The 57,400-nt window shown below is 61.3% G+C and carries 47 protein-coding genes; 26 read left to right on the top strand and 21 right to left on the bottom strand.

The window, feature by feature from the left end; genetic code table 11:
- Window positions 1–301: 301 nt before the first annotated feature.
- The 4 genes from AC07Y2_RS08080 (at window position 302) to AC07Y2_RS08065 (ending at window position 8,283) form a co-directional block, all read left to right on the top strand.
- Entirely contained in the window at window positions 302–1,300 is a 999-nt protein-coding gene (locus AC07Y2_RS08080; protein ID WP_103385781.1) for an AraC family transcriptional regulator, read from the top strand.
- A 132-nt stretch (window positions 1,301–1,432) separates the two neighbouring features.
- Window positions 1,433–2,458 (top strand): histone deacetylase family protein, encoded by a 1,026-nt coding sequence (locus AC07Y2_RS08075; RefSeq protein WP_039765085.1) that lies wholly within the window; start codon window positions 1,433–1,435, stop codon window positions 2,456–2,458.
- Window positions 2,455–3,555: a polyamine ABC transporter substrate-binding protein gene (locus AC07Y2_RS08070; protein ID WP_103385782.1), complete on the top strand. Its 1,101-nt coding sequence runs from the start codon at window positions 2,455–2,457 to the stop codon at window positions 3,553–3,555. The genes AC07Y2_RS08075 and AC07Y2_RS08070 overlap by 4 nt, the downstream gene beginning before the upstream one ends.
- A 117-nt stretch (window positions 3,556–3,672) precedes the next feature.
- On the top strand, window positions 3,673–8,283 hold the full coding sequence (locus AC07Y2_RS08065; protein ID WP_103385846.1) for a dermonecrotic toxin domain-containing protein: 4,611 nt from the start codon (window positions 3,673–3,675) through the stop codon (window positions 8,281–8,283).
- Here the strand turns inward: AC07Y2_RS08065 and pdxR are convergent.
- Complete coding sequence (gene pdxR / locus AC07Y2_RS08060) at window positions 8,265–9,833, bottom strand: MocR-like pyridoxine biosynthesis transcription factor PdxR (RefSeq protein ID WP_103385783.1); 1,569 nt, start codon at window positions 9,831–9,833, stop codon at window positions 8,265–8,267. The genes AC07Y2_RS08065 and pdxR overlap by 19 nt on opposite strands.
- 92 nt (window positions 9,834–9,925) lie before the next feature.
- Here pdxR and AC07Y2_RS08055 point away from each other — a divergent pair, with 92 nt between their 5' ends.
- The 3 genes from AC07Y2_RS08055 to AC07Y2_RS08045 are packed head-to-tail and all read left to right on the top strand — an operon-like array spanning window position 9,926 to window position 11,690.
- Window positions 9,926–10,549, top strand: coding sequence for an FMN-binding negative transcriptional regulator (locus AC07Y2_RS08055; RefSeq protein WP_039765080.1), 624 nt, complete (start codon window positions 9,926–9,928; stop codon window positions 10,547–10,549).
- Between the two features lie 10 nt (window positions 10,550–10,559).
- Window positions 10,560–11,006: a GNAT family N-acetyltransferase gene (locus AC07Y2_RS08050; RefSeq protein WP_039765078.1), complete on the top strand. Its 447-nt coding sequence runs from the start codon at window positions 10,560–10,562 to the stop codon at window positions 11,004–11,006.
- Window positions 11,007–11,018: 12 nt separating this feature from the next.
- Window positions 11,019–11,690, top strand: coding sequence for a GNAT family N-acetyltransferase (locus tag AC07Y2_RS08045; protein ID WP_103385784.1), 672 nt, complete (start codon window positions 11,019–11,021; stop codon window positions 11,688–11,690).
- 30 nt (window positions 11,691–11,720) lie between these two features.
- Here AC07Y2_RS08045 and AC07Y2_RS08040 read toward each other — a convergent pair whose 3' ends face one another.
- The gene (locus tag AC07Y2_RS08040; RefSeq protein WP_064379753.1) at window positions 11,721–11,999 is read right to left on the bottom strand and encodes a helix-turn-helix domain-containing protein; all 279 of its coding nucleotides are present in this window, start codon (window positions 11,997–11,999) and stop codon (window positions 11,721–11,723) included.
- The gene (locus tag AC07Y2_RS08035) at window positions 11,996–13,348 is read right to left on the bottom strand and encodes a HipA domain-containing protein (protein WP_103385785.1); all 1,353 of its coding nucleotides are present in this window, start codon (window positions 13,346–13,348) and stop codon (window positions 11,996–11,998) included. Before AC07Y2_RS08035 ends, AC07Y2_RS08040 begins: the two co-directional genes overlap by 4 nt.
- A 240-nt stretch (window positions 13,349–13,588) precedes the next feature.
- On the opposite strand from AC07Y2_RS08035, the gene AC07Y2_RS08030 reads away from it, so the two are divergent.
- Both AC07Y2_RS08030 and AC07Y2_RS08025 read left to right on the top strand, forming a co-directional pair.
- Entirely contained in the window at window positions 13,589–16,546 is a 2,958-nt protein-coding gene (locus AC07Y2_RS08030) for an autotransporter outer membrane beta-barrel domain-containing protein (RefSeq protein ID WP_103385786.1), read from the top strand.
- A gap of 278 nt (window positions 16,547–16,824) precedes the next feature.
- Entirely contained in the window at window positions 16,825–18,213 is a 1,389-nt protein-coding gene (locus AC07Y2_RS08025; protein WP_309475024.1) for an autotransporter domain-containing protein, read from the top strand.
- 104 nt (window positions 18,214–18,317) lie between these two features.
- Here the strand turns inward: AC07Y2_RS08025 and oadA are convergent, their stop codons facing one another.
- Together oadA and AC07Y2_RS08015 are read right to left on the bottom strand one after the other, a co-directional pair.
- Window positions 18,318–20,126 (bottom strand): sodium-extruding oxaloacetate decarboxylase subunit alpha, encoded by a 1,809-nt coding sequence (gene oadA, locus AC07Y2_RS08020; RefSeq protein ID WP_039765069.1) that lies wholly within the window; start codon window positions 20,124–20,126, stop codon window positions 18,318–18,320.
- Between the two features lie 11 nt (window positions 20,127–20,137).
- Window positions 20,138–21,553 (bottom strand): acetyl-CoA carboxylase biotin carboxylase subunit, encoded by a 1,416-nt coding sequence (locus tag AC07Y2_RS08015; protein WP_007954255.1) that lies wholly within the window; start codon window positions 21,551–21,553, stop codon window positions 20,138–20,140.
- 190 nt (window positions 21,554–21,743) lie between these two features.
- Here AC07Y2_RS08015 and AC07Y2_RS08010 point away from each other — a divergent pair, with 190 nt between their 5' ends.
- Window positions 21,744–22,706 (top strand): LysR family transcriptional regulator, encoded by a 963-nt coding sequence (locus AC07Y2_RS08010; RefSeq protein WP_103385788.1) that lies wholly within the window; start codon window positions 21,744–21,746, stop codon window positions 22,704–22,706.
- Here AC07Y2_RS08010 and AC07Y2_RS08005 read toward each other — a convergent pair.
- The 3 genes from AC07Y2_RS08005 to AC07Y2_RS07995 form a co-directional block, all read right to left on the bottom strand.
- Window positions 22,648–22,854: a PA3496 family putative envelope integrity protein gene (locus AC07Y2_RS08005; protein WP_103385789.1), complete on the bottom strand. Its 207-nt coding sequence runs from the start codon at window positions 22,852–22,854 to the stop codon at window positions 22,648–22,650. The genes AC07Y2_RS08010 and AC07Y2_RS08005 overlap by 59 nt on opposite strands.
- Before the next feature lie 94 nt (window positions 22,855–22,948).
- Window positions 22,949–23,815, bottom strand: a complete 867-nt coding sequence (gene hexR / locus AC07Y2_RS08000; RefSeq protein ID WP_007954250.1) for a transcriptional regulator HexR — start codon at window positions 23,813–23,815, stop codon at window positions 22,949–22,951.
- A gap of 150 nt (window positions 23,816–23,965) precedes the next feature.
- Window positions 23,966–26,839, bottom strand: a complete 2,874-nt coding sequence (locus tag AC07Y2_RS07995; protein WP_103385790.1) for a GGDEF domain-containing phosphodiesterase — start codon at window positions 26,837–26,839, stop codon at window positions 23,966–23,968.
- A 259-nt stretch (window positions 26,840–27,098) separates the two neighbouring features.
- On the opposite strand from AC07Y2_RS07995, the gene uvrD reads away from it, so the two are divergent.
- The 4 genes from uvrD (at window position 27,099) to AC07Y2_RS07975 (ending at window position 31,444) form a co-directional block, all read left to right on the top strand.
- The gene (gene uvrD / locus AC07Y2_RS07990; protein WP_007954248.1) at window positions 27,099–29,282 is read left to right on the top strand and encodes a DNA helicase II; all 2,184 of its coding nucleotides are present in this window, start codon (window positions 27,099–27,101) and stop codon (window positions 29,280–29,282) included.
- A gap of 121 nt (window positions 29,283–29,403) precedes the next feature.
- Window positions 29,404–29,844, top strand: coding sequence for an EamA family transporter (locus AC07Y2_RS07985; protein ID WP_085667325.1), 441 nt, complete (start codon window positions 29,404–29,406; stop codon window positions 29,842–29,844).
- A gap of 175 nt (window positions 29,845–30,019) precedes the next feature.
- Entirely contained in the window at window positions 30,020–30,898 is an 879-nt protein-coding gene (locus AC07Y2_RS07980; protein WP_039765060.1) for a Tim44 domain-containing protein, read from the top strand.
- Between the two features lie 138 nt (window positions 30,899–31,036).
- On the top strand, window positions 31,037–31,444 hold the full coding sequence (locus AC07Y2_RS07975) for an SMI1/KNR4 family protein (protein WP_007954245.1): 408 nt from the start codon (window positions 31,037–31,039) through the stop codon (window positions 31,442–31,444).
- 21 nt (window positions 31,445–31,465) lie between these two features.
- On the opposite strand, the gene AC07Y2_RS07970 is transcribed toward AC07Y2_RS07975, so the two are convergent.
- Entirely contained in the window at window positions 31,466–33,229 is a 1,764-nt protein-coding gene (locus AC07Y2_RS07970) for a cation:proton antiporter (RefSeq protein ID WP_039765059.1), read from the bottom strand.
- Window positions 33,230–33,511: 282 nt separating this feature from the next.
- Here AC07Y2_RS07970 and AC07Y2_RS07965 point away from each other — a divergent pair, with 282 nt between their 5' ends.
- Window positions 33,512–33,994 carry an acyl-CoA thioesterase gene (locus AC07Y2_RS07965; protein ID WP_003229693.1) on the top strand — a complete coding sequence of 161 codons (483 nt, stop codon included), beginning with the start codon at window positions 33,512–33,514 and terminating at the stop codon, window positions 33,992–33,994.
- Between the two features lie 103 nt (window positions 33,995–34,097).
- Here AC07Y2_RS07965 and pdxY read toward each other — a convergent pair whose 3' ends face one another.
- Complete coding sequence (pdxY, locus tag AC07Y2_RS07960; RefSeq protein WP_039765058.1) at window positions 34,098–34,970, bottom strand: pyridoxal kinase PdxY; 873 nt, start codon at window positions 34,968–34,970, stop codon at window positions 34,098–34,100.
- Between the two features lie 117 nt (window positions 34,971–35,087).
- Here pdxY and AC07Y2_RS07955 point away from each other — a divergent pair, with 117 nt between their 5' ends.
- Complete coding sequence (locus tag AC07Y2_RS07955; protein WP_039765057.1) at window positions 35,088–35,501, top strand: DUF3301 domain-containing protein; 414 nt, start codon at window positions 35,088–35,090, stop codon at window positions 35,499–35,501.
- Window position 35,502: 1 nt separating this feature from the next.
- On the opposite strand, the gene AC07Y2_RS07950 is transcribed toward AC07Y2_RS07955, so the two are convergent.
- On the bottom strand, window positions 35,503–36,474 hold the full coding sequence (locus AC07Y2_RS07950; RefSeq protein ID WP_103385791.1) for a CobW family GTP-binding protein: 972 nt from the start codon (window positions 36,472–36,474) through the stop codon (window positions 35,503–35,505).
- Between the two features lie 25 nt (window positions 36,475–36,499).
- Between AC07Y2_RS07950 and AC07Y2_RS07945 the strand changes: the two genes are divergently transcribed.
- The gene (locus AC07Y2_RS07945) at window positions 36,500–36,856 is read left to right on the top strand and encodes an NADH:ubiquinone oxidoreductase (RefSeq protein ID WP_103385792.1); all 357 of its coding nucleotides are present in this window, start codon (window positions 36,500–36,502) and stop codon (window positions 36,854–36,856) included.
- A 4-nt stretch (window positions 36,857–36,860) separates the two neighbouring features.
- Here the strand turns inward: AC07Y2_RS07945 and AC07Y2_RS07940 are convergent, their stop codons facing one another.
- Both AC07Y2_RS07940 and zigA read right to left on the bottom strand, forming a co-directional pair.
- Window positions 36,861–37,511, bottom strand: coding sequence for a DUF1826 domain-containing protein (locus tag AC07Y2_RS07940; protein ID WP_103385793.1), 651 nt, complete (start codon window positions 37,509–37,511; stop codon window positions 36,861–36,863).
- Window positions 37,511–38,716: a zinc metallochaperone GTPase ZigA gene (gene zigA, locus AC07Y2_RS07935; RefSeq protein ID WP_103385794.1), complete on the bottom strand. Its 1,206-nt coding sequence runs from the start codon at window positions 38,714–38,716 to the stop codon at window positions 37,511–37,513. The genes AC07Y2_RS07940 and zigA overlap by 1 nt, the downstream gene beginning before the upstream one ends.
- A gap of 222 nt (window positions 38,717–38,938) precedes the next feature.
- Between zigA and AC07Y2_RS07930 the strand changes: the two genes are divergently transcribed.
- Window positions 38,939–39,313 carry a hypothetical protein gene (locus AC07Y2_RS07930; RefSeq protein ID WP_039765049.1) on the top strand — a complete coding sequence of 125 codons (375 nt, stop codon included), beginning with the start codon at window positions 38,939–38,941 and terminating at the stop codon, window positions 39,311–39,313.
- Here AC07Y2_RS07930 and AC07Y2_RS07925 read toward each other — a convergent pair.
- Entirely contained in the window at window positions 39,310–40,509 is a 1,200-nt protein-coding gene (locus AC07Y2_RS07925; RefSeq protein WP_039765047.1) for an N-acetylmuramoyl-L-alanine amidase, read from the bottom strand. The genes AC07Y2_RS07930 and AC07Y2_RS07925 overlap by 4 nt on opposite strands.
- A gap of 84 nt (window positions 40,510–40,593) precedes the next feature.
- On the opposite strand from AC07Y2_RS07925, the gene folE2 reads away from it, so the two are divergent.
- The 6 genes from folE2 to AC07Y2_RS07895 are packed head-to-tail and all read left to right on the top strand — an operon-like array spanning window position 40,594 to window position 45,806.
- Window positions 40,594–41,490, top strand: a complete 897-nt coding sequence (folE2, locus tag AC07Y2_RS07920; RefSeq protein ID WP_039765046.1) for a GTP cyclohydrolase FolE2 — start codon at window positions 40,594–40,596, stop codon at window positions 41,488–41,490.
- Window positions 41,487–42,155: a metal ABC transporter ATP-binding protein gene (locus AC07Y2_RS07915; RefSeq protein WP_085667322.1), complete on the top strand. Its 669-nt coding sequence runs from the start codon at window positions 41,487–41,489 to the stop codon at window positions 42,153–42,155. Before folE2 ends, AC07Y2_RS07915 begins: the two co-directional genes overlap by 4 nt.
- Window positions 42,155–43,021: a metal ABC transporter permease gene (locus tag AC07Y2_RS07910; protein WP_039765042.1), complete on the top strand. Its 867-nt coding sequence runs from the start codon at window positions 42,155–42,157 to the stop codon at window positions 43,019–43,021. Before AC07Y2_RS07915 ends, AC07Y2_RS07910 begins: the two co-directional genes overlap by 1 nt.
- A gap of 11 nt (window positions 43,022–43,032) precedes the next feature.
- Window positions 43,033–43,908, top strand: coding sequence for a metal ABC transporter substrate-binding protein (locus AC07Y2_RS07905; RefSeq protein WP_085667320.1), 876 nt, complete (start codon window positions 43,033–43,035; stop codon window positions 43,906–43,908).
- A complete protein-coding gene (locus AC07Y2_RS07900; protein WP_074689871.1) occupies window positions 43,905–44,465 on the top strand; it encodes a gamma carbonic anhydrase family protein in 561 nt (186 codons plus the stop codon). Before AC07Y2_RS07905 ends, AC07Y2_RS07900 begins: the two co-directional genes overlap by 4 nt.
- 3 nt (window positions 44,466–44,468) lie before the next feature.
- The gene (locus AC07Y2_RS07895; RefSeq protein WP_103385795.1) at window positions 44,469–45,806 is read left to right on the top strand and encodes a dihydroorotase; all 1,338 of its coding nucleotides are present in this window, start codon (window positions 44,469–44,471) and stop codon (window positions 45,804–45,806) included.
- Between the two features lie 46 nt (window positions 45,807–45,852).
- Here the strand turns inward: AC07Y2_RS07895 and AC07Y2_RS07890 are convergent, their stop codons facing one another.
- The gene (locus AC07Y2_RS07890) at window positions 45,853–46,371 is read right to left on the bottom strand and encodes a DUF3617 domain-containing protein (protein WP_007954220.1); all 519 of its coding nucleotides are present in this window, start codon (window positions 46,369–46,371) and stop codon (window positions 45,853–45,855) included.
- A gap of 146 nt (window positions 46,372–46,517) precedes the next feature.
- On the opposite strand from AC07Y2_RS07890, the gene cls reads away from it, so the two are divergent.
- Complete coding sequence (gene cls, locus AC07Y2_RS07885; RefSeq protein WP_103385796.1) at window positions 46,518–47,957, top strand: cardiolipin synthase; 1,440 nt, start codon at window positions 46,518–46,520, stop codon at window positions 47,955–47,957.
- 2 nt (window positions 47,958–47,959) lie between these two features.
- Here cls and cfaB read toward each other — a convergent pair whose 3' ends face one another.
- The 5 genes from cfaB to hflK (AC07Y2_RS07860) all read right to left on the bottom strand — a co-directional run bounded on the left by cfaB (window position 47,960) and on the right by hflK (AC07Y2_RS07860) (window position 55,273).
- Window positions 47,960–49,147: a C17 cyclopropane fatty acid synthase CfaB gene (cfaB, locus tag AC07Y2_RS07880; RefSeq protein ID WP_103385797.1), complete on the bottom strand. Its 1,188-nt coding sequence runs from the start codon at window positions 49,145–49,147 to the stop codon at window positions 47,960–47,962.
- A gap of 177 nt (window positions 49,148–49,324) precedes the next feature.
- Entirely contained in the window at window positions 49,325–51,232 is a 1,908-nt protein-coding gene (locus tag AC07Y2_RS07875; RefSeq protein ID WP_074689865.1) for a heavy metal translocating P-type ATPase, read from the bottom strand.
- Window positions 51,229–52,287 (bottom strand): protease modulator HflK, encoded by a 1,059-nt coding sequence (gene hflK / locus AC07Y2_RS07870; protein WP_039765030.1) that lies wholly within the window; start codon window positions 52,285–52,287, stop codon window positions 51,229–51,231. Before hflK (AC07Y2_RS07870) ends, AC07Y2_RS07875 begins: the two co-directional genes overlap by 4 nt.
- Window positions 52,284–53,330: a protease modulator HflC gene (gene hflC, locus AC07Y2_RS07865; RefSeq protein WP_045121726.1), complete on the bottom strand. Its 1,047-nt coding sequence runs from the start codon at window positions 53,328–53,330 to the stop codon at window positions 52,284–52,286. The genes hflK (AC07Y2_RS07870) and hflC overlap by 4 nt, the downstream gene beginning before the upstream one ends.
- Entirely contained in the window at window positions 53,327–55,273 is a 1,947-nt protein-coding gene (gene hflK, locus AC07Y2_RS07860; protein ID WP_103385798.1) for a protease modulator HflK, read from the bottom strand. Before hflK (AC07Y2_RS07860) ends, hflC begins: the two co-directional genes overlap by 4 nt.
- Before the next feature lie 210 nt (window positions 55,274–55,483).
- On the opposite strand from hflK (AC07Y2_RS07860), the gene lpdA reads away from it, so the two are divergent.
- Window positions 55,484–56,884, top strand: coding sequence for a dihydrolipoyl dehydrogenase (lpdA, locus tag AC07Y2_RS07855; protein ID WP_085747982.1), 1,401 nt, complete (start codon window positions 55,484–55,486; stop codon window positions 56,882–56,884).
- Between the two features lie 37 nt (window positions 56,885–56,921).
- Here lpdA and AC07Y2_RS07850 read toward each other — a convergent pair whose 3' ends face one another.
- Entirely contained in the window at window positions 56,922–57,395 is a 474-nt protein-coding gene (locus AC07Y2_RS07850; protein ID WP_007954205.1) for an Lrp/AsnC family transcriptional regulator, read from the bottom strand.
- Between the last annotated feature and the right edge of the window lie 5 nt (window positions 57,396–57,400).

Below are 57,400 nucleotides of genomic sequence, written 5' to 3'. Positions count from 1 at the left end.
AAAAATTCATGTCAAATAGAATTCGAGAATTTAAATTAACCGACAAGCGGTCGTATTTATAGATCCGACCTGTAATTTCTGACAGTGGTTAGCTCACAATCAAGCATGTAAATTGAAGCCCCCAGCTCTGACTTTATATTTTTAATCCAACAACTCAGAATATTTCCGCTGTGAACATTTACGAAATATTAAAACTCCACGTAAAAAACTTAAACCAACTATCATCCGGCGCTCTCGCCAAACCCAAATTGCCCGGCACGCAACTTGCACTAATACAGTTCTTTTCAGCCCGGATTGCCCCATGCTCCACTCCCACCTCACCACCCTCAACGCTGTCTCCCTGGTGCTCAACACCTTCAGGGATCAGGGCCTGTCCAGCGAAGCGCTGCTGGCCGGCAGCGGCATCAGCGCGGCGGATCTGAGCCGGGCCGACACTCGCATCACCACCAACCAGGAGATGCAGGTCTGCGCCAATGCAGTCGCGCTCAAGCATGACATCGGTCTGGAACTGGGCCGGCGCATGCACGTTTCCTGCTACGGCATCCTCGGTTACGCGCTGCTGACCTGTGCCACCTTCGGTGACGCTTTGCGCCTGGCGATCCGGTATCCGGCGCTGCTGGGAACACTTTTCGAGCTGAGCCTGGAAGACGACGGCGAGCGCGTCTGGTTCGTCGCCGCCGATTATCGCGAGAGCCCGGCGATGGCGGTGTTCAATGCCGAGTTCTGCCTGGTGTCGCTGAAAGTCATCTGCGATGACCTGCTCGGCCATCCGTTGCCATTGCTGGCTGCCCGCTTCGAACACTCCGCGCCAGACTATCGCGACAGCTACGCCGAACTCTTCAAGGCGCCGCTGCACTTTGGCGCCAAGGACAATGCCTTCGCCTTCGACCGGCGCTGGCTCGATCAGCCGCTGCCGCTGGCTGACATCATCACCCACCAGGCCATGGCCGAGCGCTGCCGCAAGCAGAACACCGAGTTCACCGGCCGTCAGGCGTGGCTGGGGCGAATCCGCCAGTTGCTCAGCGCTCAGCTCAACGCCGCACCGGGGCTGGAAGGTTTGGCGCAGCAGATGAACTGCTCGCCGCGTACCTTGCGCCGGCATCTGAAGGACATGGGTTGCAGCTACCAGGAGCTGCTCGACGAACTGCGTTTCGAGCGGGCCAAGCAGATGCTTTGCGAGGATCAGTTGCCGATCTACCGCATCGCCGAAACCCTGGGCTTCAGCGAGACCGCGAGCTTCCGCCATGCCTTCGTGCGCTGGAGCGGCGTGGCGCCGAGTCAGTTCCGACCACACGGTTAAACCGTCGAGGGGCGATATCAGGTCAGTATTTTTGGCCACATCGATCCCCTTTTGGCCTCTCTGGCCGTTCTCCGATTCGCTCCGCGCCGCAACACTGGAGCCAACCGAATCAGCCCCTGCGGAGAACAACAAATGCTGACGATCTACTCTGACGATCACCACCTGCACCACGGCCGCTGCGAATTGATCGACGGGCAACTCAAGCCTTGCTTCGAGATGCCGTCGCGCGCCGACCACGTGCTGCAACGGGTGAAAAACCAAAACCTCGGCCCGGTCGAGGCGCCGAAGGATTTCGGCCTCGGGCCGATCGAGCGCATTCACAGCCGCGACTACCTCGACTTCTTCAAAGGTGCCTGGGCGCGCTGGACCGAATTCAACACCGACGGCGACTTGCTGCCTTACACCTGGCCGGCGCGGACCCTGCGTCAGGTCAAACCGACCAGCCTGCACGGCCAGCTCGGCTATTACAGCTTCGACGGCGGCGCACCGATCACCGCCGGCACCTGGCAAGCGGCGTACAGCGCGGCGCAGGTGGCGCTGACCGCACAAGCGGAAATCCAGCGTGGCGCGCGGGGGGCCTTCGCCCTGTGCCGTCCACCGGGACACCACGCCGCCGGCGATTTGATGGGCGGTTATTGCTACCTCAACAACGCCGCCATCGCTGCGCAGGCGTTCCTCGATCAGGGCCACAAGAAGGTTGCGATCCTCGACGTCGACTATCACCACGGCAACGGCACCCAATCGATTTTCTACGAGCGCAGCGACGTGCTGTTCACCTCGATCCACGGCCACCCGGAAGCGGAATTCCCGTTCTTCCTCGGCTACGAGGATGAACGCGGCGAAGGCGCCGGTGAAGGCTTCAACTTCAACTATCCACTGCCGGCCGGTTCTGGCTGGGATGTCTGGAGTGCGGCACTGGATCAGGCCTGCCAGCAGATCGACAACTACGGCGCCGACATCATCGTCGTGTCGCTGGGCGTCGACACCTTCAAGGACGACCCGATCTCCCAGTTCAAGCTCGACAGTCCGGATTACCTGGCGATGGGCAAACGCATCGCGGCCCTCGGCAAACCGACCCTGTTCGTCATGGAAGGTGGCTACGCGGTGGAAGAAATCGGCATCAACGCGGTGAACGTGCTCGAAGGTTTCGAACAATGAGCAGAATCAAGCACCTCATCGCGCCAGCGTTGTGCGCGGCGCTGCTGAGCGGCGCCGCACACGCGGATGAACGCACCCTGCGCGTCTACAACTGGTTCGACTACATCACCCCCAAGGCACTGGAAGATTTCAAGGCGCAGAACAGCCAGACCAAACTGGTCTACGACATCTTCGACACCAACGAAGCGCTGGAGGCCAAGCTGCTGACCGGCAACTCCGGCTATGACGTGGTGGTCCCGTCCAACGTGTTCCTCGCCAAGCAAATCGAGGCCGGGGTGTTCCAACCGCTGGATCGCAGCCAGTTGCCGAACTGGAACCACCTCGACCCGAAACTGATGAAGCTGATCGAGGCCAACGACCCGGGCAACCAGTTCGCCGTGCCGTACATGTACGGCACCATCCTGATCGGCTTCAACCCGGCCAAGGTCAAGGCAGCGCTGGGTGACAGCGCGCCAGTGGACAGCTGGGACCTGATTTTCAAGGAAGAGAACATCAGCAAGCTCAAGCAGTGCGGCGTGGCCCTGCTCGATTCGCCTTCGGAGATCCTGCCGCTGGCCCTGCAACACCTTGGCCTGGATCCCAATAGCAAGAACCCGGCGGACTACGCCAAGGCTGAAGCGCTGCTGATGAAGATCCGTCCATATGTGACCTACTTCCATTCGTCCAAGTACATGGCCGATATCGCCAACGGTGACATCTGCGTCGCGGTCGGTTATTCAGGCAGCTTCTCGCAAGCCGCCAACCGCGCCAGGGAAGCGAAAAACGGCGTGGTGGTCGACATGCGCCTGCCGAAGGAAGGGGCGCCGATCTGGTTCGACATGCTCGCGATCCCGAAAGGCGCGAAGAATCCCCAGGACGCCTACACCTTCATCAACTACCTGCTGCAACCGCAGGTGATTGCGCCGGTCAGCGATTTTGTCGGCTATCCGAACCCGAACAAGGACGCTACCGCGCAGGTCGATCCGGCAATTCGCAACAATCCGAATCTGTACCCGACCGATGCGGCGATGAATACGCTCTACACCCTGCAACCGCTGCCCCGCGATGCGGAACGGGCTCGCACCCGCGCATGGACCAGGATCAAGTCCGGTACTTGAAGCGCAATGACCCGACAAGACCCGCCTTCGCGGGTCTTTTTTTGCCTGCAAGATTTATGTACCCCACTGCATCGCGACCGAGGTTCTAGTGTCCGGATTTTTCCCATGGACATGACCATGACAGAATCTACCGCCATCACTGTACCCAGTGTTTCCCCTCCCTTGTTGAAACAGAGCCTGCTGGCTGAACTGATCGGCCAGGGTTACTCGCTGCATCAGGTCGCCTCGGCGTTATTGCGCGAAGCGCTGAGCAAAAACCATCCCGAGCAACACATCGATCCGGATCGAACCCTGCTTGCGACGCCCCTGCGCGAATCCGATCCCTTGCAGAGCCCCTCCAGAGCCTTCGCCTACGAGTCCCTGACTCACGCCTTTATCCAGCACTGCCTGCACAAGACCAAGGCTGATTATCTTGACGGGGAGCACTTCCTGACCCGATCACCCGAAGCCGTCCCGCCGATTCTCCTGCCGGTGAGCATGGACGACATCACTTCGCTGATGAACGATCACGCCCCGTTTCTGTTCCTCGAATACCAGCAGCGCCAGCTTGATTACTGGAACGAATCGCCCGGCAGCCGGCCACGCTGGCAAGAGCTGTCCGATCTTGTGTGTTCGGCTGCGAATGTGCAGACGGCCAGCGGCTGGGGCGCCGACGATTGCGCACTGGCACGATTTGTCGCGCAGCACCCGGACCGGGCCGGACGATCGGGCGTGAACAGCGATTACGTCGGGCTCAAGGCCTGCCTGATGGATATCGACCTGGTCGAAGGCGACGACAGCACACACCTGATCATCGCCGGCGCGCTGGTGCTGACCGCGACCGTCAAACAGCGGCAACGCGTCTTGATGTACACCGTTGCCGATGGCTATGAGTCATTCGATTCACTGACCGAGCTGGGTGAAACGCTCCCGCAGCGGATCGCCCCGGAGCTGGCCGGTCGCTCACTGAAATGGCGCCTGATCGAACCTGAAGGGAATATTTTCGATGCCGTGGCACAAGCGCTGATCAGCAATCAGCTCGAAGCCATCGAGGCGCTGGATCCCGCCAGCCCGTCAATCAGTGCCCGCGCCGGTTCCGCGCGACAAAGCCGTGCACGTTTCAGTTCGCTCGAGCGAGCCCGTCTCGACAAACTGGAAGAGGTCATTCCCGACTGGTTGCAAGCCGGCTCTGCTGATGATCTGCAAGACTACAGTCGCTACATTGCCGAGCTCGGAACCTTGCGCAACGAATCCGAGAATGGCGTGTTCAAGGAAGACGACATCCCGCTGATCGAACCCTATGCCGAACGCCGGATGCGCGAAGCGATCATCGCCGACAAAAGCGCCACCGGAGCTGCCGACCTGCCTTTTGAACACTTGCGCATCACCGTCACCCACAGCTTCGAAACCGGCGGCTTCACGCTGCCCAACCCGTTTGACCGGACTCACGAAACCCTGGGCGAATTCGCCCTGCAAAACGCTCCGCCCTATCAAGCCACAATCGCCTTCGACAATGGCCGGGCCGTGCCTGCCTGGCTGACTGTGGATTTTCTGAGCGGCATCGCGCAAAAGGTCGACATCGGCGGTCACTACCCGCAAGTGATCAAACGCGCGTTGATTGATGACCCGATCCGTTCGGCTGCGCAAAAGACCCGCTACCTGCGCCAATTGCCGACGCTTCTGCCGCTGCTGGCGCTGGAGTGCAAACTCAAACAGCAGGGCGGCGTCGATGAACGCGGTTATGCGTATGTCTGCCAATTGATGGATGCCATCACCCGCAAACTGCCGACACCCGAACATCCGGTCACCATCCGTCCTCTGGCGTTTGTCCCTCGCCGCCGTTTGAGCCGGCGTTCGGACGTAGTCACCAACATGTTCATCATTTGCCCGCGCGTACACACCCAGGGACCTTGCCTGCTATACCGTCCGCTGCTGGACACGCCATTGATGCAGTTCGCGTCTTTGCAGAACCTTATGTATGCGCTTTATCAGGATGGCGAATTGCGCAGCTCGGTACTGGCCTGGCTGGACAACGCGGCGCGGAGCTTCGAGTACTCGCAGTACGCCTTCCCGGTCGGTCTGCCCTCGCCATGGATCATCACCCAACTGGGCACCGAACCCTTCATGCACCTCGACCTGACCGGTCCGATCGAACTGGAGAACGCACCACTCCACGGGGACATTCTCGCGTCGCTGTACGCGGCAAACAGTCAGGCGCTGGTTGAACTTGCGAACCGCCAGTCACAGTCCAACAGTGAGCGGCGCTGGGCGCTTCTGACGGACAGTGGCTGGGCAGCCTTCAATGTCGCCGCGAATTTCATGAGCGGCGCAGCGGGCACCGCCGTCTGGGTCTGGCAGACCATCACGCAGATCCAGCAGGCGATCGATGCCCATGAACGTGACGACACTGTGGTGGCGTGGAAATCCACCGGCGATGTGCTGCTGACGCTCGGCATCATCCTGACCCAGCACGTCGTGGCGCGACGCAATCATTCGTGGCTGCCGCGCCTGAAACAGCAGGACGAAGCCGTCCGATTGCCTGCGCAGAAAACAGAACCCGCCCCGGAAGAGGCCACGCCATCCGTCACACTCGATCCAACACCCCTTATCGGAGAAGTGCCTGCCGCACATCTCACTCAAATCGAACAGGGGGCACTGCTGCGACCGGACAACAGCACACGCTTCATCAAGATGCTCGACCGGTTCCAGATCCCCAAACCTGACTTGATCGGCAAACAACCCTCGCCGCACACTCATCTGTACACCCTGAAGGGCAAGACCTGCGTCCAGGTCGGCACGCGCTGGTTCCAGGTCAGCGCCGAAAAAGACGAGCCGGTGCACCTTGTCGATCCGGTCGATCCGCTGCATATCGGCATGGCCGTGAAATATGACGAGACAACCGGACAATGGCACTGGGATCCGAAGTTGCGCTTGCGCGGGGGCATGCCGAAAAGCCGGATCGAGGCCTTCCGTCGCTCCAAAAAGCAGACGATGGACGCCGCCTGGACCAAGCTGGAGCAATTCGAAGCGCGTGAAACCCAGGAAAAAACACGACTTCTGCAAGCGCTGGTATCCCTTCCAAAAGATACCAGCGAGGCCGGATTTGAACGCGCTGCTTCCACTTATCTGGACAGGGCCACGAACCTGGGCAACGACTACACCCAGGCCCTGGCCCAACTCGAACTCTGGCGCCAGTCAGGAGGCGGCGGTTCACTGCATCAGGCCAAACTGATGACGCTGACCCTGGGTCAGCATCGCTGCTTTGGCTCCTGGCTGCGGGTGAAGATGCGGATCTACGCCAAAACCACACAGATATTCGTCGACAGTGTGAACCACCGGACACCGCTACCGCGCAAGCAACAGATCGAGATCGCCACCGTCGCCACCGCGTTGAGCGATCAAATGATTGTCAACCTGGAGACGCTGGATCACTCACTGCAAGTCTTGAGCGGCCATTCGAGCAAGGCCCGGAAGGTGGCAGAGAAGCTGGAGCTTCTACTGCCGGACTTCACCCCGCTGGACCTGAAAGCCAATGAAATCGGCATGTCCTACGAACGCTGTGTCGTGGAGCAACCGGGGGCCGCCATGAATGAAGCCCGCGTCGCGATCGGGATCATTACGGCCACCGCTGCCGACGCTGCTCATGAGTTGAGCCTGCTGAGCAAAACAGAGGTGGCGGCGGATGGGCAGCCGGCACGTATCGAACGTTTGTCGCGATGGAACGACCTGTTCGCCAGTCTCGGAGAACGCGTCGAACAGCTGCCCGCCGAGCACCCCGGTCAGTTCGTCCAGGCAAGGCTCGACAGGATCCGCGAACTGATCGGCGAATTCTGTGCGGTCGCCCGCGAGCGCCTGACCACGGAGTTGCCCGAACCGCAAGAGCGACCGACGCCCGTCAAGTCCCGGCCGCAGCCGTCCACATCGCAGTCCAAAGTGAAAATCACCAAGAGTCGTCCACGCCCTGAGGTGGACGAACAGGCTTCGACCGCCCCGGAAGGCGACGCCGACAGCGAGACCGCATTCGTCAAATTTTCCACCCAACGGCCCGAACCGAAAGCGCCTGCGGATGACGAAGACCTTATTTCATCAGCCATGCAGCTTGCAGCAGACATCGACCGTTTCAACCGCAAGACCCGCGAGGACGCCAGGCGGCCAGGGCGTATTCCCGCAGACATCCGCGACATGTTCGAGCAGCAGGTCGAACGCCTCAAAAAAGCGGCCAGCGATGTCGACGAAGCGATCATCCGCAGAAAAAACGCGAAAAAGGATCCGTGGCCCGTCACTTCGTTGAGCGGCGATCTGCGCGAAGCTGCCACCCGCACCCACGCTGAAGGTATTGCGGCCTATGCGGCCATGCTTAAACAACGCAAACCTCGGGAAGCCTACTTCCTTTGGCTGCACGACCATGGGCAGCTCAAGGTCAGCAAGGATCCACGCGGTCGTATTCGCACCCGCCATCGCGGAGACTACTTCCAGGAGTATCGAATTCTCGACAAGTCCCGGGCGGACAAGCCGTTGTGGGTGGCGCATTTCCACTACGACCAGCTCAAGGATGCCGATGAGCAGTACACCATCGCCCATCTGAAACCGGCCGATGCCTATCTGCAGACGCTCGATGAAAAATCCCGTCAGACACTGAGCACCTTCGATGCCGTCGATAATGCACTACGGCGTATTGTCGATCCGCAGGTACGCGATCTATTCCTCAAACCACAGCCGGAGCCGGAGCCTCAACCGAAAGACGAATAACGGCGCCACACTTCATGCAAACGGACCAGAGCCGACTCGATCGCCGGCTCCGGCACCGCCGCAAAACCCAGCACCAGGCCGGCACGCTGATCGAGCGGCGTCGTCGAATCCGGCAGCCAGTATTTGCTCAGGCCATGGATCTCCACCTCCACGCTGGCGGCCTGTTCGATCAGTTGTTGTTCGCGGGCCACGCTGTCGACCGCCACGGTGAGATGCAGCCCGGCCGACACCGCCGGCAGTGCGCCGACACCCGCCAGGCCTTGCGGCCAACCGTTGATCAACGTGTTGCGCCGGCTCAGCGCTGCCCGGCGCATCCGTCGGATGTGCCGCTGGAAATGCCCGGCTGCCATGAACTCGGCCATCACCGCTTGAGTGCTCACTTCGGAATGCCGGACATCCACCGCCCGCCGCTGCGCAAAGGCTTCCACCAGTCCCGGCGGCAACACCAGATACCCCAGGCGCAGCGCCGGGAACGCAACTTTGCCGAAAGTGCCGACGTACAACACGCGACCCTGGCGGTCGAGCGCAGCCAGCGGGGCCAAGGGCGCGCCGGTGTAGCGATACTCGCCGTCGTAGTCGTCCTCGACGATCCAGCCGCCGGTGCGCTCGGCCCAGGCCAGCAGTTCCAGACGTCGCGCCAGACTCATCACCACCCCCGTCGGGTACTGATGAGACGGCGTGACATAAGCCACCCGGCAATCTTCGACGGCCGCCAGTGCCGCGCAGTCGATACCCTCTTCGTCCACGGCAATACCTTGCAATCGACCACCGGCCAGCGCAAAGGCATGACCGGCTGCGCGGTAGCCGGGATTCTCGATACCCACCCCGGCGCCCGGCTCCACCAGCAACTGTGCACAAAGGCTGATTCCCTGTTGCGCGCCACTGGTGATCACAATTTGCTCAGCCGAGCACTGCATACCCCGCGAACTGCGCAAATAAGCGGCAATCAGACCGCGCAGGCGCGCATCGCCTGCCGGATCGCCGTAACACAGTTGCTGCAAATCGGGTTTGCGCCAGAACGCCGCGTTCAGCTTGGCCCAGACGTCGAAAGGGAACAGATCGAAGGCCGGAACACCGACCCGGAATGCTCGCGGCGGACCGCTCGGTGGCGTCGGTAAATGGTTCTGCTCAAGCCGCTGCAACGCACGGCTGTGGATAACTTTGCTGGATAAATTCCCAGTGGAATTGGCCGAAATTGTGGATAAGGCTGTGGGTAAGCCTGTTGAAAACCCTGTGGATACTTTTGTGGATAGTTTTTTCGCGGGCGCCAGCGATTGCGGTAATTGCGCCACGTAAGTGCCGTCCCCGACCCGCCCTTCGATAAAGCCTTCGGCATACAACTGATCGTAGGCACGCACCACGCTGTTGCGGGAAATCGCCAGTGCTGCCGCCAGATCGCGGCTCGCCGGCAACCGCGTGCCGCTGGCCAGGCGCCCGTCGAGTACCCGCAGGCGCAAGGCCTGGTAGAGCTGGCGGCTCAAGCCTTTGCGGCGGTCGAGTTCGATACCGGCAGGGTTGAACGGCAGCGACAGCGTGGTCGAATCGGGCATGACAATGGACCTATGAAATTGGTCATCAATGGCTCTTACAACAGACCAATAGCCTGCCTACGATGCAGGCATTCGCCAAGGAAATTTTCTCCATGTACACACCCCGCGCCTTTGCCATCGATGACCTGTCCCAACTCCACGAACTGATCCTCGCCACCCGCCTCGCCATTCTGGTGACCCACGGCGAACAAGGCTTGCAGGCCAGTCATGTGCCGGTGCTGCTGCATCGTGAACAAGGTCCGAACGGTACGCTGTACGGGCATCTGGCCAAGGCCAATCCGCAGTGGAAAGACCTGCGCGACGGCGCCGAGGCCCTGCTGATTTTCCCCGGTGCCGATGCCTACGTCAGCCCGGGCTTTTACCCGAGCAAGGCCGAGCACGGCAAAGTCGTGCCGACCTGGAACTACGTCGCCGTGCACGCCTACGGTCACGCCGAAACCTTCAGCGACGGTGGTCGCCTGCTGGACATCGTCAGCACCCTCACCAATCGCCATGAGGCCGGCCGCGCCCAGCCCTGGTCGGTTGACGATGCCCCGGCCGATTACATCGACGGCATGCTCAAGGCCATCGTCGGGTTCGCCATTCCGATCGACCGCCTCGAAGGCAAGCGCAAGCTCAGCCAGAACCGCAGCGCCGAAGACATCGCCGGCGTGCGCGAAGGCCTGGCTGCCAGCCCCGACATCAACGATCAAACCCTCGCTCACTTGATGCGTTAAGGAAATCACCATGAGTCAGATCGACATCCGTCCGGTCAGCGCCGCCGATCACGCCGCCTGGCTGCCGCTGTGGCAGGCCTACCTGCGCTTCTACAACACGGAATTGCCGGACGCCGTCAGCCAAAGCACCTGGCAGCGCTTTCTCGACCCGAACGAACCGACCCACGCCGCCCTCGCCTGGGCCGACGGCAAAGCGGTGGGCATGGTGCATTTCATCTACCATCGTTCGAACTGGAGCATCGAAAACTCCTGCTACCTGCAAGACCTGCTGGTGGAGCCGCAAACCCGTGGCACCGGCGTCGGTCGCCTGCTGATCGAACATGTCTACGCCACGGCCAAGGCCGATCGTTGCTGCAAGGTGCACTGGCTGACCCACGAAACCAACGCCACGGCGATCCAGCTCTACGAGCGCATCGCCGAGCGCCCGGGTTTCATCCAGTTTCGCAAAGCCATTTAAGGAGCCACATGCATGACGACTTCCCTCGCCGACTGGAAAGGTGTGCCGCCGCCCTCCACCACCCTGATCGAAGGCCGCTTCATCCGCCTCGAAAAGCTCGACCCGGCGCGCCACGGCGACGACCTGTTCAACGCCCTGCAAGGCCCCGGCGCCGACCCGAAACTCTGGGATTACTTGCCCTACGGGCCGTTTCCGGAACGCAGCGTCTTCAATGACTGGCTGAACAACCACGCGGCCCACAGCGACCCGTATTTCTTCAGCGTCATCGACCGCGTCAGCGGCCAGGTGCAAGGCATCCTCAGCCTGATGTCGATCGTTCCGGCTCAGGGCCGCATCGAAATCGGCCACGTCACCTTCGGCGCCCCAATGCAGCGCTCGCCGAAAAGCACCGAGGCGGTCTACCTGCTGGCCAAAGAATCCTTCGCTCTCGGCTACCGCCGCCTGGAATGGAAATGCAACAACGGCAACGCCCGCTCCAAATACGCGGCCGAGCGCCTGGGCTTCAGCTTCGAAGGCGTGTTCCGCCAGCACATGGTGGTCAAGGGCCAGAACCGCGATACCGCGTGGTACTCGATTCTGGACTCGGAATGGCCGGCGATTGCGGCGGGGTTCGAACGCTGGTTGAGCGATGAGAATCAGACGGCGGATGGGCAGGTGAGAGGGTTGGTTGAGTGCCGCGCTTGAAACTTGCTCGACACTAAGCGGGTTGCGGGTTCAGCTGTTGTTTCGCCGAACCCGTACCACGCCCATTTTCAGCCCGAACGGGCGGAACACGGCATTCAGGGATTTCAGTGTCTGATTACCCTCGCCGTGTTCGATGTGCACCAGCGTGCGTACCGAAATCTTGCACATCTTTGCGAACTGGGTCTGATGCAGCCCGGTCACCTCCACGCGTAAACGGCGAACGGCTTCACCGATTTCTACGGTTCCTTCAGCCAGCGCTTCTTGAATGCTTTCGATGAGCACGGTGCGCTCGGCGACGGTCATGCTCATTTCAGATCCCACTCTTTCAATCGTTGCTCCAGGTTTTTCAGGTGGACGCCCGGATGATTCATTGTCCGGTCAGGCAAACCGCTGGCGCTCAAAATGTCCGGCAACTCGGCCAGGCACTGCGCATCTTCACGCAGGCGTTCGAAAGATTCCGGCGCGTCGGACAACCCTGCCAAGGGGTCATCCGGATCGGAAATATCCGCCAATGCGCGACAAACCCCTCGCCAATCGACATCTCCCGCCCTCTCCAGCTCTTTTGGCCATTTGGTCGTGCGGGTCACACCTTCGGCATCCATGACCATGGGGGCCAGGTCATAAATGGGGGCCAGACGATACGAGCCCTCGTCACGAATGATTGCGGTATTGCGACCGTGGTTATCCGAGTTGCCAAGAATCTTGTTGATCAGGTCCCGACGTAAATAGTCCGCCACCAGTGCCGGAATCTGATCCGCTTGCCCCGCATTGCGCCAGAGCTCGGCGAGCATGCGAATGACTTCCATATGGTTCATCGCGCTTCCCGGCGTCGTCACTTCGGCCAACGAGTAAATCGACTCCACGGCAAAACGCTCTACCCCACGGCTCGTCACCTGGCGATCAAAACGCTGCATCCACAAGCTGGGTTTGTTCGCCTCCTCTAACGCCAGACCTTCTGCCGCGACGGTTTCGATACCCAGTGCCTGAAGCGCCTGGTAGTAGTGGAATTCGCTGCGCAGGATGTCTTGATCGGTTTGACTTCCCTTATTCCGGGCGAACTTCACAAACCAGTGCTGATGGACGTTTTCATCATCCAGCACGGCATCGGGGTACAAAAGACCGGCATGATCCTCGGCCAGGAGAATCTTGGGAGCCTCACCTCCGGCCCCAGTCGCCCCACCAATCGCAGCTCCCATTTCATAGGCATATTCAAGGAAGCGGTGGTCACGGCTGACGACCTCCTGACGCTGAAACCCGATGGGCTTGCGCTCGTCGACAGCCTCGGCCGACTCTTTTATCCGCATGTTGCCGATCGGAGCCGGAGTGCAGCGACCGAGCAGGTAAAGATCGGCACTGATGCCTGCAGGTTTCTCCTGCCCAAGACGTGCGAGAAGAAACCTTTTAGCGGCGCCTGCCGGCGCGATGTCATGCACGAATGCAGGGGTGATGGATCGCCGGCCTTCCCAATCAAGTGGGAACAGCGCACTCACGGCCTTGGAAAAAGGCGAGCCGATAGCCTCAATGTTTTCGACCAGATACGCCGACTCGTAGCCAAAACTGCAGCGGCTTTCGAAGCCTTTTTCGGGCGAGTCGAAACTCAACACCATCGCGTCATGCCATTTGCCGGCGTCGAATATCTGCAATGTCAGGTTGTGCATGCGGCTCTCATCTGCAATTAAATGCATTAATGCGGTCGTTTGGTGAACTATAAGTGCAATATAGTGCATTTCAGAAGATAGAGAGATTCATTAATCTGCAATAAAGTGCAGATTAAGAAATAAAACCTCGAAATAAACGCAAAATAATGCGGATGCCGCTGAGTTCGCCACGGACATCATTCTGTAAAAACCCTCCGCTATACAGGACGCCCCGCTTATAACAAAAAGGACGTTCTGCCCATGCCCTTCCCGCCCCAGCGCCTGTCGTTTGCCATTGCCCTGCTGATCGCCACCAGCGCCGCCCACGGCAAGACCGTGCAGATCGACACCGCCACGACGGCATCGCAGACATTGGGTGGCGGCGACACACTGACGATTTCGGCGCCGGGCAGCATCACCAACAGCGGCAAGGCTGTGAGCCTGAAGGACGGCACCAGCGGCGTCGGTGTGATCATCGATAACGCAGGCAAGATCATTTCTACCGGCGGACGGGCCATCGACAGCAGCGGCGACCTGACCCAGGCGCGCAACTACGCGATCTACAACCGCAGCGGCGGGCAGATTCTCGGTTCCAACGATGCGATTCGCATCGACAGCAACTTTGTCAGCGGCAGCCTGTTGATCGACAACAGTGGCACCATTCGCTCGACCACCGGCCAAGGCCTGGATCTGGATGCGTTGCGCAGCGACGGGGTAAAAACCACGATCATCAACCGCGCGGGCGGGCTGATTCGTGGCGACGCCAGCGACGGCATGAAAACCGGCGCCAATGCGACCATCAGCAACTACGGCGAGATCTCCACCGGTGACTCGCACAACGCCGACCAGAAGTTCGACGGCATCGATATCGACACCGCGACCGGCGTCAGCGTGACCAACTACGGCGTGATTTCCGGCGGGCGGCATGGCATCACCACTGACCTGGGAGCGACGCTGGTCAACTACGGGCAGATCACCGGGCGCAACGGCTCCGGTTTCGGTTCCGATGGCGACGGCACGGTGATCAACCACGGCACCATCACTGGCGCGTATTCCGGGCTGCAACCCAATGGTGACGGCGACGGCGTGGACATCGACAACATCGCTCACATCGAAAACTACGGCACCATTCAGGGCGTCGGTGCCGGCGGTGTGGACAAGGGTGGTTTCGCCAATGGCAGTGAAGGCATCGCCCTGGGCGGCGGTTACATTCTCAACGCCAAGGATGCACTGATCAGCGGCGCCAACAGCGCCATTCTGGTGGATGACGGCAGCGGCGGTTCGGGGCTGGCGGCCACCACGCTGGAGAACTACGGCACTATCCAGGGCCTCGACGGCTTCGGCGTGAAATTCGTCGGAGAGTTCGCCGACAGCGTGATCAACGGCGGCACGATCAGCGGCAGCAACGGCCTGGCGCTGGACCTGGGTGGTGGCAATGACAGCCTGACCCTGCGCAGCGGCAGCCGCTTTGTCGGCGTGGTCGATGGCGGCAGCGGTTACGACCGCGTAGTGATGGATGACGCAGCCGGCGGCAGCTTCGGTGCCAGCCGCAACTTTGAATGGCTGGAAGTCAAGCAAGGCGCCTGGACGCTCACCGGCAGCGGCGACTTCAGCGACGGCGGTGCCGTGCGCAACGGCGCCACGCTGATCAACCAGGGCGGTATCGCCGGCAACCTGACCGTGGACGCCGGTGGTGTGTATGCGGGTGGTGGTTCGGTGGGCAACCTCAACGTGAATGGCACGTTGCGCACCGACACCCGCCTCGGCACCGCGACCATCGTGCACGACTTGAACATGGGCAGCGCATCCACCCTCGCCTACGGCGTCAACGCCGATGGCAGCAGCGCGCCAGTCCAGATCGGCGGCACGGCCAACCTCAACGGCGCAACGCTGGCGGTCAATCCCGGCAGCGGCACTTATCCGTGGCAGAGCCATTACACGGTGCTGCAGGCAGCGCGGGTCAACGGCACGTTCGGCGCGGTCACCAGCGACTACGCGTTCCTCACACCGACCCTCGCTTACACGCCAACGCAGGTCGACCTGACTTACACCCGCAATGACGTGGCGTTCAATGAATTCGCCGCCACCGGCAACGGCAGCAACGCCGCCAACAGCCTGGCCTCGATCGGCAAGAACAACGCGCTGTACAACGCCTTGCTCAACACCACGCAAAACAGTGCTGGCGCGGCCATCGAGCAACTGGCCGGCGCCAGCAATGCCAACCTGACCAGCGCCACCCTCGGCGCCAGCAGCCAGGTCGGCAGCAGCATGCTCTCGGCGATGCAGCAAATGGGTGGCAGTCCTGGCTTGATGGTCGGCCTCGATCAGCGTGAGACACCGATCCTCGCCGCCAACGGCGTACCGTCCGAAGCGCGAAACCTGAATGATCCGAACGCCCGGGGCCGGCTCTGGCTGCAGGCCATCGGCGGCTACGGCAAGCTGGATGGCGAACACGGCAGCAGCGGTCTGGAACAGCGCACCAAGGGCAGCGTGCTGGGTGCCGACTGGGCACTCAATCCGCAATGGCGTCTGGGCGTGCTCGGCGGCTATTCGAAGACCGACCTGGACGCCACCGGTGTCGACGGCAATGTCGAGAGCTGGCACGCCGGTGTTTATGCGCTGCATCAAAACGGCCCGCTGGCCCTGCGCCTCGGCGCGGCTTACAGCGGCCATCAGGGCGAAAGCAAACGCACCATCGCGTTCAATGGTTTCAGCGATCGCCCCAAAGGTGATTACGACGCCGACAGCCAACAAGCCTTCGCCGAACTCGGCTATGCCATGGGCAGCGGCCGACTGAGCGCCGAACCGTTCGCCAGCCTCGGCTACCAGCGCTATCACCGCGAGCGCTATCAGGAAAAGGGTGGCGCGGCGGCCTTGCAGGTCGACAGCCAGACCCAGGACAACTTCAGCAGCACCTTCGGTGTACGCCTGGCGCACCTCAGCTCGCTGGACAATGGCATGAGCCTCACCCCGCGCATGGCCGCCGGCTGGAAGCACACCTATGGCGATGTCAGCAGCTCGACCCGTCAGGCCTTCGTCGTGGGTGGCACGGCGTTCAACGTCGATGGCAGTTCACTGGATCGTGACAGTCTGGTGCTGGAAGCAGGGCTGGATCTGGGCATTTCCGCGCGGCATACGCTGGGGCTGGGATACAGCGGCGAGATTGGCAGCAACAGCCGTAATCACGGGTTGATCGGGCAGTGGCAGATGAGTTTTTGAGATTTCGCCAATCCGGATTTCAGCGGGAGCTGTAGGTAAAGGCGTCTGGTCGATCGGGTAATCATGGCGGGTTCATTACCTGCCAGCGCTCGGGCTACAAAAGCAGACGTCATCGCCTGCACACGGTTCGGAATTGCCCGGCATCGGCGCACCGGCATCGACTTTTACAGTTTGGCCTCATTTCACCTGAGGCGAACGGAATGCCCATCCAATGCAAATACAAGCTCCAACATCTTGTCCTGGCGGTCGCGCTGGTAGTCGGTTGCGTGGAGTTTTCTATGGCAGAGCAGTCGGAGCCCGACGCGCCCGTCATGGACGAAGTGAAACCCAAGCCTGCGCGCAAGAAGAAAGAAAAACCTGCTCCGCCCAGTCTCGCTCCAGAGCCACTGCTTGCAGAAAGTATCGCTCCGACGCCAGAAACATTTCCGGTCAGCACTGAGATTCCAGCAGCCCCCCTTCCTGCACCCGATGACATTCCCTCCGAGAAAGTCGCCACGACGCAAAGCGGCAGCGCACTCAAAGAAAGCCTGGAAAAACCAGCGCCCTTACCGGAATCGGTTCTGGCCGAAACGTCCGCAGCTCAACAAACCCAAGTGGTAGACCAGCCGCCGTCAACGGATTCCCCTCTACCTCCGGGGAACGCAGCCATCGAAGCCCTGCTCGCTGCCGACGAAACTACGGCCGCCCTCGCCTACGATCAACTGGCCGGCGGCAACAACGCCAACCTCGCCAAGGCCACCTTGAGCAGCGTCACACCGGTCAGCGCCAGTCTGCTGTCGGCCATGCACCAGCTCGATAACCTGCATGAAAACCAGCCAAACGCACCGCGCCACGCGGCCGGAAACGCCGAGAGCGGCAGGGTCTGGCTGCAGGCCCTCGGCCACAGCGGGAAACTGGATCGCGATGTGGAGCCCATGCAGCATTCCACCAAAGGACTGCTGATCGGTGCGGACTGGCGGCTCGACGAAGACTGGCGACTGGGCTTGATGGGCGGCACCTCCGGCACGCGCATGGACAGCAAGGAGCTGGACGGCGATCTCGACAGTTGGCACCTCGGTGCCTACGCCTTGCGCCAGACCGGCCCGCTGTCACTTCGGTTAGGCGTAGCCTGGAGCAACCATGAAGGCAGTACCCGCCGCAAAGTCGCGTTCGGCCGCTTCCATGACCGACTGAAAGGCAACTACCAGGCCACTACCCAGCAAGCGTTCATCGAGTCGGGATACAACCTGGGTCGGGCCAACATCAGCATCGAGCCGTTTGCCGGCCTCGGTTATCAACGCTACCACCGCGACGGCTACACCGAAAAAGGCGGGGATGCGGCGCTCCGGGTGGGTGATCAATCCCAGGGCAACTTCAACACCACCGTCGGCCTGCGCATGGCGAAAGTCAGCACGCTGGATAACGGCATGCGCCTCACGCCACGACTCAGCGCGGGATGGAAACATGTTTACGGCGAGACCGACACTAGCACCCGACAACGTCTGGCTACCGGCGGCCGTGACTACACCGTTCATGGCGCAGAGCTGGATCGCAATAGCCTGACGCTCGACACCGGGCTGGATCTGGCCGTCTCGTCCAGCCACACACTCGGTGTTGGCTTGTCGGGTGAGATCGGTACCGACAGCCGAAACCATGGTGTATCGGGCCAGTGGCGAATGGCGTTCTGAGTCCGGACTGGCTGCTGCCGCACGTTGCGGCAGCAACTTGAAAGCAAAAAAAAGGGGAGCACATGCCCCCCCGAGGTTTAAAGCGTTGTATCGAGGCTGTTATCTCAGCCTTCGATCTCGATCAGGATTTCGCCCGGGTTCACCCGGTCGCCCTTGGCAACGTGAATGGCGGTGACCTTGCCGGCAATCGCAGCCTGGACTTCGGTTTCCATCTTCATCGCTTCGGTGATCAGTACGGCCTGGCCCGCCTTCACGGTGTCGCCTTCCTTGACCAGCACATCGACGATGTTGCCCGGCATGGTGGTGCTGACGTGACCCGGTGCCGAAGCCTGCTTGCGCTTGCTGCTGCCGCCGCCGACGAATTCGTTGAGTGGTTCGAACACCACTTCTTCCGGCATGCCGTCGATGGACAGGTAGAAGTGACGCTTGCCTTCAGCCTTGACGCCGACACCGGTGATGTCCACGCGGTAGGTTTCGCCGTGAACGTCAATGACGAACTCGGTCGGTACGCCTTCGCCGCCGGCCGAAGCCACCTTGCCCGCTTCCGGGATCGGCAGCAGCACTTCCGGGGTAAGGGTGCCGGCGGCACGCTCTTCGAGGAACTTGCGGCCGATGTCCGGGAACATGGCGAACGTCAGCACGTCTTCTTCGGACTTGGCCAGTGCGCCGATATCGGCACGCAGCTTGGCCATTTCCGGCTTGAGGAGGTCGGCCGGGCGTACGTCGATCACCTCTTCGCTGCCGATGGCCTGACGACGCAGCTTCTCGTTCACGGTGCCAGGCGCTTTGCCGTAACCGCCTTGCAGATAGAGCTTCACCTCGTTGGTGATGGTCTTGTAGCGCTCGCCGGCCAGCACGTTGAAGAACGCCTGGGTGCCGACGATCTGCGAAGTCGGGGTCACCAGCGGCGGGAAGCCGAGGTCTTCACGTACTCGCGGAATCTCCGCCAGCACTTCGCCCATGCGGTTCAGAGCGCCCTGTTCTTTCAGCTGGTTAGCCAGGTTGGAAATCATCCCGCCCGGCACCTGGTTGACTTGAACACGGGTGTCGACGGCAGTGAATTCGCTTTCGAACTGGTGATACTTCTTGCGCACGGCGTAGAAGTACAGACCGATCTCTTGCAGCAGCTCCAGGTTCAGACCGGTATCGAACTCGGTGCCCTTGAGCGCAGCAACCATCGATTCGGTGCCAGGGTGGCTGGTGCCCGAAGCGAAGCTGGAGATCGCGGTGTCGATGTGGTCGGCACCGTTTTCAATGGCCTTGAGCTGGCACATCGCTGCCAGGCCAGCGGTATCGTGGGAGTGGATGAACACCGGCAGCGACTGTTCGGCTTTCAGTGCACGTACCAGTTCACCGGTGGCGTATGGGGTCAGCAGACCGGCCATGTCCTTGATCGCCACCGAGTCGCAACCCATGGCTTCCATTTGCTTGGCCTGGGCAACGAACGCATCGATGGTGTGCACCGGGCTGGTGGTGTAGGCGATAGTGCCCTGGGCATGTTTGCCGGCAGCTTTCACCGCTTCAATGGCCACGCGCAGGTTACGCACGTCGTTCATTGCGTCGAAGATACGGAACACGTCGATGCCGTTGACTGCGGCCTTGGCGACGAACGCCTTGACCACGTCATCGCTGTAATGGCGGTAGCCCAGCAGGTTCTGCCCGCGCAGGAGCATTTGCAGACGGGTGTTGGGCAGCGCGGCGCGCAGTTGGCGCAGACGCTCCCACGGGTCTTCTTTCAGGAAACGCACGCAGGCGTCGAACGTCGCGCCGCCCCAGCACTCCAGCGACCAGTAGCCGACTTTGTCGAGCTTGTCGCAGATCGGCAGCATGTCTTCGGTGCGCATACGGGTGGCGAGCAGCGATTGGTGGGCGTCGCGCAGGATGGTGTCAGTAACGAAGATCTTCTTGCTCATTCTTGTATTCCTCACAGGCCTGCGTGGGCGGCGATGGCGGCGGCGATGGCCAGGGCCAGCTCTTCGGGTTTGCGCTTGATCGAGTAGTTGGTCAGCTCAGGGTGGCTTTCGACGAAGCTGGTATTGAACTGGCCGCTACGGAATTCCGGGTTGCGCAGGATTTCCTGGTAGTACGCGGCGGTGGTCTTCACGCCTTGCAGACGCATGTCGTCGAGGGCGCGCAGACCACGGTCCATGGCCTCTTCCCAGGTCAGCGCCCAGACCACCAGTTTCAGGCACATCGAGTCGTAGAACGGCGGAATGGTGTAGCCGGTGTAGATCGCCGTGTCGGTGCGCACGCCAGGGCCGCCGGGGGCGTAGTAGCGCGTGATCTTGCCGAAGCTCGGCAGGAAGTTGTTCTTCGGGTCTTCGGCGTTGATCCGGAATTGCAGGGCAAAACCGCGATGCTGGATATCTTCCTGCTTCACCGACAGCGGCAGGCCGGAGGCGATGCGGATCTGTTCGCGGACGATGTCGATCCCGGTGATTTCTTCGGTGATGGTGTGCTCCACCTGCACCCGGGTGTTCATCTCCATGAAGTACACCTCGCCCTCGGCGAGCAGGAACTCCACGGTGCCGGCGTTCTCGTAGCCCACGGCCTTGGCTGCGCGCACCGACAGGTCGCCGATGTAGGCGCGCTGTTCCGGGGTCAGTTGCGGGCTCGGGGCGATTTCGATCAGCTTCTGGTTGCGACGCTGGATCGAGCAGTCACGCTCGAACAGATGCACGACGTTGCCGAAGCTGTCGCCGAGGATCTGCGCTTCGATGTGTTTCGGATTGACGATGCATTTTTCCAGGAACACTTCCGCCGAACCGAAAGCCTTGGTGGCTTCGGAAATGACCCGAGGGAAATTCTGTTCGAGTTCTTCGCGGCTGTTGCAGCGACGGATACCGCGACCGCCACCACCGGAAGTGGCCTTGAGCATCACCGGGTAACCGATGCGGTCGCCCTCGCTCAATGCTTCCTCGATGCCGGAGACGTTGCCTTCGGTGCCCGGCGTGACCGGCACACCGGCCTTGATCATGCTGCGGCGCGCTTCGGTCTTGTCGCCCATGCGGCGGATGACTTCCGCCGACGGGCCGATGAATTTGATCCCGCGTTCGGCGCAGATGTCTGCCAGCTCAGCGTTTTCCGAGAGGAAACCGTAGCCGGGGTGCAGCGCATCGCAGCCGGTTTCCACGGCCAGGTTCACCAGCTTGCGCGGGTTCAGGTAACCGGCCAGCGGCTCGGCACCAATGCTGTGGGCCTCGTCCGCACGCTTCACATGCAAGGCATGCCGGTCGGCGTCGGAATAGATCGCGACCGAGCGGATGCCCATCTCGGCGCAGGCACGCACGATTCGTACGGCAATCTCACCACGGTTGGCGATCAGGATCTTTGTTATCACTTGGAGGTTCCCTTGAGCCGGTGGCACCACGACCTGCTAGACCCAGGTCGGCACGTGACCAAATGTTTCAATCTGGTCTCGGCTCCACACTAGCGCTGACAAGGGATTAACAAAAATGAATAAAAATTGGGTCAGGCATAAGTAAAGACTTATAGTCATCGCATCAGCCAATGGCCAGAGTCGTTATAAAATGCGTAAGTCCTTGATGCGTATGACATTGCGTCAATTGCAGATCTTCAACGAAGTGTGTGATTTACGTTCCTACAGCCGAGCGGCCGAGGAAATGTCGCTCACACAACCGGCCGTCAGCCTACAGATTCGTCAGCTCGAAGAACTGATCGGGCAGCCATTATTCGATTACGTGGGCAAAAAACTCTACATGACCGAGGCGGCCGAAGCACTTCAGCGTGCCAGCCGGGACATTTTCGGCCGACTGGAAAACCTCGACATGCAGCTGTCGGACATGCAGGGCTCGCTGCAGGGCCAGTTAAAGCTAGCGGTGGAATCCAGCGCCAAATACTTCGTGCCGCACCTGTTCGCGGCGTTCAAGCGCCAGCATCCGGAAGTGAACCTGCAGCTGACGGTGGTCAACCGCGGCCAAGTGATCCGCCGCCTCTCCGATAACCGCGACGACTTGGTGATCATGTCGATGGTCCCGCAGGACATGGGGCTGGAGTTCCTGCCGTTCCTCAACAACCCGATCGTTGCCGTGGCGCGTCCCGATCATCCGCTGGCGCACATGGGCCCGCTGCGCTTGCAGGATCTGGAGCCTTACACCTTGCTGATCCGCGAACCCGGCTCGGGCACGCGGCTGGCCTGTGAAGAGTATTTCAAAGAGAAGCGCGTGCATTTCACCCAGACCCAGGAAGTGGCGTCGGCCGAAGCCCAGCGTGAATGCGTGGTGGCGGGTCTGGGCCTGGCGCTGTTGACGCGCCACGCCCTGAACCTGGAGCTGGCGACCGGCGGCCTGGTCGAGCTGCCGGTCGAAGAGTTGCCGCTGTTTCGCAGCTGGTGCCTGGTGCAAGCCAAGGCCAAACGGCTGTCACCGGTGGCGCACGCCTTCCTGGCGTTTATCCGCAGCGAACGGGTGCAGATCAGCGCGCTGGTTGAGCGCTTCGACGGGCAGCTGCCGGCGCTGCCTGCCAGTGATTGATGTCCTCGGGAAAATCGCCGATTTCGGCCTGAAGCTGGCGAAGTTCGAAGCGATCTTCGATGGCGCGGCGAAATTCCATGCGGCGCTGGTCTTCCTGCTGACGACGGGTTTTCGCGGCGCTGTTGCGTTCTTCGTAAGGCTGAGCCATTTCGAGTCTCCCAAGGCGATTACGGGAGTTTCACGATAGGCGCAAGGGATGACGGTTTGGCTTCGACGGGGTTACAGACAGATGAAGATTGCCTTCAGTCATCCAGCGCTTTCACCGATTTTGGCGACAGCCGCAAGCTGCGCAGGCTGCGCTTGACGCTCTTGAGGTGGTTGACCAGGCTCGGCCCGCGCGCCATGGCCACGCCCATCGCCAGCACGTCGATCACCACCAGGTGAGCGATACGCGAAGTCAGCGGCGTGTAGATTTCGGTGTCCTCGTGCACGTCGATTGCCAGGTTGACGGTCGACAACTCGGCCAGCGGCGTCTGGCTCGGGCACAAGGTAATGAGCGACGCACCGCTCTCGCGAACGAGGTTGGCGGTGATCAGCAAATCTTTGGAACGGCCGGACTGGGAAATGCAGATCGCCACGTCGGTCGGCTTCAGCGTCACCGCCGACATCGCCTGCATGTGCGGGTCGGAATACGCCGCCGCCGTCAGCAGCAGACGGAAGAACTTGTGCTGCGCATCCGCCGCCACCGCGCCCGACGCACCAAAACCATAGAATTCGACGCGCTGGGCCTGGGACATCAACGTCACCGCCCGCTGCAGCTCAAGGGGATCGAGCTTCTCGCGAACCTCCATCAGCGTGTGCAACGTGGTGTCGAAAATCTTCAGGCTGTAGTCGGCAACGGAATCGTCTTCATGGATCGCGAACTGACCGAAGCTGGCGCCGGCCGCGAGGCTTTGCGCGAGCTTGAGTTTCAGATCCTGGAAACCGGAGCAACCAATGGCCCGGCAGAAGCGCACGATGGTCGGCTCGCTGATGCCGACGCTGTGGGCCAGGTCGGCCATGGAGCTGTGCATCACTGCCGCAGGGTCAAGCAGCACGTGGTCGGCGACCTTGAGCTCCGACTTGCGTAACAGGTGACGTGACTGGGCGATGTGTTGCAGCAGATTCAAGGGGCTGGACTCTTGTTATGGAAAGATGTGCTTTGGCCAGATGCCAGGGATGTAGCAAGCTTGTAGTTATACTACATGAATTGGCTTTTTGCCTGCTCAATGCGTAACCGGATCCCCCCGGATCAGGCGACATGCGTTGCATGTAGCCCTTTACAGCGGTTTTTCCTGTTCACGCAGCAACGCAGCAAGGCCGACCGCCTCCACCGGACGACTGATCAGATAGCCCTGCACCTCATCGCAACCTTCAGCTTTCAGAAACGCCAGTTGCTCGGATCGCTCGACACCTTCGGCGACCACTTTCAGTGACAGCCCATGAGCCATCGCAATGATCGCCCGGGTGATCGCCGCGTCTTCGCTGCCCTCGCCCAACCCGCGAATAAAGGCCTGATCGATCTTCACGTAATCCACCGGAATCCGCTTCAGATAGCTCAGCGATGAATAGCCGGTGCCAAAATCGTCGATCGCCAGTTTCACCCCCAGATCCCGCAACTGCTGGAACGTGGCGATGATGTGTTCGACGCTGTCGAGCAGCTGGCTTTCGGTCAGTTCCAGTTCAAGGTAATGCGGCGCCAGGCCGGTTTCCTCCAGCACTTGGCGCACCAGACTGACCAGTTTGCCCTGGCGCAGTTGATGAACCGACAGGTTCACCGAAACCCGGATCGGCGCCAGCCCCTGACGCTGCCATTCGCACGCCTGCCAGCAGGCCTGACGCAGGACGAACTCGCCGATCGGCCCGATCAGCCCCGTCTCTTCGGCCAGACCGATGAAGTCCCCCGGCGGCACCCGCCCCATGGTCGGATGATCCCAGCGCACCAGCGCTTCCGCCGCGTTGAGACGGCCGGTCCCCAGACACAGCTTCGGTTGATAGAAGACCTTGAGCTGCTTTTCCTCGATGGCTTTGCGCAGCTGGTTTTCCAGTTGCAGGCGCTCCAGCGTGCTGGCCTGCAGACTGTCGGTGTAGAACTGGAAGTTATTGCCGCCCAGGTGCTTGGCATGTTGCATGGCCATGTTCGACTGACTGACCAGTGCGGAAATCTCCCGGGCGTTGTCCGGCAGCATGCTGATGCCCATTGAGGCACTGACTACCAGCTCATGCCCTTCCACGGTCAACGGCAGGCGCAGCTTGCTCGACAGTCGCGTGGCGACCCGCGCCAGGCTCGACAGGTTGCCGTAGGCGTCGAACAGCACCGCGAACTCATCGCCGGACAGCCGGGCGATGGTGTCGGCTTCCGGAAGAGCATTGACCAGACGCCGGGACATCTTTTGCAGCAATTGGTCCGCGATCTCGTGGCCAAGGCTGTCATTGAGCAGCTTGAAGCGATCCAGATTGATGTGCAGCAGCGCCAGACTCCGGCGCCCGCCCTGTCGCACGCGCTGATGGGCTTCGTGCAGGCGTTCGCGGAACAGCGAGCGATTGGCCAGGCCAGTGAGCTCGTCGTAGTGGGTCAGGTAGCGCATGCGCTCTTCGGATTCGCGGCGCGCCGACAGATCGGCGAAGAAGCCGACGATATGGCTGACATTTCCCCGACTGTCGCGCACGGCATTCAGTTGCAGCCATTGCGGATACAACTCGCCGTTCTTGCGGGTTTCCACCAGTTCGCCTTGCCAACTGCCGTGCTGCTCCAGCGCGTGGCGAATCGCGACGTAATGGCGGCGGGCGTCGCGACTGCACGGCAGTTCGACAACGTTGCGTCCGAGCATGTCGTTGATGTCATACCCGGTGACCCGGCTGAAGGCCTGGTTGATGGCGATCAGCGAGTAATTCGGATCGAGAATCACGATGCCTTCGCTGGCAGCCTCGAACACCGTCGCCGCCAATTGCTGTTGGGCTTCCAGACTTTTGCTGACGCTGATGTCGCGGCGGGTGCCGACCATGCGGATGACCCGCCCGTTCTCGTCGCGCTCCACCGCCCGTCCACGGTCTTCGATCCAGACCCAGTGACCGTCGCCATGGCGCACGCGGTATTCGATCTGATAATCCTCCGTGCGCCCCTTCAAGTGCTCGGTCAGCGCGCGTTTGAGCGGCGGCACATCATCCGGGTGCAGCCTTGGTCGCAGATGCCTGAGCAGCCCGGTGACGTACTGCGGGTCGAGGCCGAACAGTTCCTGAATCTGCGTGTGGTGAACCTCGTCGGTCTGCAGGTTCCAGTCCCACAGCCCCAGCTCACTGGCCTTCAACGCCAGGGCCAGGCGCGCCTCGCTTTTGCTCAGCGCCTGGTTGGCGACATCCAGCTCTCGGCTGCGCTGGGCGACCCGATCCTCCAGCTCGACCTGCGCCTCGCGCAGCTTGCCCTCGGCGCAACGCCGCTGCTCGATTTCCTTCGCCAGCTTCTGATTGAGCTGTTCGCTGCGGGTTTGCGTTTGTTGCAGGTGCTCGATCAGGTGCTGGTTCTGGAAGCGCCGCAGCAAACCGCGATCGATCAGCCGATTGACCTGCCACGCCACCACGCTCAGGGAGCCGAGCAGGATCAGCCCGAGCCAGCCCCAACCCCGCGCCAGTTCGTCACCGCCCCAGAACAGGTAGCCGATGGCCGGCAGCAGGCACGGCAAGGTAAAGGAAAGAAACGCCGGAATGCTCACGGCGTAAGCCACGCTGGCCGACAGGGTCGCGGCTCCGATCAGGCCGAACACCCAGGCCTGCTGCATGAAGTTGTCGGCCGGGACCAGCGCGATGCCGACGCCGGCCAGGGTCAGGCCGGTCATGGTCGAGCCGAGCAGGAACATGCGCCCCCAGATCGGCTGGGCCTGGCGATCGGGAATCGCCGAGTCGAACGCGGCGACCTGAATCACCCGCAACGCCACCAGCGACAACAGCCACACCAGCCAGACGCTGACCACGAAGTAACGCTGCGGGCTCCAGAGCAGAGCGGCGCAGACCAGACCGTTGATCAACATGAACAGGGTGGGCAGCAGCGAACCCTGATAAAGAAGGCGCGTGCGCTCGACCGCCATCTGGGTGGCGTAAAGCTTGCGGATCACCCGAGGCTCCACGGAGGGGCCCGACAGGTCGAAGCTGAGGGTCATAGGCAACGTTCTTGTTCTTATAAGTGTGAGCATGCGCCCGGAAACGTGGACGGAGCATACACAAGCCGAACCACTTGCCAAACTGCCCCAGATCATAATTTCACCGAAACTTTTCCCCCGCCCAGCCCCCACCAAAGCCCTGAGCTCAGGCGGGCCAACGCCTGTAGCCGGTGACCGACCGGTCGTCATCGGCAGCACTTTCATCGGCTAATGCAAAGCTCGGTTTGCCCGGGCCTGCGGCGCACCCTAGAATGCCCCGATGCGCGATGATCTCTCCCTTCTGCTGAACTCCCTCAACGATGCCCAACGCCAGGCCGTAGCGGCCCCCGTTGGTCGTCAATTGGTCCTGGCCGGTGCCGGCTCCGGCAAAACCCGAGTGCTGGTGCACCGTATCGCCTGGTTGATCCAGGTCGAGAACGCCTCGCCCCACTCGATTCTGTCGGTGACCTTCACCAACAAGGCCGCTGCCGAGATGCGTCACCGCATCGAGCAATTGCTGGGCATCAACCCGGCCGGCATGTGGGTCGGCACCTTCCACGGCCTGGCGCACCGCCTGCTGCGGGCGCACTGGCAGGAAGCCGGGCTGAGCCAGACTTTCCAGATTCTCGACAGCGACGACCAGCAACGCTTGGTCAAGCGGGTGATCCGCGAGCTGGGGCTGGACGAGCAACGCTGGCCGGCCCGTCAGGCCCAGTGGTTCATCAACGGGCAGAAAGACGAAGGTCTGCGTCCGCAACACATTCAAGCCAGCGGCGATCTGTTCCTGGCCACCATGCGCGGCATTTACGAAGCCTACGAGGCGGCATGCCAGCGGGCCGGCGTCATCGATTTCTCAGAACTGCTGCTGCGCGCCCTCGACCTGTGGCGCGACCACCCGGGCCTCTTGGCGCACTACCAGAAGCGTTTCCGACATATTCTGGTGGACGAATTCCAGGACACCAACGCCGTGCAGTACGCCTGGTTGCGTCTGCTGGGCAAGGGCGGCGACAGCCTGATGGTGGTCGGCGACGACGATCAGTCGATCTACGGCTGGCGCGGCGCGAAAATCGAGAACATCCACCAGTACTCTTCCGACTTCCCGGATTCGGTGACCATCCGTCTGGAGCAGAACTACCGCTCCACGGCCGGCATCCTGAAAGCCGCCAACGCCCTGATCGCCAACAACACCGGACGTCTGGGCAAAGAGCTTTGGACCGATGGCGGCGACGGCGAAGCCATCAACCTCTACGCCGCCTTCAACGAACACGATGAAGCGCGCTACGTTGTCGAAACCATCGAAAGCGCGCTGAAAACCGGCCTGGCTCGCAGCGATATCGCGATTCTCTACCGCTCCAACGCCCAATCGCGCGTTCTTGAAGAAGCCTTGCTGCGTGAACGCATTCCGTACCGCATCTATGGCGGCCAGCGCTTCTTCGAGCGGGCGGAAATCAAGAACGCCATGGCCTACCTGCGTTTGCTGGAAGGTCGCGGCAACGATGCGGCGCTCGAGCGGGTAATCAACGTCCCGGCGCGTGGCATCGGCGAAAAAACCGTCGAAGCGATCCGCGACCATGCACGCCACAGCGATGTGTCGATGTGGGAAGCCATGCGCCAGCTGGTGGCCAATAAAGGTCTGACCGGTCGCGCCGCCGGTGCACTCGGTGCGTTTATCGAGCTGATCGAGAACCTCGCCGCCAAGTGCGCCGAGATGCCGTTGCACCTGATGACCCAGACCGTCATCGAGCAATCCGGACTGATCGCCTACCACGAAGCGGAAAAAGGCGAGAAAGGCCAGGCCCGGGTAGAAAACCTTGAGGAACTGGTCAGCGCCGCGCGTAACTTCGAGAACACCGAAGAAGACGAAGAGCTGACGCCACTGGCGGCATTCCTCGGCCACGCGTCGCTGGAGGCCGGCGACACCCAGGCCGACGAGCACGAAGACAGCATTCAGTTGATGACCCTGCACAGCGCCAAGGGCCTGGAATTCCCTTACGTGTTCCTGGTGGGCATGGAAGAAGGCCTGTTCCCGCACAAAATGAGCCTGGAAGAGCCTGGACGCCTTGAGGAAGAACGGCGTCTGGCCTATGTCGGCATTACCCGGGCGATGCAGAATCTGGTGATGACCTATGCTGAAACCCGACGCCTGTACGGCAGCGAAACCTACAACAAGGTGTCGCGTTTCGTACGGGAAGTACCGAAAGGCCTGATTCAGGAAGTACGCCTGTCAAACAGCGTCAGCCGACCGTTCGGCGGCAACCAGTCGATGGGCGGCAGCAACCTGTTCAGCGGCAGCGAGATTCCGGAAACCGGCCTGAGCCTTGGCCAGGCTGTCCGTCACTCGATCTTCGGCGACGGCGTGATCCTCAACTTCGAAGGCGCCGGCGCCCAGGCCCGGGTGCAGGTGAACTTCGCCGAAGGCAGCAAGTGGCTGATGCTCGGGTACGCGAAGCTGGAAGCCATTTAAGAGCAGCCCGTCGTTGCTCATCGTTCCCACGCTCTGCGTCACTGTGGACGCGGAGCGTCCATGGCGGCGTTACCACGCAGAGCGTGGGAACGATCGGACACGAACACTGGAGGCAACATCCATGGGCTCGGGCTTCTTTTCCTCCTGGACATTCTGGGCCCTGCTCTCGGCCACTTTCGCCGCGCTGACGGCCATCTTCGCCAAGATCGGCATCGAAAACGTCAACTCCGACTTCGCCACCCTGCTGCGCACAATCGTCGTATTGGTCAGTCTGGCCTTGATTTTGTACGCCACGGGCCAATATCAGTCCTTGGGATCGATCTCCGCCAAGAGCTACCTGTTCCTGCTGTTGTCGGGCCTTGGCACCGGCGCTTCGTGGCTGTGCTACTTCCGGGCGTTGAAAGTCGGCCCGGCGTCGCTGGTCGCCCCGGTGGACAAGCTCAGCGTGGTCTTCGTGGCGGTGCTTGGTGTGGTCCTGCTGGGCGAGAAACTCGACCTGCGCCAGTTGGGCGGCATCGGCCTGATCACCGCTGGTGTGGTGATGCTGGCCTTGCGGCGCTGATCTATTTCCTGCTGAACCTATCTCCTTTTCCTACAGACAAAAGTACATAGCCTTATTGCCCCGACCGAGCTGAACGTAACCTGTCAGGCAAAAGCCCGAAACACTCTCTCGCTAGCCAGTAACACTTCAGCTGTGCAACATGGCGCGCGTGTCTCCACAAACGGGAATTCCCTTTATGAAACGTTTTCTTAGCATCGCCATGGCGTTGTGCATCGGCCTGACGATGAGCCTCGACGCCAACGCCAAGCGCTTTGGTGGTGGCAAAAGCGCCGGCGCTGCGCCGACGCACCAGACCAGCCAGATGGCTCCTTCTTCCCCAGGCATGGGCGGCGCTGCGGCGACCGCTGGTGCTGCCGGTGCCGCGGGCGCTGCGGCCAAGGCCGGCGGTGCTTCGAAATGGCTCGGCCCTCTGGCCGGCATCGCGGCCGGTGGCCTGCTCGCTTCCATGTTCATGGGCGGCGGCTTCGAAGGCATGCAGTTCTTCGACATCCTGATCATGGCCGTGATCGCGTTCGTGATCTTCCGCTTCATCGCCGCCCGTCGTCGCAAGCAGCAGGAGCAGTTCGCTCCGGCCGGCGCGCCGATGCAGCGTGAAGTGTTCGAACAGAAACCAGCAGCCATGGGTTCGATCTTCGGTGGTTCGGCCGCGCCTGCTGCCGCCCGTCCGGTGATCAACGCTCCGGCCTGGTTCAACGAACAGCGCTTCCTTGAAGCTGCCCGCAGCCACTTCCAGGCGCTGCAGCAGCACTGGGACGCCAACGAAATGGACAAGATCGCCGAGTTCGTGACCCCGCAAATGTTCGAGTTCCTCAAGCGCGAGCGCGCGGAACTGGGCGATGCCTTCCAGTCCACCTTCATCGACAACCTCCAGGTACAACTGGATGGCGTGGATGACCGTGCGGACAAGACCATCGCTACCCTGACCTTCAACGGCGTGTCGAAGACTTCGCGTTTCGACCAGCAGGGCGAAGTGTTCAGCGAAAGCTGGAACATGGAGCGTCCACAGGGCGACAACCAGCCTTGGCTGGTCGCCGGTATCCGCCAGAACGGCTGATCACCTCCGACGTTTTACGCGCAGTAATGAAAACCCCGGCCTCGGCCGGGGTTTTCTATTTCGCGGTTGCATCTATAGCGAGCTACTGTATAAACCGGCCCATATAAACCGCGCCATTCAAGCAAGAGGATCCCGGACGTGGAAGAAATCATCGAACAACTGCGCGAAGCCAACGAACCCGTACCGGTTCCTTTGGAATTGCCTGACGAAGACCAGTTGGTGGAAATCGAAGAAGAACTCTTCATCAACATCCCGTTCGTCTTCAAAGAGTTTCTGCTGACCGTCAGTGACGTGGTTTACGGCAGCCTGGAGCCGGTGACCGTCACCGACCCGCAATCCCACACCTACCTGCCGGACGTCGCCGCCAACGCCTGGGATGCCGGCGTGCCGCGCGACCTGATCCCGATCTGCCAGGATGGTGACGACTACTACTGCGTCGAAGAAGACGGCACCGTGGTGCTGTGGTCGGGTGAGGAAGAACTGATCACCGAAGAGTCTTGGGAATCGGTCTGGCACTGGGCTCGGGACGTCTGGCTGGAAAGCTGACACGCCCCATCCCATGGGTGGTCAGTGCCCCGACGGCTCCTTGTGGTTGTCGAGGGTTTCCAGCAAGGCCACCTGCATCCGCGTGTGCACCCGGATGAACCAGCGCCAGAGCAGCGCCGCCACGGCGGCTGCGACCACGGCGATCAGCACCAGCAACTTGTTGGTCGGCAAGATACTGGCCGACAAGGCTGCCAGCAGCAGGAAAATCACCAGCAGCGAGATGATCGGGATCACTTCGGCTATCACCCGGCGCACTCGCTGCGTGTGACGCCCGGCCATTTCCGGCTTCACACCCATCTCCGCCAGCAGCATCGACAGCGCCTTGAGCTTGCGATAGGCCGCGATCAGGAACGGCAGCGACACCAGCAACGCCCCACCCCAGATCAACGCCTTCTGCCAGCTCGGATCGCTGATCCAGTCCTGCATCCAGATCGAGAGGCGCCCGGCAAAGAAAGCGCCGGCAAAGAAGATCGCGATCACCAGCGCCAGATTGACCCCGACCTGCAGCAGAATCCGCCGGATCATCGAGGCCAGCATCGCGCCCTCACCCTGCGGCTGAATGCTGCGCAGCCACTCGCCGTACATCCCGAACACTCGACCGACTCGCTGCGGCATGGCGGCAGACAGCTTGATCGACAGCGGATCGGCAGCCCGGATCAGGTACGGCGTCAGCAACGTGGTAATCACCGAAACCGCCACGGCCACCGGATACAGGAAGTTGCTGGTGACCTGCAGGGTCATCCCCAGCGCCGCGATGATGAAGGAGAATTCGCCAATCTGCGAAAGCCCCATCCCGACCCGCAGTGAGGTGCGTCCGTCATTGCCGGCGATAAACGCACCGAGGCCGCAGGACAGCATCTTGCCCAGCACCACGGCAACAGTGATTACCGCGATCGGCCACGCGTATTGCAGAAGGATCATCGGGTCGAGCATCAGGCCGATGGCGACGAAGAAGATCGCGCTGAACAGGTCGCGAACCGGCTCGATCAGGCGCTCGATTTTCAGCAGCTGCCGCGACTCGGCCATGATCGCGCCGATCAGGAACGCCCCCAGCACCATGCTGTACTCAAGCTTGACCACCAACAGGCAGAAACCGAAACACAGGCCCAGCACCGTGATCAGCAGCATCTCGTTGCTTTCGAACTTGGCGACGTAAGCCAGCAGACGCGGCACCAGCAGAATGCCGACCACCAGGGCGACAATCATGAAAAGCGAGAGCTTGCCGACCGTGGAAAACACTTCGCCGGAGCTCACCGTGCCGCTGACCGCGATGCTCGACAGCAAGGCGATGATGCCGATGCCGAGAATGTCCTCGACGATCAGCACACCGAAAATCAACTGCGCAAAGCGCTCGTTTTTCATCTTCAGGTCGTTGAGCGCCTTGACGATGATGGTGGTCGAGGAAATCGCCAGGATCGCACCGAGGAACAGCGAATCCATGGTGTTCCAGTCGAACCAGCGGCCGATTTCGTAGCCGATCCAGATCATCAGGACAATTTCAAGAAACGCTGCGATGAAGGCCGTGGCGCCAACCTTGAACAGCTTGCGCAGGCTGAACTCCAGACCCAGGCAGAACATCAGGAAAATCACCCCCAGCTCGGCGAGTGTCTTGATGGTTTCTTCGTCGTGGATCAGGCCAAACGGCGGCGTGTGCGGGCCGATGATGAAACCGGCGACGATGTAGCCGAGCACTACCGGCTGCTTGAAGCGGTGGAACAGCACGGTCACCACACCTGCGACCAGCATGATCACCGCCAGATCCTGAATAAAGCTGATGGCATGCATGGTGTGGGCTCCTTGAATGACGAGGCTCACGCAGGCATGGGAAATGTCTGGGCGAGCTGAGTAAAAATCCGCTTTGGGTGTAGGAATCGCCCTTGGGGAGGCGCTTTTGCAGGGTAACACCGCGACTTCCGGCTGAAAGGCGGTGCAATATATGGAAACAGATCGCTTCGGGCGTGACGGCGACCAGCTGCCTGGCGTCCCGATAACGGTGCTTTTGAAAAGCGACCAGGCACCCGCAGAGGTGTTTCTTCCAGCAACCCTGCCTTGACCCGTGAGAACGTTATGGAACCCGGAAACGCCCAGCTGTCGATGACGGTACTGATGACCCCCGACATGGCCAACTTCTCTGGCAATGTCCACGGCGGCACCCTGCTCAAATACCTCGACGAAGTGGCCTACGCCTGCGCCAGCCGTTATGCCGGCCGCTACGTGGTGACCCTGTCGGTGGATCAGGTGATTTTCCGCGAGCCGATCCACGTCGGCGAACTGGTGACCTTCCTGGCGTCGGTGAACTACACCGGCAACACCTCGATGGAAGTCGGCATCAAAGTGGTGACCGAGAACATCCGCGAGCGCTCGGTGCGCCACACCAACAGCTGCTTCTTCACCATGGTCGCGGTTGACGATCAGCGCAAACCCGCCGCCGTACCGCCGCTGCAACCGCAGAACAGCGAAGACAAACGCCGCTACATGCAGGCGCAACAACGCCGGCAGATCCGTCAGGAGCTGGAAAAGCGCTATCAGGAAATCAAGGGCGACGCCTGAGATTTTTAGCGATCTGACGACCGCTATCGCGAGCAGGCTCGCTCCCACGGATAAAACGTCACCTGTGGGAGCGAGCCTGCTCGCGATTGAAGCCGACGCGGCATCAGAGGCTGATCGGCGTAGCCTCGAATTTCACCCGCGGATGCGCAATCCGGTCCTGCGCCCGCACAAGTTGCAGCTCGTAACTGGCGCAGGCCTGGGTTTCCAGCAGCACTTCATGTACCGCTGCTGCGGTGAATTCAAACGCCGCCACCAGGCTGTCACCGAGCAGCACACGCGCCAGGAACAGACCGGACGTCAGATCGCCCACCCCCACCGGCTGACGCGGAAACGCCAGCAGCGGACGCCGCAAATGCCAGCTGCCCTCGGCCGTCACCAGCAACATTTCAAAGCCATCCGCCGGTTTGCCCGGATAATCCAGATGCTTGACCAGCACCGCTTTCGGTCCACGCGCCAGAAGCGCACGCGCCATCGCCAGACAATCGAACAGCGACTGCGGCTTGCGCCCGGAGAAGCTGTCCAGCTCCAACTGGTTCGGGCACATGAAATCCGCAACGGCAGCGGCCTCCTCCAGCAGGAAGTCACTGACTTCAGCAGGAACGCTGCAACCCTTTTCCGGATGCCCCATCACCGGGTCGCACAGATAAAGGGCTTTCGGGTTGGCCGCCTTGATCCGCTCGATGCCACTGAGAATCGCCCGCCCCTGCGCCGCACTGCCGAGATAACCTGACAGCACCGCATCACAATTGCCCAGCTCACCGATCGCGGCGATGCCCTCGACCAGCTCGGGGATCCGGTGCGGTGCCAGCACTTCACCGGCCCACTGGCCGTACTGGGTGTGGTTGGAGAACTGCACCGTATTGAGCGGCCAGACATTTACCCCGACCCGCTGCATCGGAAAAACCGCAGCACTGTTGCCGGCGTGGCCGAACACCACATGGGACTGGATGGCGAGCAGATGAGGCGTACGTTTCATTCGGGTTTTTCCGTAAAACGATTGAAATTCAAGCCGCGCAGTATGCGACGAAACGCAGCCTGTACGACAGACCGGCGACGCAGTTAAGCTGACGCCATCATTTGGAGTTTCGTGTTGATGCTCACCCTGGAAAACATTTTCGTGCTGATGCTGTTCGCCGCCGCCGGTGCGTGGCTCTGGCACAACCACGGCTTGCGCGAGCGAGCGCTGGAGCGGGTTAAACAGCATTGCGTGAATGTCGGCGTCGAGTTGCTCGACGGTAACGTGGCGCTGAAGAAGATCGGCCTGATCAAGGACGCCAGCGGTCGGCGACGTCTGGCCCGGGTCTACAATTTCGAATTTACCGTGACCGGCGAAACCCGACATAACGGCACGATCACCCAGTTCGGTGCGCACAGCGCGCAGATCGAACTGGCGCCCTACCCGGCGCCATTTGATGACACACCGCCGGTGGTGGAGGTGACAAAACCGCGTGGTGAAGTGATTGAGCTGAGCCAGTGGCGTCAGGAACACACCAAGTGGAAGCCTTGAATCAACCTGCCTGAAGCCGAAACCGGGCCAGCCCGGCCTGTAATTCACTGACCGCCTGCGGTTCGTCGAAAATCAGCTCGATCCGGGAATCCTTGCGCCATTCACTGGGCAGCCAGCTGAGCTCGGCATTATCCAGCGCATTGGCTGACTGCCAGCCGTCCGGGCTGTGAATTACCAGTTTGGCCCGGCGCCAGTTCAGGCTTTTCAGCCATCGGGTTATCCCCGACACGTCGAACACCTGGCTCGGATGCCAGCGCCAACCGATGCTCCAGCCACCCTCCTGGGCCTGACTCAGGCAGATCGGCAGCGCCGGATCGCTCCAGATGGCCGGCATCTGTGCCAGCGCTTGGGGCACGATCAACTTATCCACACCTGCCTGCGCCTGTACCGCCAGTCCCGGCAATTCGCTGAGCGGCAGCATCGCCTGCTGCGTCCAGATCAATCGTACAGACGGCAACTGTCGGGTGATTCGCTCACGCGTGGGCTCGTCGAGGTTTTCTGCCTTGTTCAACAGCAGCAGGCCTGCGCTGGCCAAGGCTTCCTGCTGCGCGTCCGGCAGCGTTTTGCCCGCGGCAAGGGCCTGGGTGTCCAGCACCAGCACGCAAGGTTGTACGGCGAGTACGCCTTGCCACGGCGCCTCGTTCAGCTGCTTCAGCAACTGTGCCGGATGTCCGAGCCCGGATGGCTCGATGAACAAGCGATCCGGCCGCGCCTTGCGCAATAAACGCCCCAGACCAATCTGGAACGGCGCACCGTTCACGCAACACAAACAGCCCCCGGCCACTTCGCCCAGTGCGATACCATCGGCGTCGCGGGTCAACAGCGCCGCGTCGAGCCCGATCTGGCCGAACTCGTTGATCAGCACCGCCCAGCGCTCACCCGCCGGTCGCTGGGCCATGAGCTGGCGGATCAGGCTGGTCTTGCCCGCGCCCAAGGGGCCGGCGATGACGTGGGTGGGAATGTTCTGCAACATGTTCAAGGTTTTCTGGAGGTCGAAGATGCGGTGGATGGGATGGTCGTTGCTGCTGACGCTGGTGTCGAGCGAGGCTTTGGCCCAGGCCTGCGTGGTGCACAGCCAGGCGGAGCGGCTCGACGTGAAAGTCTGCCAGCAGAACCGCAACATCCCGGAAAAACTGTTCAACGACGGCTTCTGCCAGCCGACCCTGGCCGGGCAGAAAGTCGAGGTTCAATACGTCGACCAGTGCCCCGCTGGCGCGTTCGGCGTGTGCAGCAACGCGCAAGTCGCCAATATGCCTTATCGCCAGGATATCCACTATTACGGCGTGGCCACCGATACGGCGTATTTGCAGCCCTATTGCGAGGCTCAGAGCCAGGGGAAATGGCTCAAGCCCTGAGGCGCTATCCGAGCCAGTCGAGGGTCAGCATCAGCCGCCGCTCTCCCGGCGTCGGTTGTGGCGAGCGATGGATCAGGCCGAAACCTTCGTTGCCGTGCCATTTTTCGCCCTTGAGCAATGCCACTTCGCCCCGATTCAATTGCTGAATCCGTGACGTCTCCTGGGGCTCGGCTTGCGGTTGTCCCAGTTGCCGACGGTCCATCTGCCCTTCCCTTAACCATTCACTGCCGACACCGGCGTACGTGGTGATCAACCGCACCGGCACATGATCGACGTGAAAACGCGGACACATGGCCTTGTCCAATACCCGCAAGCGCAAGCCGATTCGCCGCGCGCCCAGCAGGCACGCGAAGGCACTGACCAGCCATTTCAGATCAGTGATGAACCCTTCATAGCCCTCCAGGTCGCGAAAACCGCCGGCCAGTCCCGTGAGATCCGGTTCTGCGTCTTCGTCCGGCAATTCCAGGCACAGTGCCTCGGCGTAGGGTTCGTTCAGAGACAACAACAAGTCCGCAAACTCGGCAATGTGCAGCGGAAGCTGCCGTTGCCAGACCGCGAGGTTGATCTCGTCGTCATGAATGTCCGCCAGCGCCTGCGGGGTCTGGCCGAACGATTGATGACGTGTACTGCCTGGCAGCGGTTTCAGGGCGAGCATCAGGCCACCTCTTCGTGCCAGGAGCCAAACGGATCGCGTAGTTGTAGCCAGCCTTGAGTACCGAGCGCCATTTCCGCATCGGTCAGCAGGCAATCATCCAGTTCCGACGCTAGCTGTACGAAATCGATGTTCTGCCCGATAAACACCAGTTCCTGACGACAATCGCCTACGCTGGCGATCCAGTTTTCCATGATCGCGGCGGTACTTTCCTGATCCTGCGGCCACTGTTCTTTAGGCACGAAGCGCCACCAGCGCCCGGCGAAACCGTGGCGCATCAGGCCACCTGCCTGGGACCAGCTACCGGCATCCGTGGGTTTGCTGGCCAACCAGAAGAAGCCTTTGGAGCGCAGCAGTTTGCCGTTTACCCAAGGGCGATCGATGAAGTCGAAGAAACGCTGCGGATGAAAGGGCCGGCGAGCCCGATAGGCCGTGGAGGCGATGCCGTACTCCTCGGTTTCCGGCACATGTTCGCCACGCAGTTCCTGCAACCAGCCGGGGGCCTGGGCGGCTTTTTCGAAGTCGAAACGACCGGTATTGAGAATTTTCTCCAGCGGTACCTCACCCATGACCATCGGAATGATCTCGGCCTGAGCGTTGAGGCGTCTGAGAATGGCCATCAGCTCTTCCCGCTCGCGACTGCTGATCAGGTCGATCTTGCTGATCAGCAGGACGTCGGCGAATTCGATCTGCTCGATCAGCAGATCGGTGATCGAACGCTCATCTTCTTCACCGAGGAATTCGCCACGGGACGCTAAGTTTTCCGCGGCCTGGTAGTCCGGCAGGAAATTCATACCGTCGACTACAGTGACCATGGTGTCGAGGCGAGCGATGTCGGCGAGGCTTTGGCCCTGCTCATCTCGGAAGGTGAACGTCTCGGCCACTGGCAATGGCTCGGAGATTCCCGTGGATTCGATCAGCAGGTAATCGAAGCGGCCATCACGAGCCAACTGGCTGACCTCTTCAAGCAGGTCTTCACGTAACGTACAGCAGATACAGCCGTTACTCATTTCCACAAGCTTCTCTTCGGCACGATTCAGGCTGACATCACGCTGGACTTCGCTGCCATCGATGTTGATCTCGCTCATATCGTTGACGATAACGGCCACGCGCAGATCGTCTCTGTTACGTAGTACGTAATTCAAAAGTGTACTTTTTCCGGCGCCGAGAAAGCCGGACAAAACGGTCACGGGAAGTCGGGAAGACATTGGATAAACCTCATCAGACGATCGCTAAACAGCGCTGTAGGCTCTCGGGGCCAGCGTTCTTGAGCTTCGATGAGATCACCAGGGAAGCAGACGCTTGAAATGGAAGCCACGGAAAGCCTTACCCGATTAATGTTATATTATAACAACAAATCAATCCACTCTCTTCTTGCCCAAAGTGACAAAGGGCCGGAAGCTGCAATCAATTCATCGCCGAGTCACATCATGAAAACCGCGCTGAAATATTCGTTTATCTGCCTGGCATTGCTGACGCTGAAGGCCGAAGCACAAGTGCCGGGACTCGCCAATTGCACGCGCAGCGCGAACCTTTTGGCGTGCATCGATGCCAACGGCAACGCCTACAGCGTCAACACCGTCGGCAGCACGATTTACCTGCGCGGATTCGAGAAAGCGGGAAACCGCTACTGGGCACAAACCAACAGCCGCTATGGGCAACTGACCTTCTTCACCGGCATCGCTTCCGATGGAGAAGCCTGGGTTGGCTACAACCGGCGAGTGGGCTGGACGACGATCAATCGGTTTTCCAGCTCAGGCGGCAGCAGCGCAAAGTTCACCTGCAGCCGGATCACCGGCTGTTAAACCCGCGATCCTTTCTGCTCTTGCTGCCAGGCCATGTAGCTGTCGACAGGTGGATTCTTCTGGAAATAGCGCTGCAAGCCCTCAAACAAACCGTCTGCTACGGCCTGCTGGTGACGCGCGGTCACCAGACGCTGACTGTCCCGCGCGTTAGAAATGAACCCGGTTTCCACCAGGATTGACGGCACATCCGGCGATTTCAGAACGGCAAATCCAGCCTGTTCCACGCGCTTTTGGTGCAGCGTAGTGATGCCAGCCAGACTGCCCAGCACTGTGCTTCCGAGTTGCAGACTGGCAGCGATGGTTGCGTTCATCGACATGTCGAGGATCACGCCAGCGAGCATCGGGTCCTTGTCTTTGAGATTGAGCAGGCTGGTTGCACCGAGCAGATCCACACCGTTCTCACGCTGCGCCATGAACCGCGCGGTGGCGGACGTAGCGCCACCTTCGGACAAGCAGTACACCGACGCCCCGGAAGCCGTCAGACGCGGTGCAGCATCGGCGTGCACCGAGATGAACATATCGGCCTTGTGCTGACGCGCAATCTCCACACGCTTGCGCAACGGGACGAAGAAATCGTCGTTACGAACCAGCTTCACATCAAATCCTTTCTCTCGTTTAAGCCGACGTGCGAGTAGTTGTGCAATAGACAAAACCACATCCTTTTCCCGCTCGCCTTTGGCGCCGATTGCACCCGGATCTTTTCCGCCATGACCAGGGTCGACCACCACCATGATGTCGCGCTTGGGGTGGGATTTTTCCTGGGGTGTTTCACGTGGAACGCTTGGAGGCGGCCCCGATGATGCGCTCATCAAGTCCAAAACCAGGCGATGTCCTTGCCCATCTTGAGGCGCCAACAAAAATGAGTTGAGCTGAACCGGGCTGCTTAGATCCAGCACGATCCGGGTGTTCCCTTGGCCAAAATGGCCGGAGCGGATCGAATGAATAGGGGTGCCGGATAACGCCAACTGGCTGAAATCCCCACTCAGGCTGGCGCCGCTCAAATCGATGATCAACCGCTCCGGCGCACTCAAGGTGAAGGTCTTGTAGCTCACAGGACCACTCAGATCGAACACCAGCCGAAGCTTGTCATCCGAACGCCAAATCCGCGCATTGCGTATCTGCGTGGCGGACACCGAAAAAGGCAAAACAAAGGCCGCGCTGGCCAGCATCAGGTTGAGCAAGTGGCGTCTGTGCATATGAAAGCCTGTTCATGAAAAAGGCATCGTGGTTTGAATTGTTATAATGTAACATTAAATTCAATCACCATGATGGAACTGCTCATGAACGCGCTGACTTTGCCGGATGTCGCGGCTCAAGCCGCCCGCCAGGCCCTGCCACTCGAATGGGTGGGAATGTGCGGCATTGCATTACCTGTGTTTATCGAAGGCCAACGCTTGGCTGCAAAAGCGGATGCAGGCGTCAGTCTTGATGATGGAGACGCACGCGGCATTCACATGTCGCGGCTCTATCTGGGGCTGGAAGCGCTGGAGCAGGAGAACCTTTCTCCCGCCCTTTTGCGAAAAGTTCTGCAGCGTTTTCTCGACAGCCACGAAGATCTTTCCGAAGCCGCCTATCTCAATATCCACACAGATTTATTGCTGAGAAGGTCGGCATTGGTCAGTCCTTTGGCAGGATGGAAAACCTACCCCGTCACTGTTTCAGCCCACCTGAAAAGCAAAATGTTCCACGTGGAACTGAAAATGGAGGTGGCTTACTCGTCGACTTGCCCGTGTTCTGCAGCATTGGCGAGGCAACTGATCCAGCAACAATTCATCGAAGACTTTGCCAACAAGCCACTGCAGCACGCCGATGTGTTGGCGTGGCTGGGCTCGACCCAAGGCATCGTGGCCACACCTCACAGCCAACGCAGTACCGCCCAGTTGCATCTGCATCTGGACGAATTCGTCGACGAATTGCCGCTGACGTCCATCATCAACGACGCCGAAGCAGCCCTAGGCACCGCCGTGCAAACCGCTGTGAAACGCGCCGACGAACAAGCCTTCGCCCTCGCCAACGGCCAGAACCTGATGTTCTGCGAAGACGCGGCCCGCCGCCTGAACCTGGCACTGCGTCGCTCACCCGGTGTCAGCGAATTCCATGTCCGAGTCATCCACGCCGAAAGCCTCCATGCTCACGACGCTGTCGCCGAGAGTCACTGGCGCCGGGAGCAGCCATGATTCGTTGCCAGAACCTGAGCTGGGGAACACCCGGCCAACCGCTCACTGCACCTCTGAACCTTCGGCTGGAAAGCGGCAGCCTGACGGCAATCATCGGCGTCAACGGCAGTGGCAAAAGCAGCCTGCTCAAAGTCATCGCCGGATTACAGCGACCGCTGGCTGGCGAAGTCGAACTAGGTGTTCCACGCCAAAGCGGTTTGTCCTTCCTGCCTCAGCAACAGCATCTGGATCGACAGTTCCCGATCAGTCTTCAAGAGTTGGTGGCAGCCGGTTTCTGGGGACGCCGACTGTCGTCGCATCTCAGAGCCCAGCGTCTCGAATCCGCACTGGAAGACTGGCATCTGAGCGGACTGGAACATCGTCCCCTGATGGCCCTCTCCGGCGGAGAACTGCAACGCGCCCTGCTCGCCCGATTGAGTCTGGCCGACACTCCGTTGCTGCTGCTCGACGAACCCCATGCCGCGCTCGACGAACTGGGGCAGAAACTGTTGTGGCAACACCTGCACGCCTGGCATGAGCAGGGACGAACCCTGGTGGTGGTTTGCCATGACCTTGCCGCCGTGCGCCAACACATTCCACAGACCTTGCTGATCAAACAGAGCGGCTGCGCATTCGGCAGCAGCACCGACCTCATTCAGCAAACACCTCACACGCAGGTGGCCTGATGCTCACGCTGAGCCATTTATGGCAACCGTTCCACGAGTTCGTCTTTATGCGCCGGGCCCTCCTCGGCGGTCTGGTCCTGGCGTGCAGCACCGCGCCATTGGGCGTGTTTTTGATCCTGCGCCGGATGAGCCTGATTGGCGACGCCGTCGCCCACGGCATCCTCCCCGGCGCCGCGCTGGGGTTCTGGTTCGCCGGGTTGAGTCTGCCGGCCCTGACCCTCGGCGGACTCGGTGCCGGCCTGAGCATGGCCGGACTCGCCGCGTGGATCACCCGGCGCACCGGCCTGCGCGAAGACGCCAGCCTCGCCGCGATCTATCCCATCTCGTTGGCCAGCGGCGTGCTGATTCTCGGCATCGCTGGCAAGCGACTCGATTTGCTGCACCTGCTGTTCGGCTCCGCTTTGGCGGTCGATGGGCCGACCCTCAACGGCATGCTGTGGGTGTCGGCACTCAGCCTGATGGCCATGGCACTGATCTACAAACCCTTGCTACTCGACACGCTCGATCCGTTTTTCCTGCGCACGGTCAGCCGACTCGGCCCCGTCGCCCATGGCGTGTTCCTGACGCTGGTGGTGCTCAATCTGGTGATCGGTTTCCAGGCCATCGGCGCCTTGATGGTGGTCGGCCTGATGATGCTGCCCGCCGCCGCATCACGCTTCTGGAGCCGACGCCTGCCGATCCTGATTGCCATCGCCGCGCTCATCGGTTGCGCATCGGTATGGCTCGGCCTGTTGCTGTCGTTCTACTACTCGCTGCCCAGCGGACCGGCCATCGTGTTGGTCGCCGGCGGCGGTTACCTGTTGTCCGTGGTGTTCGGACCGGTGCACGGTCTGTTGCGCCGCCCGCCTTTGCTCACATCCCAATGAGGTGTTTCCCGATGCGCGCTCTACTCGTGCTGTTCAGCCTGATGCTGTCGATGTCGTTATCGGCGGCGGAAAAACTGCCGGTGGTCACCAGTTTCAGCATCCTTGCCGACATGGTGCATCAGGTCGGCGGCGAGCATATCCAGATCACCAACATGGTCGGCCCTGACGCCGATGCCCACACTTACGAACCCACTCCGGACGACGCCAAAGCCCTGCTCAAGGCGAAACTGATCGTCAAGAACGGTCTGGGTTTCGAGCCGTGGCTGGATCGGCTGGTCGCCAGCACCGACACCAGAGCCCCGGTGATCAGCGCCAGTCGCGGCGTGATTCCGCGGTCGCTGGATGAGGACGGCGAAACCGTTCCCGATCCTCACGCCTGGCACAACCTGGCGAACGCCGAGCTCTACATCGCCAACATCACCAAGGCGCTGATCGCCGCTGACCCGGCAAACAAAGCCGACTACGAGCGCAACAGCCAGGCCTACCTGAAACAGATCTACGCCCTCCTCGCCCAAGCGAAAGCGAAGCTCGGTTCCTTGCCGCCGGGCAACCGCAAGATCGTCACCAGCCACGACGCCTTCGGTTATCTCGGTCAGGCGTACGGCATAGACTTCATGGCGCCACAAGGTCTGTCCACCGAACGCGAACCTTCCGCTGCCGAAGTCGCCGCGCTGATCACCCAGATTCGTCAGGCCAAGGTTAAAGCGGTGTTCATGGAAAACATCAAGGACGCGCGCCTGCTCAAACAGATCGCCGACGAAAGCGGCGCACACATCGGCGGCACGCTGTACTCCGACGCCCTCGCCGCCAGCGGTCCGGCCAGCACCTTCACAGGGCTGTTCGAATACAACCTCAACACTCTTTACCAAGCCCTGAGCCAACCATGATCCGTAAAAATCCTTCCGGTGATTTGCCGCAGATTGCCGAGTCTGCCTACGTCGATAAAACCGCGATCATCTGCGGCAAAGTCGTCATCGGTGAAAACGTATTCGTCGGCCCGTACGCGGTGATCCGCGCCGATGAAGTGGACGCCACGGGCGACATGGAGCCGATCACCATCGGCGCCAATTCGAACATCCAGGACGGCGTGGTGATCCACTCCAAATCCGGCGCGGCGGTGACTATCGGCGAATTCAGCTCCATCGCCCACCGCTCGATCGTGCATGGCCCGTGCACGGTCGGCGACCGGGTGTTCATCGGTTTCAACAGCGTGCTGTTCAATTGCGTGGTGGGCAACGGCTGTGTGGTGCGGCACAACTCGGTGGTCGACGGCCGAGATCTGCCGGACGCGTTCTACGTGCCCTCCACCACGCGCATCGGCCCGGGCACCGACCTCTCGCAATTCCCGCCGGTGAGCGTGAGCGCTTCGGAGTTTTCCGAAGATGTGGCGCGCACCAACGTCGACCTGGTGCGCGGCTACAAAGCCTTGCAGAACGAGTTCTGAATCATGAGCAGTGTGTTGATTCGCAATGCGCGGCTGGTGAACGAGGGGCGTGAGTTCGACGCCGATCTGTTGGTCAGCCACGGGCGCATCGTCAAGATCGCCGGCAGCATCGAAGGGGAAAACGCGACCCGTGAAATCGACGCCGACGGTCAATGGCTGCTGCCGGGAATGATTGATGACCAAGTGCATTTCCGTGAGCCGGGTGCGCCGGCCAAGGGCAGCATCCACACCGAGTCCCGTGCAGCCGTGGCCGGCGGCATCACCAGTTTCATGGACATGCCCAACACCCACCCTGCCACTCTGACTCTCGAAGCGCTGGCCGACAAAAAGCGCCGGGCGGCAATCAACTCGGTGGCCAACTACGGTTTTCACTTCGGCGTCAGTCACGACAATCTGGACACGGTCGCAGCACTCAACCCGAGCGAAGTGGCCGGGGTCAAAGTGTTCATGGGCGCGTCCACCGGCAACATGCTGGTGGACGACCCCAACACCCTCGAGCGTCTGTTCGCCAAAGTGCCGACGATTCTGCTGGCCCACTGTGAACACACGCCGAGCATCGATGCGAATGCCGCGAACCTGCGCGAACGCTTCGGCAACCAACTGCCGCCCGATGCCCACGCGCAGATCCGCAATGCCGACAGCTGCTTTCGTTCATCGTCTCTGGCGGTGGATCTGGCCAAACGTCATGGCACTCGCCTGCACGTCCTGCACCTGACAACGGCCCGCGAGCTGGCGTTGTTCGAAGACAAACCGCTGTCGCAAAAACGCGTCACCGCCGAAGTCTGCCTGCATCACTTGCTGTTCGATGACCGTGACTATCCGAAGCTTGGCAACCTGATCAAATGCAATCCAGCGATCAAGTCCCAAGCCGATCGTGATGCCTTGCGTCAGGCACTGCTGAGCAATCGACTGGACGTGATCGGCAGCGATCACGCACCGCACACCTGGGCGGAAAAGGAGCAAGCGTATGAACAGGCGCCGTCTGGACTGCCACTGGTGCAACACGCGCTGCCGGCGCTTCTGGAACTGGTGGCGGATGGCGTATTGCCGATCACCACGCTGGTGGCGAAGACCAGCCACCGGGTGGCCGATCTGTTTGCCATTCCGGATCGCGGTTATTTGCGCGAGGGGTATTGGGCGGATCTGGTGTTGGTTCAACCGGAGCCTGGGGGTGTCGCGGTGTCCCGCCAACCGGTTCTGTCGCAATGTGGCTGGACGCCGTTCGCTCAGCGCAGCTTTCGGCATCGGGTCAGCACGACGATGGTGTCGGGGCAGATCGCGTGGCATGACCATCGGATCCACGACAACTGCCAAGGATTGCCGCTGCGTTTCATGCGCTGAAAAAAAACCGCCTCCACTCGATGTGGAGGCGGTTTCGATAATGACGTTACGCTCTCGGTTTGACCGTGCCGCAATCCTGACCCAGCCAGACTGCCCGGGTTTCCAGACTGCCCTTCTGGTTGATCCCGATCGCATTGAAAGTGCCATTGGCGACGGTGGTGAACTCGCGGTCACTGAGGAACGTCGCGACGCCGGTGCCTTGGGCTTTCGGGCAACTGAAGCGGAATTTCCACTGGTTGCCGACACGCTCGGTGATCTGCTGTTTGCAGCCCGACTGCGGGTCCGCCAGCGGAATATCGTTGGTCGCCACCTGCTGCGGCGTCAGGCAGGCGCGGATACCCTTGCCACCGATATTGATCCCCTGCTTCTCCAGTTCCGCCCGCTGCTGCGGGGTGATCTGGCCCTGAATCTGGCCGAGGATCGATTGCACATCCATCACCTGATCATCGACCTTCACATTGCTCGACGTCATTTCCCACAACCCCGGCTGCAGCATTTGCGCCTGAGCAACCACCGGCAAGGCCAAACCCAGGCCCAGCGCCAAACCCAGCAGACGAACGTTCATTGAAAAACTCCTGATCAGTAGTGGCCGTTAGACGCCGGCCGCCTGTTTCGGTTCATGGCGGGCGCTGACGGCGTGAAAACAAATAGCGACAATCGCCATGGAACATGGTCTGTTAAGCATTGAATCTTCAGGAGCAAGGTTGCCCCATGGATTATTTCGGACCGCACATTTTCGGTTACCTGATCGCCCTGATACACACCCTCGGCTCGATCGCCGCGATCCATGCCGTATTGACCGTACGCACCGCCCAAGGCTCGATCGCCTGGGCGCTGTCGCTGATCTTCATTCCCTACCTCACCCTCATTCCTTATCTGGTGTTCGGCCGCAGCACCTTCGATGGCTACATCAAGGCCCGCCGCCAGGCCAACGAACAAATGCGCCTGGCGATTTCCGAGCTCAACTGGCGGCCGTGGGTGGAAGAGGCCCTGACCGCCCGCGCCTCGAATGCTTACGACTCGTTGCGGGCAATGCCGAAGCTGGGGCGCATGCCGTGCCTGGCCAACAATGAAGTGCAATTGCTGATCAACGGCGCGGCGACCTTCGAGGCGATTTTCCACGCAATCGACCAGGCGCGGGAAGCGGTGCTGATCCAGTTTTTCATCATTCACGACGATCGTCTCGGTCAGCGCCTGCGTGACCTGCTGCTGAAGAAAGCCGCCGAAGGCGTGGTGATCCATTTGCTCTACGACCGTATCGGCAGCCACGCCCTGCCCCACAGCTACGTGCAGGCGCTGCGCGACGGAGGCGTCGAGGTCAAGGCGTTTGCCACCCGCAGCGGCTGGCTCAATCGTTTCCAGGTGAATTTTCGCAACCACCGCAAGATCGTGGTGGTCGACGGGCTGATCGGTTTTGTCGGCGGCCACAACGTCGGCGACGAGTACATGGGTGAAAAACCACCGCTGGCACCGTGGCGCGACACTCACGTTCAGGTGCGCGGCCCGGTGGTGGCGTGCATGCAGGAGTCGTTTGCCGAAGACTGGTTCTGGGCCGCGCGGACATTGCCGCCGCTGATCCTGCCGGACGCGTACCCGGAGGACGGCGTGCTTTGCCAATTGCTCGCCAGTGGCCCGGCGGATGCTTACGAAACCTGCTCGCTGTTCTTCGTTGAGGCCATCCACGCCGCCACCGAGCGCGTGTGGATCACCAGCCCCTACTTCATTCCCGACGAAGCCGTATTCGCAGCATTGCGCCTCGCCGTATTGCGCGGGGTCGACGTGCGCCTGTTGCTGCCTTCGCGCCCCGACCACCGCATCGTCTACGCCGCCTCCAGCCTGTATGCGTTCGAAGCGGTGCGCGCCGGCGTGCGGGTATTCCGCTACGAACCGGGTTTCCTGCATCAGAAAGTGGTGTTGATCGACAGCGAAATCAGCGCCATCGGCAGTGCCAACCTGGACAACCGCTCGTTCCGGCTGAATTTCGAGGTAATGCTGCTGACCGTCGACAGCGAATTTGCCGCCAGCGTGGAACAGATGCTCAACGATGATTTCGCCCAGGCCTACGAAGTCGCCAAAGAAGAAAGCCGGGAGATACACCGCCTGCAACAGGTCGGTATGCGGATCGCCCGGCTGATTTCACCGATCCTCTAGGTTCAAGGGTGGTAGATGTCGTCCCTCGTCCACGGCAGTTCATGGCTGCCATCGGCATGGGCCTTCACGGCGAGGATCTGGTGCAGGTTGATCCAGCCGCGAGCGAACGCATAAGCGCAGCCCGCCAGGTACAGACGCCAGATACGCAGCGCCTGGTCCGGCACCAGTTTCGCAGCGGCTTCGAGGTTGTCCTCAAGCCGTTCGCTCCAGTGGTCCAGCGTGCGCGCGTAGTGCAGGCGCAGACTCTCGACGTCGACGATCTCCAGACCCGCTTCGCTGATCTCGGCCGAGATCATCGCCAAGTGCGGGAGCTCGCCGTTGGGGAACACATATTTCTCGATGAAATCCCCGGCGCCGCGCCCCACAGGGCGGCCATCGGTGTGCTTGGCGGTGATGCCGTGATTCATCACCAGACCGCCCTCTTTCACCGCACCGAACAGGGTTTTGCAGTATTCGGCGAGGTTGGCGTGGCCGACGTGCTCGAACATGCCGACGCTGACCACTTTGTCGAAACGCCCGTCCCGGGGCAGATCGCGGTAGTCGAGCAGTTGCAGTTCGATCTGGTCTTCCAGACCTTCGGCTTTCACTCGCTCGCGGGCCAGGGCCAGTTGCTCTTTGCTCAGGGTGATACCGAAGACCTTGGCGCCGAACTCACGGGCGGCATACCGCGCCAGTCCGCCCCAGCCACAACCCACGTCCAGCAGATAGTCGCCGGGCTGCAGGCGCAGCTTGCGGCACAGGTGCCGGAACTTGGCTTGCTGGGCTTGCTCCAGGGATTCGCTGCCGGTTTCGAAATACGCGCAGGAATACGCCATGTCGCTGTCCAGCCACAGCTGGTAGAACGCGTTGGACAGGTCGTAGTGATAGGAGATGGCTTTGGCGTCGGTTTCCTTGTCATGCACGGTGCGCACCGGCTGACTGTCTTCGTCCTCGTCGAGCAGCGCCGTGCTCAACTCATCGCACACCCGGATGACCTCGCTGATCGAGCCTTCCAGTTCGAGTTTGCCCTCGACGAACGCCGCCCCCAGCGCGTCGAGACTTGGATGAGTCAACTGGGACACCATCAACGGGTCCTTGACCACGATGGTGACACTGGGCGTCGGGCCCAGATTGAATTCATGGCCGTCCCAGAGTCGCAGGCGTAGCGGAAGCTGCAGATTCTGTAAGGCCGGTGGAAGTTGCGCGAGCATGGAATATCCCCCTGGTTTCAGACGTCTGATCTGAGGGTAGACCATCCTTGAAAATTAGCAGGCTATCGATTTGATAGTCGCCGACTATCAGCCTCAGAGGCTGTCATCGCGCTGTCATCCCTGGTTCAGTGCGCCTTCTCAAATGACTGCGAGACCGGCGCACAGTTCGAAAATTGATCAGTCCGACGCTTTGAGCTTCAGCAGTGGTTCCTGAAAACGCAGCAAGCGTCCGGCATTGCCCAGCACCAACAGCGTACTCAGATTGTGCAGCAACGCGGCGATCATCGCCCCCGCCGCACCGAGCCAGCCGAAGGCCGCGAACACCACGATGGCCAGCGTCCAGCCCAGACCGATGATCACGTTCACCTGCAAGGTCCGTCGGCACTGGCGGCTCAGGCGCACACAGGTGCCGAGCCGCCGCAGGTCGCTGCCGATCAGTACGATATCGGCGGATGCCAGCGCAATATCCGCGCCGCCCGCGCCCATCGCCACACCCACAACACCCGCCTTGAGCGCCAACGAATCGTTGATCCCGTCGCCGACCACCATCGGCCGGAAGCCGTTGTCGATTTCCTTGAGCACTCGATTGAGCTTGTCTTCGGGCAACGCCTGGGCTTCGACTTCGTGCAGGCCGACATCCCTGGCGAGGGTTTGCGCGACGCTCTGACGGTCACCGGTCAACAGCAGTTGCCGCCCCAACCCGAGATCACGCAGTTCGCTCAACGCAAATCGCGCTTCCGGTTTGACGGTGTCGGCCAGCAACAGCCAGGCAAGGAATTCGCCGTTCAGTGCCAGCCCGGCAATCGGGCCATCGTGTTCGGGGATGGCGGTGGTCGGGATGCCCAACTGCGCAAACAGCTCCGGACGCCCGAGTGCGGCGTCGCCTTGCGCGGTTTTGGCCACTACGCCCAGCCCCTGCCGCTCATGAATATCGGTCAGCACCAGCGCCTCTTCTGCGCTGACCAGTCCGGCCAGCGCGCGGCTGACCGGATGGCTGCTAGCCGCACCCAGGCTTGCAGCCAGCGCCATCACCGACCCGTGATCTGCTCGCAGGCTGTTGATCGATTGCAAGCGCAGCGTGCCGTACGTCAGGGTGCCGGTCTTGTCGACGACCAGCGAAGTGAGATCGGCCAGCTCCTCAAGGAATGCCGAACTGCGAATCAGAATCCCGTGCCGCGCCGCCACCGCCACCCCGGCAATCGCCGTGGCAGGTGCCGACAACACCAGCGCGCATGGGCATGCTGCCACCAGCACCGCGAGCATCGCCTGCGCATCGTTGGTGATAAACCAGGTCACCGCCGCGAGCAGCAACACCAGCACCATGTAGCTGCCGGCATAACGTTCGAGCAACCGGGTGATCGGTGGTTTGGAGCGTTCGGCGTTCTGCATCAGCGCGATGACTTTGCCGAGGGTGGACTCATCCCCGGTGCGAGTCACTTCGATTCGCAGCAGCCCGTCGAGGTTGATCGCACCGCCGAATACCGCCATGCCGACGCCCGCCTCGACCGGCACCGACTCACCGGTGATCGACGCCGTATCGAGGCTGGCCTGGCCGGATAAAACCCGACCGTCCGCCGGCACTCGATCCCCGGCGCGCACTTCGACTTTGTCGCCGGCCTTGAGCGTGCCGTTGTCGACTTCGATGATCGAGCCGTCCGCCTGCACCTTGCGCGCGTGGCTGCGGGTCAATTGGCCGAGGGCATGAATCGCTTCCTCGGAACCGATCACACTGCGTTCTTCCAGCACGTGGCCGAAGATCATGATGATCGGCAACAGCGCCGCCGTGAGCAGATCGCCCGTGGCCCAGGCCCCGATCATCGCCAGGGCGATCAACTGGTCGGTGATGCCGTGCAGGCTCGGATAACGCAGGCTGAACCACGCCGAACGCATTACCGGCACCGCGACTAACAAAGAAGCAAATCCGAGCAGCAACTGACTGACGCCCGTCTGTTCCGGCATCAACCAGCGCCAGATCAACCCCAGACCAAGCAAGCCGAGGGCGAGCATTGCCAAGGTCAACTGGCGCGCGGCGCGGCGTTGTTCGGCCGAGGACAACAAGCTCGGTGCGGTGGTGGTGGCAGTCATTTGCTGGCTCCCTGAATGATCAGGCGTGAATCGTCTTTTGGATCGACCGTGGTGACCGAACCGGCCTGACCGAGAATCTTCGGCATCCGCTCGCGGTACAGACGCAAGAGCATTTGCGGGTCCGTGCCCTGCTGTTGCGCCTTGGCCAGGCTCAATACCGTCGCCGTGTCGGCGGAAGCTCTGGCCAGGCGCTCACCTGCCTGGGCGTGGGCGACTTGCAGCGTGCGGTCAGCCTGTTCGTTGGCGGACTGAGTGAGCTTCTCGGCCTCGGTGCGGGCATTGGCGACCGCTTTGTCGGCTTGCTGGCTGGCGGTGAGGACCGCGTTAAACGCGCTCACCGCCGGCTCCGGCAGACTCGATTGCACATCGACCCGTGCCACTTCGATGCCGATGCCCTGACCGCTCGCCTTCAACTCGGCGAGGCGGCGGTTGATGCCTTGCACCAGATCACCGCGCAGCCGTTCGCGACGTTCGGCGGCCTGATTGTCAGCGCCGATCAACTCTGGCCGCGCCACCAGAATCGTGTCCAGGTCCCGCGCGGCCGTCAGCGCCACTGCGCTGCGGGTCACCACTCGATCCAGCGCCGGCAGCACGTGCTCGCCTTGCAGCACAAAGTCATAAGGATCGGTGACCTTGTAGAACACCCGCACATCCAGCTGCACAACACCGGCGTCACCGGTGAGCAGATAACCGGAACCGGCGAGCGCATCACTCAGCGGCGTGGCGAAGGTTGCCACGCGATCCGCCTGCAGGGCCTGATCGCTGCGCAGCAAGTTTTCCACTCTGCGCTCGATCACCCGATCCGCCGCCGGCAACAAAACCACCTGTTCGAACGGCTGCGGCCACGCCAACAACAACCCGGCATTCTGAATGCGATCCAGCGCTCCGAAATGCAAAACCACCGCGCGGTTTTGCGGATCGATCTGCCGGACATTGGAAAACGCCCAGGCCAATGCCGCGAGCACTGTCACCGCATACAGCGCGAAAAACGCCAGACGTCCCGCTTGAATCCACGGACTGTTCAGCGAATGTGTTCCACGTGGAACTTCATTCATGGCTGCGATCCGCTCTTGCTGTCGAGATTGGGCGGACCGTCGACCAACACCCGAAATGGCGCAGCGTCGGTGCGCAGGATCAGTTTGGTATCTGGCGAAACGATGGTGCCGAGGGTATCCAGCGAGCGCAGCAAGTTGTACAGCTGCGGTGAGCCGGCGTAAGCGCGCCCGTAAATCTGCGCCGCTTCCACCCGCGATTGGGCTTCGATATCGGCGGCTTTCACCGTGGCATCGGCTTGCACGATGCGCGCATCGCGTTCGGCGGCGGAGCGGATTTGCGCTGCCTCTCGCTTGCCGATGGCCGTGCGCTCGGTGGCGATGGTTTCGCGCTCGGCGCGCATCCGGTCAACCGTTGCAGTGAGGGTCACCGATGGCAATGTCAGCCGTTCGATGCCCACCTGCACCACCCGCACGCCGTAAGTGGCGAGCAGTTGCTGATCGATTTGCTGGCGCAACTGCGCTTCAAAATCGGCGATGCGAACCTGGCTGGCATCGGTATTGACCAGATTGGCCAGATCAAAACTGCTGGCCGTGGTTTCCAGTGCCGAGCCGACAAACGTGCGAATCTGCCGCGCCGCTTCGTCCGGCTGGTTCTGCACGGCGCGCATGAAGCGTTGCACGTTGTCGGGATCGCCCTGCACCTGCCAGGCCACGTACGCCTGAACGATGATGCGCAAACCGTCGCGGGTGCCGACGTCCTGCAAGCCGCTGGAGGTTGTGCGCAAACGCAGATCCACCGGAATCGCCGCTTCGAACGGTGCCGGCCAGCGCCAGCTCAGACCCGGCTCCAGCAACACGCGGGACGGATTGCCGAAACGGGTGATGACCGTGGCTTCACCGGAGCGCACTTGCACCAGGCTCGCCGCCGCGATGGCGAACGCCACCAGCAACGCTGCCCAGCCCATACGTTTCCACGGAAAAGGCCCTGCCTCTTCCGGCGCACCGTGGTGATGGTGATGATGCCCGTGATGGTGATGACCGCCGCCATGAGCATGATCGTGGCCGCTGTGGTCATGGTGATCGTGAGTGTGCGACTGGCTCAATGGGTGGCTCCTGGCTGAGCGGTGGTGCGCGCCGGATCTGCCGGCAGCGTGAACGTACGCAGGTCGATGGTCGGTGCGTTACTGCTGCCGCCCAGGCGATGGTCGAGTACCAACAGTTTGGCTTTGCTCAAACCCTGGCTGAGTTGGCTGAAGTATTGCTCCAGCACGAAGGCCTGGCCGGCGCTGGCGTAGGCCTTTTGTTCGGCGCTGAACTTCAGATCCGCCGCCCGGGCGGTGGCATTGATTTCATGGGCGTTGGCACTGGCCTGATCCCGAGCGAGGCTGGCCTGCAACTGCGCCTGGTTACTCGCTTCGGCAGCGGCGCCGCGCTCGCGAGAGATCAACGCCTGAGCGCCGATCTGCGCCGCTTGCACGCTGTGATAGGCATTGGCCGCACCGGCCGGCGGGTGTATCGCTTCGACCACTGTGGCGAGAATTTCCACGCCGCTGTCGAGTTTCTGCAGATCGCTTTGCACGGCGCGGCCGATTTCTTCGGCGAGTCCGGTCCTGTCCTCGCCAAGCAAACCGTCGAGTGTGCGCGAGGCAAAGTCATGCACCAGAATCCGGCTGGCGGTGCTGCGGATCAGCGTCGGCACATCGGCGCTGTTGTAGGTGGCGGCCAGTGCGGCTTGATCGCTCAGGCCGATGCGATAGACGAAGCGCACGTCCATGTTGACGATTTGAAAGCTCTGCTGATCGCCCCGGCTGCTGGCGATAACCTGGGACTTGTCATTGACGTGACTGGCGTCCCACAAACGGTTGGCTGTCAGTGGCGCCGGACCTTCTGCCGGGTCCAACTGCACGGGTGCCGGGTTCTCGCCGACGCTGGTCGCCAATTCATGGACCACGCCGTTCTCGACATTCAGCACACGCCCCAACGGCCAGGGCAAACCCGCATGCAGCCCCGGCCCGAACACCTGCACCGGTTTACCGAAACGCTCGTAAATGCCACGGCTTTGCATCGGAATTTCGTGAAGCCCGGTGAGCAACCAGCCCACCGTTGCTACCAGTACCAACACCGGCAAGAACGCGCGGCGCATGTAACTGAAGGCCCAGATCTGACGCAGATCGATGCCGAAGCGGTAATGCAACTCATGCTGCAACGCAAGCAACGGTTGTGGCGGCCAGCGCAGCAGATCGGCGACGAAACTACGGGCCAGCAGCACCGGTTCGAGTTGTTCGCGGCGCGGGCTGAACAACGACAGCAGTGCACGCAGCAGCAATTCCAAGGCAACCAGCCCCGGGAGAATGCCGATCAACACTGCCAGACGCACCGGCCAGATCGCACTGTCACTGGCGAACAACAGGCACAACGCGCCCAGCACCAGACTGATGATTGCAACTCGCGTCAGCTGCGCCAGCGCTCCGGCCTCGGGCCATTGCGCCGGATTTTCCTGGGCCAGCTGTCGCTCCAGCACCAGCAGACCGAACGCCAAGAGCAACGCGATAGCCGCGCCGACCGTGGCGGACAACCCCACACCCGCCGCCGGCAGCGTCAGATTCCACGTCTGCTCGAGGCTCAGCAGCACCAGCAACGACCACCCGCCAAGCCACAACGTGGCCGCACCGATCTGCCCGAGCAGATGCAGACTGCGCTGGCTCATCCGATCCAGCAGCCGCTCGTACCAGCCATCCGGCGCAGGTTCTTCAGCAACCGTCACCGGCACCACGGGATTGATCACCCACGCCCGCCATTGCGTCACCCACCATGCCGATTGCAGCCCGGCGACCAGCACCAGCAACGCCGCGCTCTGATTGACCAGCAACGCGGGCCACAGCGATTGCGGCGCAAACAGCCCGACAAAAAATGCCAGCACCCACCCTGCCCCGGCCAGCGCGCCCAGACCGATCGCCAGGCGACGCAAACGCCGGCCCTGCGTCGCCGCTTGCTGAAAGCGCGGCAATCCGTTCACCGGCGTGCCTTCATCCAGATCGACTTGCATATCCCCCCAAACTCTTTGGCTCACTGCACATATCGTTACGATATAACGAAAGTCGTGAAATATTTGTACTCATTTGCATCATTCAAAGATGGGCAACCTGTCGCTTGCCTGAAGCCTTGACCGAAATGTCTGGAAACGCACATATTACGTTCGTAATTTTAAGCACCAACTACTTTTACCGATCCGCATCCTTCAGCCAGGAGTAAAAGCATGAGCAACTATGACGTGGTGATTCTGGGCGGCGGCCCCGGCGGTTATAACGCAGCGATCCGCGCCGGCCAGCTGGGCCTCAAGGCCGCGTGTGTCGAGGGCCGCGCCACGCTGGGTGGCACCTGTCTGAATGTTGGCTGCATGCCGTCCAAGGCGCTTTTGCATGCGTCAGAGCTCTACGAAGCAGCGCTGGGAGCGGAGTTCGCCAACCTCGGTATCGAGGTCAAACCCACGCTCAACCTCGCGCAAATGATGAAACAGAAAGACGAAAGCGTGAGCGGCCTGACCAAAGGCATCGAATTCCTGTTTCGCAAGAACAAGGTCGACTGGATCAAGGGCTGGGGCCATATCGACGGCCCCGGAAAAGTCAGCGTGACCGGCGATCAGGGCAGCCGGATCGAGCTGACTGCCAAGGACATCGTCATCGCCACCGGCTCCGAGCCCACTCCCCTGCCCGGCGTGGAGATCGACAACAAGCGCATCCTCGACTCCACCGGCGCGCTGTCCTTGAGCGAAGTGCCCAAACATCTGGTGGTGATCGGCGCAGGCGTGATCGGCCTCGAACTCGGTTCGGTCTGGCGCCGGCTCGGTGCGCAGGTAACCGTGGTGGAATACCTCGACCGCATCTGCCCCGGTGTCGACGGCGAAGCCGGCAAGACTCTGCAACGCTCACTGAGTAAACAGGGCATCAGCTTCAAGCTGAGCTCGAAAGTGACCAGCGCCACCTCCTCGGCCACTGGCGTACAACTCAGCGTCGAACCTGCCGCTGGCGGCAGCGCGGAAATCCTTGAAGCCGATTATGTGCTGGTGGCCATCGGACGTCGCCCGTACACCCAGGGCCTGGGCCTGGAAAACGTCGGCCTGAGCACCGACAAACGCGGCATGCTCGCCAACAAACAGCATCGCACGGAAGCGCCTGGCGTGTGGGTGATCGGTGACGTGACGTCCGGGCCGATGCTCGCGCACAAGGCCGAAGACGAAGCCATGGCCTGCATCGAGCAGATCGTCGGCAAGGCTGGCGAGGTCAATTACGACCTGATTCCCAACGTGATCTACACCCGCCCGGAGCTGGCCAGCGTCGGCAAGACCGAGGAGCAGCTGAAGGCCGAGGGCCGGGCGTACAAGGTCGGCAAATTCCCGTTCACCGCCAACAGCCGGGCGAAGATCAATCACGAGACCGAAGGCTTTGCCAAAGTCATCGCTGATGAGCGCACCGACGAAGTCCTCGGCGTGCACCTGGTCGGCCCGAGCGTCAGCGAAATGATCGGCGAGTTCTGCGTGGCCATGGAATTCAGCGCCTCGGCCGAAGACATCGCGCTGACCTGTCACCCGCATCCAACCCGCTCCGAAGCGTTGCGTCAGGCGGCAATGAATGTCGAAGGGATGGCGACGCAGATGTAAGCACTGTGCGAATACTTCCCGCGCAATGCGGGAAGTATCAGGACGGCAGATGCCCCAGCGGCAACGCGCCGGGCGTTTTCACCGTGTGGATCGCAAAATTGCTGCGGATATCGCTCACCCCCGGCAGCTTCAACAGGCAACCGGTGAGAAAGCGGTCGTAGGCGCGCAGATCCGGCACCACCACTTGCAGCAGAAAGTCCGATTCCCCGGACACCAGAAACGCTGAAATCACCTCCGGCAATGCGGTCACCGCCCGGTGGAATGCCTCGGCCTGTTCGTCGTTGTGGCGCTCGACCTTGACCCCGACAAACACCGTCAGCCCCAACCCCACTTCATCACGGTCCAGATTGGCCTGATATCCGCGAATCACCCCGGCCTCTTCGAGCATCCGCACCCGGCGCAGGCACGGCGATGCCGACAGGCCGATTTCGTCGGCCAGTTGTACGTTGCTCAGGCGTCCGTCCCGTTGCAGTGCGGCAAGAATCTTGCGGTCGAAGGCATCCAGTTTCATGGTTG

The organism is Pseudomonas sp. GW456-12-1-14-TSB6, from assembly GCF_059424205.1.
Note: the sequence above shows the minus strand (reverse complement) of the source record. Positions and strands in the feature narration are given on the sequence as shown.

Excerpts from the sequence above, each read along its gene's own strand:
- uvrD (WP_007954248.1), top strand. The coding sequence starts at position 27,099 with ATGCGCGATGATCTCTCCCTTCTGCTGAACTCCCTCAACGATGCCCAA.
- AC07Y2_RS07850 (WP_007954205.1), bottom strand. The coding sequence starts at position 57,395 with ATGAAACTGGATGCCTTCGACCGCAAGATTCTTGCCGCACTGCAACGG.
- AC07Y2_RS08055 (WP_039765080.1), top strand. The coding sequence starts at position 9,926 with ATGTACACACCCCGCGCCTTTGCCATCGATGACCTGTCCCAACTCCAC.
- AC07Y2_RS07970 (WP_039765059.1), bottom strand. The coding sequence starts at position 33,229 with ATGCATGCCATCAGCTTTATTCAGGATCTGGCGGTGATCATGCTGGTC.
- AC07Y2_RS07890 (WP_007954220.1), bottom strand. The coding sequence starts at position 46,371 with ATGAACGTTCGTCTGCTGGGTTTGGCGCTGGGCCTGGGTTTGGCCTTG.
- AC07Y2_RS07965 (WP_003229693.1), top strand. The coding sequence starts at position 33,512 with ATGGAACCCGGAAACGCCCAGCTGTCGATGACGGTACTGATGACCCCC.
- AC07Y2_RS08005 (WP_103385789.1), bottom strand. The coding sequence starts at position 22,854 with ATGGCTCAGCCTTACGAAGAACGCAACAGCGCCGCGAAAACCCGTCGT.
- AC07Y2_RS07905 (WP_085667320.1), top strand. The coding sequence starts at position 43,033 with ATGCGCGCTCTACTCGTGCTGTTCAGCCTGATGCTGTCGATGTCGTTA.
- AC07Y2_RS07985 (WP_085667325.1), top strand. The coding sequence starts at position 29,404 with ATGGGCTCGGGCTTCTTTTCCTCCTGGACATTCTGGGCCCTGCTCTCG.
- zigA (WP_103385794.1), bottom strand. The coding sequence starts at position 38,716 with ATGTCTTCCCGACTTCCCGTGACCGTTTTGTCCGGCTTTCTCGGCGCC.
- AC07Y2_RS08035 (WP_103385785.1), bottom strand. The coding sequence starts at position 13,348 with ATGCACAACCTGACATTGCAGATATTCGACGCCGGCAAATGGCATGAC.
- AC07Y2_RS08080 (WP_103385781.1), top strand. The coding sequence starts at position 302 with ATGCTCCACTCCCACCTCACCACCCTCAACGCTGTCTCCCTGGTGCTC.
- AC07Y2_RS08025 (WP_309475024.1), top strand. The coding sequence starts at position 16,825 with ATGGCAGAGCAGTCGGAGCCCGACGCGCCCGTCATGGACGAAGTGAAA.
- AC07Y2_RS07910 (WP_039765042.1), top strand. The coding sequence starts at position 42,155 with ATGCTCACGCTGAGCCATTTATGGCAACCGTTCCACGAGTTCGTCTTT.
- AC07Y2_RS07995 (WP_103385790.1), bottom strand. The coding sequence starts at position 26,839 with ATGACCCTCAGCTTCGACCTGTCGGGCCCCTCCGTGGAGCCTCGGGTG.
- pdxR (WP_103385783.1), bottom strand. The coding sequence starts at position 9,833 with ATGCCCGATTCGACCACGCTGTCGCTGCCGTTCAACCCTGCCGGTATC.
- AC07Y2_RS07940 (WP_103385793.1), bottom strand. The coding sequence starts at position 37,511 with ATGCTCGCCCTGAAACCGCTGCCAGGCAGTACACGTCATCAATCGTTC.
- AC07Y2_RS07950 (WP_103385791.1), bottom strand. The coding sequence starts at position 36,474 with ATGTTGCAGAACATTCCCACCCACGTCATCGCCGGCCCCTTGGGCGCG.
- pdxY (WP_039765058.1), bottom strand. The coding sequence starts at position 34,970 with ATGAAACGTACGCCTCATCTGCTCGCCATCCAGTCCCATGTGGTGTTC.
- cls (WP_103385796.1), top strand. The coding sequence starts at position 46,518 with ATGGATTATTTCGGACCGCACATTTTCGGTTACCTGATCGCCCTGATA.
- AC07Y2_RS08010 (WP_103385788.1), top strand. The coding sequence starts at position 21,744 with ATGCGTAAGTCCTTGATGCGTATGACATTGCGTCAATTGCAGATCTTC.
- AC07Y2_RS07895 (WP_103385795.1), top strand. The coding sequence starts at position 44,469 with ATGAGCAGTGTGTTGATTCGCAATGCGCGGCTGGTGAACGAGGGGCGT.
- AC07Y2_RS08040 (WP_064379753.1), bottom strand. The coding sequence starts at position 11,999 with ATGAGCATGACCGTCGCCGAGCGCACCGTGCTCATCGAAAGCATTCAA.
- AC07Y2_RS08065 (WP_103385846.1), top strand. The coding sequence starts at position 3,673 with ATGACAGAATCTACCGCCATCACTGTACCCAGTGTTTCCCCTCCCTTG.
- cfaB (WP_103385797.1), bottom strand. The coding sequence starts at position 49,147 with ATGCTCGCGCAACTTCCACCGGCCTTACAGAATCTGCAGCTTCCGCTA.
- hflK (WP_103385798.1), bottom strand. The coding sequence starts at position 55,273 with ATGCAAGTCGATCTGGATGAAGGCACGCCGGTGAACGGATTGCCGCGC.
- AC07Y2_RS08045 (WP_103385784.1), top strand. The coding sequence starts at position 11,019 with ATGACGACTTCCCTCGCCGACTGGAAAGGTGTGCCGCCGCCCTCCACC.
- oadA (WP_039765069.1), bottom strand. The coding sequence starts at position 20,126 with ATGAGCAAGAAGATCTTCGTTACTGACACCATCCTGCGCGACGCCCAC.
- hflK (WP_039765030.1), bottom strand. The coding sequence starts at position 52,287 with ATGAATGAAGTTCCACGTGGAACACATTCGCTGAACAGTCCGTGGATT.
- AC07Y2_RS07900 (WP_074689871.1), top strand. The coding sequence starts at position 43,905 with ATGATCCGTAAAAATCCTTCCGGTGATTTGCCGCAGATTGCCGAGTCT.
- lpdA (WP_085747982.1), top strand. The coding sequence starts at position 55,484 with ATGAGCAACTATGACGTGGTGATTCTGGGCGGCGGCCCCGGCGGTTAT.
- AC07Y2_RS08070 (WP_103385782.1), top strand. The coding sequence starts at position 2,455 with ATGAGCAGAATCAAGCACCTCATCGCGCCAGCGTTGTGCGCGGCGCTG.
- AC07Y2_RS08050 (WP_039765078.1), top strand. The coding sequence starts at position 10,560 with ATGAGTCAGATCGACATCCGTCCGGTCAGCGCCGCCGATCACGCCGCC.
- AC07Y2_RS07875 (WP_074689865.1), bottom strand. The coding sequence starts at position 51,232 with ATGACTGCCACCACCACCGCACCGAGCTTGTTGTCCTCGGCCGAACAA.
- AC07Y2_RS08075 (WP_039765085.1), top strand. The coding sequence starts at position 1,433 with ATGCTGACGATCTACTCTGACGATCACCACCTGCACCACGGCCGCTGC.
- AC07Y2_RS07980 (WP_039765060.1), top strand. The coding sequence starts at position 30,020 with ATGAAACGTTTTCTTAGCATCGCCATGGCGTTGTGCATCGGCCTGACG.
- AC07Y2_RS07955 (WP_039765057.1), top strand. The coding sequence starts at position 35,088 with ATGCTCACCCTGGAAAACATTTTCGTGCTGATGCTGTTCGCCGCCGCC.
- AC07Y2_RS07915 (WP_085667322.1), top strand. The coding sequence starts at position 41,487 with ATGATTCGTTGCCAGAACCTGAGCTGGGGAACACCCGGCCAACCGCTC.
- folE2 (WP_039765046.1), top strand. The coding sequence starts at position 40,594 with ATGAACGCGCTGACTTTGCCGGATGTCGCGGCTCAAGCCGCCCGCCAG.
- AC07Y2_RS07945 (WP_103385792.1), top strand. The coding sequence starts at position 36,500 with ATGCGGTGGATGGGATGGTCGTTGCTGCTGACGCTGGTGTCGAGCGAG.
- AC07Y2_RS07930 (WP_039765049.1), top strand. The coding sequence starts at position 38,939 with ATGAAAACCGCGCTGAAATATTCGTTTATCTGCCTGGCATTGCTGACG.
- AC07Y2_RS08030 (WP_103385786.1), top strand. The coding sequence starts at position 13,589 with ATGCCCTTCCCGCCCCAGCGCCTGTCGTTTGCCATTGCCCTGCTGATC.
- AC07Y2_RS07925 (WP_039765047.1), bottom strand. The coding sequence starts at position 40,509 with ATGCACAGACGCCACTTGCTCAACCTGATGCTGGCCAGCGCGGCCTTT.